51 protein-coding genes, 1 tRNA gene and 2 pseudogenes (1 of these 54 only partly in view) are annotated in these 46542 nt (G+C 56.7%); 27 read left to right on the top strand and 27 right to left on the bottom strand.

Annotation, left to right across the window (positions count from 1 at the left end):
• Positions 1–82: the 5' portion of a tRNA dihydrouridine(20/20a) synthase DusA gene (gene dusA, locus ACR0J7_RS03930; protein WP_480485219.1), read on the bottom strand. 926 nt of this gene lie to the left of the window's left edge; 82 of the gene's 1008 nt are visible here — the first part of the coding sequence; the start codon lies at positions 80–82; its stop codon lies off the left edge, out of view.
• A 401-nt stretch (positions 83–483) separates the two neighbouring features.
• On the opposite strand from dusA, the gene ACR0J7_RS03935 reads away from it, so the two are divergent.
• The 5 genes from ACR0J7_RS03935 to ACR0J7_RS03955 all read left to right on the top strand — a co-directional run bounded on the left by ACR0J7_RS03935 (position 484) and on the right by ACR0J7_RS03955 (position 6542).
• Positions 484–1803, top strand: a complete 1320-nt coding sequence (locus ACR0J7_RS03935; RefSeq protein ID WP_480564151.1) for a glutamine synthetase family protein — start codon at positions 484–486, stop codon at positions 1801–1803.
• Positions 1804–1862: 59 nt separating this feature from the next.
• Positions 1863–2543: a type 1 glutamine amidotransferase gene (locus ACR0J7_RS03940; RefSeq protein WP_480564148.1), complete on the top strand. Its 681-nt coding sequence runs from the start codon at positions 1863–1865 to the stop codon at positions 2541–2543.
• Positions 2543–3901, top strand: coding sequence for a glutamine synthetase family protein (locus ACR0J7_RS03945; protein WP_209596891.1), 1359 nt, complete (start codon positions 2543–2545; stop codon positions 3899–3901). The genes ACR0J7_RS03940 and ACR0J7_RS03945 overlap by 1 nt, the downstream gene beginning before the upstream one ends.
• A gap of 8 nt (positions 3902–3909) precedes the next feature.
• Positions 3910–5214: an NAD(P)/FAD-dependent oxidoreductase gene (locus ACR0J7_RS03950; RefSeq protein ID WP_480913341.1), complete on the top strand. Its 1305-nt coding sequence runs from the start codon at positions 3910–3912 to the stop codon at positions 5212–5214.
• A 113-nt stretch (positions 5215–5327) separates the two neighbouring features.
• Positions 5328–6542: a DegT/DnrJ/EryC1/StrS family aminotransferase gene (locus ACR0J7_RS03955; RefSeq protein ID WP_480913343.1), complete on the top strand. Its 1215-nt coding sequence runs from the start codon at positions 5328–5330 to the stop codon at positions 6540–6542.
• A 48-nt stretch (positions 6543–6590) separates the two neighbouring features.
• On the opposite strand, the gene phaR is transcribed toward ACR0J7_RS03955, so the two are convergent.
• The 3 genes from phaR to ACR0J7_RS03970 all read right to left on the bottom strand — a co-directional run bounded on the left by phaR (position 6591) and on the right by ACR0J7_RS03970 (position 9658).
• Positions 6591–7142 carry a polyhydroxyalkanoate synthesis repressor PhaR gene (gene phaR, locus ACR0J7_RS03960; RefSeq protein ID WP_267365377.1) on the bottom strand — a complete coding sequence of 184 codons (552 nt, stop codon included), beginning with the start codon at positions 7140–7142 and terminating at the stop codon, positions 6591–6593.
• 135 nt (positions 7143–7277) lie between these two features.
• Positions 7278–7724, bottom strand: a complete 447-nt coding sequence (locus ACR0J7_RS03965; protein ID WP_209503426.1) for a phasin family protein — start codon at positions 7722–7724, stop codon at positions 7278–7280.
• Between the two features lie 131 nt (positions 7725–7855).
• Complete coding sequence (locus tag ACR0J7_RS03970) at positions 7856–9658, bottom strand: PHA/PHB synthase family protein (RefSeq protein ID WP_480558234.1); 1803 nt, start codon at positions 9656–9658, stop codon at positions 7856–7858.
• 111 nt (positions 9659–9769) lie between these two features.
• Between ACR0J7_RS03970 and phaZ the strand changes: the two genes are divergently transcribed.
• Both phaZ and ACR0J7_RS03980 read left to right on the top strand, forming a co-directional pair.
• On the top strand, positions 9770–11041 hold the full coding sequence (gene phaZ, locus ACR0J7_RS03975) for a polyhydroxyalkanoate depolymerase (RefSeq protein WP_480564135.1): 1272 nt from the start codon (positions 9770–9772) through the stop codon (positions 11039–11041).
• Positions 11042–11046: 5 nt separating this feature from the next.
• Positions 11047–11634 (top strand): DUF6151 family protein, encoded by a 588-nt coding sequence (locus ACR0J7_RS03980; protein ID WP_480913345.1) that lies wholly within the window; start codon positions 11047–11049, stop codon positions 11632–11634.
• Here the strand turns inward: ACR0J7_RS03980 and ACR0J7_RS03985 are convergent.
• The 4 genes from ACR0J7_RS03985 to ACR0J7_RS04000 all read right to left on the bottom strand — a co-directional run bounded on the left by ACR0J7_RS03985 (position 11625) and on the right by ACR0J7_RS04000 (position 14822).
• Positions 11625–12341, bottom strand: coding sequence for an alpha/beta fold hydrolase (locus tag ACR0J7_RS03985; protein WP_480913347.1), 717 nt, complete (start codon positions 12339–12341; stop codon positions 11625–11627). The genes ACR0J7_RS03980 and ACR0J7_RS03985 overlap by 10 nt on opposite strands.
• Positions 12342–12424: 83 nt before the next feature.
• Entirely contained in the window at positions 12425–13039 is a 615-nt protein-coding gene (locus ACR0J7_RS03990) for a hypothetical protein (RefSeq protein ID WP_480913391.1), read from the bottom strand.
• Positions 13040–13080: 41 nt separating this feature from the next.
• The gene (locus tag ACR0J7_RS03995; protein WP_480913349.1) at positions 13081–14073 is read right to left on the bottom strand and encodes an alpha/beta hydrolase; all 993 of its coding nucleotides are present in this window, start codon (positions 14071–14073) and stop codon (positions 13081–13083) included.
• Complete coding sequence (locus ACR0J7_RS04000) at positions 14073–14822, bottom strand: alpha/beta fold hydrolase (RefSeq protein ID WP_480913351.1); 750 nt, start codon at positions 14820–14822, stop codon at positions 14073–14075. Before ACR0J7_RS04000 ends, ACR0J7_RS03995 begins: the two co-directional genes overlap by 1 nt.
• Before the next feature lie 211 nt (positions 14823–15033).
• On the opposite strand from ACR0J7_RS04000, the gene thrS reads away from it, so the two are divergent.
• From thrS to ACR0J7_RS04025, 5 genes are all read left to right on the top strand, one after another.
• Complete coding sequence (thrS, locus tag ACR0J7_RS04005) at positions 15034–16992, top strand: threonine--tRNA ligase (RefSeq protein WP_480913353.1); 1959 nt, start codon at positions 15034–15036, stop codon at positions 16990–16992.
• Between the two features lie 221 nt (positions 16993–17213).
• Entirely contained in the window at positions 17214–17516 is a 303-nt protein-coding gene (locus ACR0J7_RS04010) for a BufA1 family periplasmic bufferin-type metallophore (protein ID WP_267365389.1), read from the top strand.
• A gap of 72 nt (positions 17517–17588) precedes the next feature.
• Positions 17589–18446 carry an MNIO family bufferin maturase gene (gene bufB / locus ACR0J7_RS04015; protein ID WP_480564123.1) on the top strand — a complete coding sequence of 286 codons (858 nt, stop codon included), beginning with the start codon at positions 17589–17591 and terminating at the stop codon, positions 18444–18446.
• Positions 18443–19204 (top strand): HvfC/BufC family peptide modification chaperone, encoded by a 762-nt coding sequence (locus ACR0J7_RS04020; RefSeq protein WP_480564120.1) that lies wholly within the window; start codon positions 18443–18445, stop codon positions 19202–19204. The genes bufB and ACR0J7_RS04020 overlap by 4 nt, the downstream gene beginning before the upstream one ends.
• Entirely contained in the window at positions 19201–19719 is a 519-nt protein-coding gene (locus ACR0J7_RS04025) for a DoxX family protein (protein WP_480504609.1), read from the top strand. Before ACR0J7_RS04020 ends, ACR0J7_RS04025 begins: the two co-directional genes overlap by 4 nt.
• A 1-nt stretch (position 19720) precedes the next feature.
• On the opposite strand, the gene ACR0J7_RS04030 is transcribed toward ACR0J7_RS04025, so the two are convergent.
• A complete protein-coding gene (locus tag ACR0J7_RS04030) occupies positions 19721–20089 on the bottom strand; it encodes a hypothetical protein (RefSeq protein WP_480564117.1) in 369 nt (122 codons plus the stop codon).
• 41 nt (positions 20090–20130) lie between these two features.
• The gene (locus tag ACR0J7_RS04035; RefSeq protein ID WP_480484202.1) at positions 20131–20448 is read right to left on the bottom strand and encodes an ArsC/Spx/MgsR family protein; all 318 of its coding nucleotides are present in this window, start codon (positions 20446–20448) and stop codon (positions 20131–20133) included.
• 214 nt (positions 20449–20662) lie between these two features.
• Here ACR0J7_RS04035 and ACR0J7_RS04040 point away from each other — a divergent pair, with 214 nt between their 5' ends.
• Positions 20663–20869 carry a cold-shock protein gene (locus ACR0J7_RS04040; RefSeq protein WP_008758035.1) on the top strand — a complete coding sequence of 69 codons (207 nt, stop codon included), beginning with the start codon at positions 20663–20665 and terminating at the stop codon, positions 20867–20869.
• 84 nt (positions 20870–20953) lie between these two features.
• Here ACR0J7_RS04040 and ACR0J7_RS04045 read toward each other — a convergent pair whose 3' ends face one another.
• Together ACR0J7_RS04045 and thyX are read right to left on the bottom strand one after the other, a co-directional pair.
• Positions 20954–21262, bottom strand: a complete 309-nt coding sequence (locus tag ACR0J7_RS04045; RefSeq protein ID WP_480484203.1) for a hypothetical protein — start codon at positions 21260–21262, stop codon at positions 20954–20956.
• Positions 21263–21323: 61 nt separating this feature from the next.
• The gene (gene thyX / locus ACR0J7_RS04050; protein ID WP_480913355.1) at positions 21324–22232 is read right to left on the bottom strand and encodes an FAD-dependent thymidylate synthase; all 909 of its coding nucleotides are present in this window, start codon (positions 22230–22232) and stop codon (positions 21324–21326) included.
• 176 nt (positions 22233–22408) lie between these two features.
• Between thyX and ACR0J7_RS04055 the strand changes: the two genes are divergently transcribed.
• Genes ACR0J7_RS04055 through ACR0J7_RS04065 form a run of 3 tightly spaced genes read left to right on the top strand, consistent with a single transcriptional unit; the run spans position 22409 to position 24245 of the window.
• The gene (locus tag ACR0J7_RS04055) at positions 22409–22837 is read left to right on the top strand and encodes a VOC family protein (protein WP_480504605.1); all 429 of its coding nucleotides are present in this window, start codon (positions 22409–22411) and stop codon (positions 22835–22837) included.
• Positions 22834–23535 (top strand): DUF1194 domain-containing protein, encoded by a 702-nt coding sequence (locus ACR0J7_RS04060; protein WP_480913357.1) that lies wholly within the window; start codon positions 22834–22836, stop codon positions 23533–23535. Before ACR0J7_RS04055 ends, ACR0J7_RS04060 begins: the two co-directional genes overlap by 4 nt.
• The gene (locus ACR0J7_RS04065; RefSeq protein ID WP_480913359.1) at positions 23532–24245 is read left to right on the top strand and encodes a DUF1194 domain-containing protein; all 714 of its coding nucleotides are present in this window, start codon (positions 23532–23534) and stop codon (positions 24243–24245) included. Before ACR0J7_RS04060 ends, ACR0J7_RS04065 begins: the two co-directional genes overlap by 4 nt.
• On the opposite strand, the gene ACR0J7_RS04070 is transcribed toward ACR0J7_RS04065, so the two are convergent.
• The 3 genes from ACR0J7_RS04070 to ACR0J7_RS04080 form a co-directional block, all read right to left on the bottom strand.
• Positions 24246–24743 (bottom strand): MarR family winged helix-turn-helix transcriptional regulator, encoded by a 498-nt coding sequence (locus ACR0J7_RS04070; protein ID WP_480484207.1) that lies wholly within the window; start codon positions 24741–24743, stop codon positions 24246–24248.
• 78 nt (positions 24744–24821) lie between these two features.
• Complete coding sequence (locus ACR0J7_RS04075) at positions 24822–25046, bottom strand: succinate dehydrogenase assembly factor 2 (RefSeq protein ID WP_480484273.1); 225 nt, start codon at positions 25044–25046, stop codon at positions 24822–24824.
• Positions 25047–25075: 29 nt separating this feature from the next.
• Positions 25076–25468: a helix-turn-helix domain-containing protein gene (locus ACR0J7_RS04080; RefSeq protein ID WP_267366820.1), complete on the bottom strand. Its 393-nt coding sequence runs from the start codon at positions 25466–25468 to the stop codon at positions 25076–25078.
• Between the two features lie 92 nt (positions 25469–25560).
• Between ACR0J7_RS04080 and ACR0J7_RS04085 the strand changes: the two genes are divergently transcribed.
• Complete coding sequence (locus ACR0J7_RS04085) at positions 25561–26763, top strand: pyridoxal phosphate-dependent aminotransferase (protein ID WP_480484208.1); 1203 nt, start codon at positions 25561–25563, stop codon at positions 26761–26763.
• A 2-nt stretch (positions 26764–26765) separates the two neighbouring features.
• Positions 26766–27167, top strand: a complete 402-nt coding sequence (locus ACR0J7_RS04090) for a hypothetical protein (protein WP_480473472.1) — start codon at positions 26766–26768, stop codon at positions 27165–27167.
• Here the strand turns inward: ACR0J7_RS04090 and ACR0J7_RS04095 are convergent.
• Together ACR0J7_RS04095 and ppk2 are read right to left on the bottom strand one after the other, a co-directional pair.
• A complete protein-coding gene (locus ACR0J7_RS04095; RefSeq protein WP_480484274.1) occupies positions 27164–28534 on the bottom strand; it encodes an MATE family efflux transporter in 1371 nt (456 codons plus the stop codon). The genes ACR0J7_RS04090 and ACR0J7_RS04095 overlap by 4 nt on opposite strands.
• A 107-nt stretch (positions 28535–28641) precedes the next feature.
• Positions 28642–29565 carry a polyphosphate kinase 2 gene (ppk2, locus tag ACR0J7_RS04100; RefSeq protein ID WP_267367366.1) on the bottom strand — a complete coding sequence of 308 codons (924 nt, stop codon included), beginning with the start codon at positions 29563–29565 and terminating at the stop codon, positions 28642–28644.
• Positions 29566–29686: 121 nt separating this feature from the next.
• Here ppk2 and ACR0J7_RS04105 point away from each other — a divergent pair, with 121 nt between their 5' ends.
• A complete protein-coding gene (locus ACR0J7_RS04105) occupies positions 29687–30565 on the top strand; it encodes an alpha/beta fold hydrolase (RefSeq protein WP_480913361.1) in 879 nt (292 codons plus the stop codon).
• 70 nt (positions 30566–30635) lie between these two features.
• Here ACR0J7_RS04105 and ACR0J7_RS04110 read toward each other — a convergent pair whose 3' ends face one another.
• Positions 30636–31244, bottom strand: coding sequence for a carboxymuconolactone decarboxylase family protein (locus ACR0J7_RS04110; RefSeq protein ID WP_480564101.1), 609 nt, complete (start codon positions 31242–31244; stop codon positions 30636–30638).
• A 152-nt stretch (positions 31245–31396) separates the two neighbouring features.
• On the opposite strand from ACR0J7_RS04110, the gene parE reads away from it, so the two are divergent.
• Positions 31397–33355: a DNA topoisomerase IV subunit B gene (gene parE, locus ACR0J7_RS04115; protein WP_480913363.1), complete on the top strand. Its 1959-nt coding sequence runs from the start codon at positions 31397–31399 to the stop codon at positions 33353–33355.
• Here parE and ACR0J7_RS04120 read toward each other — a convergent pair.
• Both ACR0J7_RS04120 and ACR0J7_RS04125 read right to left on the bottom strand, forming a co-directional pair.
• Positions 33352–33993 carry a hypothetical protein gene (locus ACR0J7_RS04120; protein ID WP_480913364.1) on the bottom strand — a complete coding sequence of 214 codons (642 nt, stop codon included), beginning with the start codon at positions 33991–33993 and terminating at the stop codon, positions 33352–33354. The genes parE and ACR0J7_RS04120 overlap by 4 nt on opposite strands.
• A gap of 3 nt (positions 33994–33996) precedes the next feature.
• Positions 33997–34221, bottom strand: a complete 225-nt coding sequence (locus ACR0J7_RS04125; protein ID WP_480564095.1) for a DUF2188 domain-containing protein — start codon at positions 34219–34221, stop codon at positions 33997–33999.
• Between the two features lie 303 nt (positions 34222–34524).
• Between ACR0J7_RS04125 and ACR0J7_RS04130 the strand changes: the two genes are divergently transcribed.
• The gene (locus tag ACR0J7_RS04130; protein WP_480913366.1) at positions 34525–35496 is read left to right on the top strand and encodes a UDP-glucuronic acid decarboxylase family protein; all 972 of its coding nucleotides are present in this window, start codon (positions 34525–34527) and stop codon (positions 35494–35496) included.
• 28 nt (positions 35497–35524) lie between these two features.
• Here ACR0J7_RS04130 and ACR0J7_RS04135 read toward each other — a convergent pair whose 3' ends face one another.
• Positions 35525–36364: an EamA family transporter gene (locus ACR0J7_RS04135; protein ID WP_480913368.1), complete on the bottom strand. Its 840-nt coding sequence runs from the start codon at positions 36362–36364 to the stop codon at positions 35525–35527.
• 244 nt (positions 36365–36608) lie between these two features.
• Between ACR0J7_RS04135 and ACR0J7_RS04140 the strand changes: the two are divergent.
• A pseudogene (locus ACR0J7_RS04140) lies at positions 36609–37364 on the top strand (hypothetical protein); the annotation flags it as partial.
• A 7-nt stretch (positions 37365–37371) separates the two neighbouring features.
• Here the strand turns inward: ACR0J7_RS04140 and ACR0J7_RS04145 are convergent.
• Entirely contained in the window at positions 37372–38046 is a 675-nt protein-coding gene (locus ACR0J7_RS04145; protein WP_480504585.1) for a TIGR04283 family arsenosugar biosynthesis glycosyltransferase, read from the bottom strand.
• A 73-nt stretch (positions 38047–38119) separates the two neighbouring features.
• Between ACR0J7_RS04145 and ygfZ the strand changes: the two genes are divergently transcribed.
• Positions 38120–38863, top strand: a complete 744-nt coding sequence (ygfZ, locus tag ACR0J7_RS04150) for a CAF17-like 4Fe-4S cluster assembly/insertion protein YgfZ (RefSeq protein WP_480504583.1) — start codon at positions 38120–38122, stop codon at positions 38861–38863.
• Positions 38864–38936: 73 nt separating this feature from the next.
• Complete coding sequence (locus ACR0J7_RS04155; protein WP_480913370.1) at positions 38937–39911, top strand: ABC transporter transmembrane domain-containing protein; 975 nt, start codon at positions 38937–38939, stop codon at positions 39909–39911.
• Positions 39912–39964: 53 nt separating this feature from the next.
• Here ACR0J7_RS04155 and efp read toward each other — a convergent pair whose 3' ends face one another.
• The gene (efp, locus tag ACR0J7_RS04160; RefSeq protein ID WP_209503361.1) at positions 39965–40528 is read right to left on the bottom strand and encodes an elongation factor P; all 564 of its coding nucleotides are present in this window, start codon (positions 40526–40528) and stop codon (positions 39965–39967) included.
• Between the two features lie 219 nt (positions 40529–40747).
• Between efp and ACR0J7_RS04165 the strand changes: the two genes are divergently transcribed.
• Together ACR0J7_RS04165 and ACR0J7_RS04170 are read left to right on the top strand one after the other, a co-directional pair.
• Positions 40748–41068, top strand: coding sequence for a DUF6280 family protein (locus tag ACR0J7_RS04165; RefSeq protein WP_037310273.1), 321 nt, complete (start codon positions 40748–40750; stop codon positions 41066–41068).
• 156 nt (positions 41069–41224) lie between these two features.
• Positions 41225–42682: a cobyric acid synthase gene (locus ACR0J7_RS04170; protein ID WP_480772896.1), complete on the top strand. Its 1458-nt coding sequence runs from the start codon at positions 41225–41227 to the stop codon at positions 42680–42682.
• 3 nt (positions 42683–42685) lie between these two features.
• Here the strand turns inward: ACR0J7_RS04170 and ACR0J7_RS04175 are convergent, their stop codons facing one another.
• From ACR0J7_RS04175 to ACR0J7_RS04185, 3 genes are all read right to left on the bottom strand, one after another.
• A complete protein-coding gene (locus ACR0J7_RS04175; protein WP_480772897.1) occupies positions 42686–43474 on the bottom strand; it encodes a hypothetical protein in 789 nt (262 codons plus the stop codon).
• Between the two features lie 73 nt (positions 43475–43547).
• Positions 43548–44966: a TolC family outer membrane protein gene (locus tag ACR0J7_RS04180; protein WP_209503355.1), complete on the bottom strand. Its 1419-nt coding sequence runs from the start codon at positions 44964–44966 to the stop codon at positions 43548–43550.
• A gap of 94 nt (positions 44967–45060) precedes the next feature.
• Positions 45061–45714, bottom strand: a complete 654-nt coding sequence (locus ACR0J7_RS04185) for a protein-L-isoaspartate O-methyltransferase family protein (protein ID WP_267363657.1) — start codon at positions 45712–45714, stop codon at positions 45061–45063.
• Between the two features lie 224 nt (positions 45715–45938).
• On the opposite strand from ACR0J7_RS04185, the gene ACR0J7_RS04190 reads away from it, so the two are divergent.
• Positions 45939–46012: transfer RNA gene (locus ACR0J7_RS04190), tRNA-Cys, on the top strand.
• 411 nt (positions 46013–46423) lie between these two features.
• Here the strand turns inward: ACR0J7_RS04190 and ACR0J7_RS04195 are convergent.
• A pseudogene (locus ACR0J7_RS04195) lies at positions 46424–46542 on the bottom strand (IS3 family transposase); the annotation flags it as partial.

Genomic DNA, 46542 nt, shown 5'->3' on the forward strand with positions numbered 1-46542 from the left:
AGTGGCGGTCGGTCCAATCCATCATCGGCGCAATGCTCAGCGTGGCATGGTGTTGAATGTTATCTCTTCCACGTGCAGTCAACTCAACTATCCTCAAGAGTACGAAACCCGCAGCTATCATAGAAAAATCGTCGAAATAAGCCAATTTTCGAGGAGTGGTCAAAAGAAGCTGCTTTGCGGGTTCAGGCGTCGCATCAAATCCGATCGCCGCGCTTTCAACACTGGGAAAATCTAACCACTCTCTGACTTGCCGCAGACAACGCCATTGTGGAATATGTTCAATGGATTAACAGATACTCCCATGATGTTTTCACTGCTGGAAATGCGAGACGCGAGCTTTGTCGGCAGGACCACTTTTGCACTCAACCAAAAATCTATGTCGAGCAGCCGCATCTGACCCAAAAATCAAAATTTGATCAAATTTGGTGACAAATCCGATCCATTGAAGTACATCACGGGGAAACAGAATTGACGGAGCCCCAAATGGACCTGAGCGCCCTGCACAGTTTTCGTGTGACTGCCTGTGACCTGAACGGTCAGATGCGGGGCAAGCGCGTGCCCCCTGAATATGCGAGCAAGCTGGAGAAAGGTGCAGTGCGAATGCCGTTCTCGGCGCTCAATGTCGATCTCTGGGGCGCGGACATCCACGGCAGCCCGCTGGTGTTTGAAACGGGTGATGCTGATGGCGTGCTGCGACCAACCGACCGGGGCCCGGTGCCTGTCCCCTGGCTTCCGAAAGAAACGGCGCTGGTTCCGATGAGCTTGTATGACGATGCAGGCACTCCGTTTGCGGGTGATCCGCGTCACGCTCTGTCTGCCATTCTTGACCGATATGCCAAACGCGGTTGGTCGGTCGTCGCGGCGACCGAACTGGAATTCACACTCATCGATGCCTCGGGCGCGCAACCGCAACCTCCGTTGAACCCGATCACCGGGCGCCGCCTGCTGCACGAATCCGTTCTGTCGGTCGCTGAAATGGATGCGTTCGAGGATTTCTTTACAGACCTCTACGATGGCTGCGCCGCCATGGACATCCCCGCGCAAACCGCCATCTCGGAAAGTGGCGTTGGCCAGTTCGAAATCAACCTGAATCATCAGGATGCCATGCGCTGCGCCGACGATACGTGGCTTTTCAAGGCGTTGACGCGCGGCCTGGCGCGCAAACACGGGTTTGCCGCAACATTCATGTCAAAACCCTATGCCGATGATGCGGGCAATGGGATGCATGTGCACTTCTCAGTGCTGGACCAACGCGGTCGCAATGTGTTCGACAATGGCGGGCCTGAAGGGACCAGCATTCTGCATTCCGCTGTCGCGGGTTGTGTGGCGGCCATGCCAGGCAGCACGTTGATTTTTGCTCCGCATGGCAATTCATACACCCGGCTTGTACCGGGTGCGCATGCGCCGACCGGGGCCTGCTGGGCCTATGAGAACAGAACAGCCGCAATTCGCATCCCGGGCGGAGCACCAGCAGCGCGGCGCATCGAACACCGCGTCGCGGGTGGTGACATCAACCCTTACCTGATGCTGACGGCGGTATTGGGCGCAGCCCTTGTCGGGATCGAAGACGGCCTGCACCCCCCTGCCCCGATCACAGGCAATGCTTACGATATTGAAGACCTGCCCCAACTGATGCCGGACTGGGCAACTGCAATTGACAAGTTTGAAACCGACCCCCTGGTCGCCCGACTTTTCTCGGCTGACCTGATCCAGTACCTGACCATGACCAAGCGACAGGAAGTTGAACGATTTGAGCGTATCACTCCTGAAGATCACTGGCTGAGCTATCTCGAGGCGGTTTGACCCCCCTTGCCGCCTCATTCGGACTCAGCTAGAGTGAATTTGATCAAATTTGGTGACACATGAAAATCGGCATATTACAAACCGGCCACACACCAGATGCCTTGCATGGCGAATTCGGCGACTATGATGAGCTGTTTCCTGCACTTCTCGGTGGCAACGGATTCGAGTTCCAGACCTTCGCCGTGGTCGACGGCATATTCCCAAGCAGCGCGGATGACGCAGATGGCTGGGTCATTACCGGTTCGCGCCACGGCGCGTACGACGACTTGCCATGGATCGCCCCACTGGAAGACTTGGTCAGAGAGATACAGCAAAGCGGAAAGCCACTGATCGGCGTATGCTTTGGGCATCAGATTATCGCGCAGGCACTGGGCGGCAAGGTCGAGAAATTCAAGGGCGGTTGGGCTGTCGGACGCACTGAATACGAGTTTGACGGCAACACTGTCTGGCTGAATGCCTGGCATCAGGATCAGGTTGTCGAGCTACCCGAAGGGGCGCGCGTTCTGGGTCAGAACGCATTTTGCGAAAACGCTATGCTGGCTTATGGAGACACGATCTGGACGGTTCAGGCCCACCCCGAATTCACCAATGGTTTTGTCGCGGGCCTGATGCGCACACGGGGAAAAGGCGTCGTCCCCGAAGACCTGATGCGCGAGGCCGCAAATCGCGAAACCGCTCCGGATGACAACGCCACAATCGCGCGCCATATGGCCGAGTTTTTAAAGAAAGAGAGAGCCTGATGGCTGATTGGACTGATAAACTGCCGGAAGCCGCCAAAGCCTATTTCCACGGACAGCGGCTGGACGAGGTTGAATGTATCATCTCGGACCTTCCCGGAATTGCGCGTGGCAAGGCCGTGCCTGCCACGAAATTCGCCAAGCAATCCTATTTTCACCTGCCCGACAGCATCTTCTTCCAGACCATCACGGGGGACTGGGGTGAAGCCGCGGGTGACGACGGGTTCATCGAAAAGGACATGATCCTGAAGCCCGACTATTCGACGGCTTCAGCCGCGCCCTGGACCGGGGACTGGACGCTGCAGGTGATCCACGACGCCTATGACCGGGATGGTGATCCGATCCCTTATAGCCCACGCAACGTGTTAAAACGCGTGGTCCAGCTGTATCACAACCGAGGCTGGAAACCGGTTGTTGCGCCAGAGATGGAGTTCTTTCTGGTCGCCCCCAACGTCGATCCCGCACAGGAAATCAAGCCGATGATGGGGCGTTCTGGCCGCCCCGCTGCGGCGCGGCAGGCGTATTCGATGACTGCGGTGGACGAGTTCGGCCCGGTCATCGACGATATTTATGACTTTGCCGAACATCAGGGGTTCGAAATCGATGGCATCACCCAGGAAGGCGGTGCGGGCCAGTTGGAGATCAACCTGCGCCACGGCAACCCGGTCAAACTTGCTGATGAGGTTTTCTACTTCAAACGCCTGATCCGCGAAGCGGCATTGCGGCATAATTGTTTTGCAACCTTCATGGCCAAACCGATCGAGGAAGAGCCGGGCTCGGCCATGCATATCCATCATTCAATTATCGACATGGAGACCGGCCAGAACATCTTTTCGGGCCCGCAGGGCGGCGAAACGGACGCGTTCTATCACTTCATTGCCGGGTTGCAGAACCATCTGCCCGCCGGTCTGGCCGTGATGGCACCTTATGTGAACTCGTATCGTCGTTACGTGAAAGACCACGCGGCGCCGATTAATCTGGAATGGGCTCGCGACAACCGCACTACAGGCATTCGCGTTCCTCTGTCCGGACCTGAATCGCGCCGTGTCGAAAACCGCATCGCCGGTATGGACTGCAACCCGTATCTGGGCATCGCCCTGTCGCTGGCGTGCGGCTATCTGGGTCTGGTCGAACAGGAGCGTCCGCGTCGTCAATTCTATGGTGACGCCTATGAAGGCGAAGGGGATATCCCCCAGGTCATGGGCGATGCGCTGGATCTGTTTGACGAAGCCACCGCCCTGCACGAAATCCTTGGCCCTGAGTTTGCCCGTGTCTATGGCATCGTAAAACGGGCCGAGTATGAAGAATTTCTGCAGGTCATCTCTCCGTGGGAACGGGAACATCTGCTGATCAACGTCTGAGACTTTTCGTGAACCTGCTCTATTCCAATGACCGCAAGGGCGAATACCCTGCCAGCTGGTATGCCGCGACGGCAAACCCAACGGAACGCTTTCCTGTTTTGGCCGAAGATATTACGGCGGATGTCTGCGTTGTGGGCGGCGGCTACACAGGCCTGTCCGCAGCATTGCATCTGGCCGAGGCGGGGTTAGATGTCGTTCTGCTTGAAGCCCACCGTGTCGGATTTGGTGCCTCAGGGCGCAATGGTGGCCAACTGGGCAGCGCGCAGCGGATGGATCAGGAAGACCTTGAGCGTCTTGTCGGAGACGCGGATGCCGCAAAGCTGTGGGAGTTGGCCGAAGACGCCAAGGATCTGGTCAAGTCACTGATCGCCAAGCATCAGATCGCGTGCGACTTGCAACCCGGCGTCGCGGTTCTGGGTCTGTCAGCTTCGGAACGAAAAGAGCTGCATAACCATGCAGGCCATCTGTCCGACCGGTATCACTATGACCAGATCAAGCTACTGGATGAAGACGAAGGCCACAAACTGTGCCCCTCACCCGCTTACAAGGGCGGGTATCTGGACATGGGGGCCGCTCATCTGCACCCATTGAACTTTGCGCTGGGGTTGGCGCAGGCTGCGGCCAAAGCGGGTGTTCGCATCTTTGAGGGCACCGAAGTCATCGATATTGACGAAACCCAGCCTGCGCTGATCCGGACCGCCAAGGGGAACGTAAGGGCCGACCATGTTGTGCTGGCCTGCAATGGCTATCTTGGCAATCTCAACCGTACCGTCGCGGCCCGTGTCATGCCTATCAACAACTTCATCGCAGCGACCGAACCCCTTGGCAGCGAGGCTGCGCGGGTCCTGACTCAGGATGTCGCGGTCGCGGATACCAAGTTCGTGGTGAACTATTTCCGCCTCAGCGCCGATGGCCGGCTTTTGTTCGGTGGCGGCGAAAGCTATGGCTATCGTTTTCCTGCGGATGTCGCTGCGAAGGTCCGCAAGCCGATGACCGAGATTTTCCCACATCTGCGCGACGCCAAAATCGACTATGCATGGGGTGGGACGCTGGCCATTACCATGCGGCGGATGCCTTATCTGGTGCGTATCGCACCCAACATTCTGTCTGCTTCCGGCTATTCCGGTCATGGTGTAGGCACCGCGACCCATGCCGGGCAACTGATGGCGCTGGCCATTCAGGGACAGGCAGAAGGGTTCGATACAATGGCCCGCGTGCCAACTCTGCCCTTCCCCGGCGGATCCGCCCTGCGCAACCCGCTGCTGGTGCTGGCAATGACATGGTTCGCCTTGCGGGACCGGCTTGGGATCTGATCCACGTTACTTGTGACAAATTGGTGAATTTCCGCTGGCGCGGCGATTGAGGGCTTGGATTGCCACCTGAATAGCTTTATCTTTACCAAAGATAGAATTCGGGAAATCCAAATATGACGCTTCCACCAAACGTTCATGACGCCGAACCCATCCCAGAAGCAGCAAAAGAAGCCATCGACGCCCTGATGCAGTCGGGCGACTTGTTTCGTTATACCGCCCCGCAAGATGCCCCGGTGTCTTTGCTAGAGGCCGAGTTTGCCGAACTGCTGGGCACAAAATACGCTCTCGCTGTTTCATCCTGTTCTGCTGCGCTGTTTCTGTCACTCAAGGCACTGGGTTTGCCGCGCGATGCGCGCGTCCTGATCCCCGGCTTCACATTTGCCGCGGTTCCCTCGTCAGTCATTCACGCGGACTGCATCCCGGTTCTGTGCGAAGTGGGTGAGAATTATCGCATCGACATGCCCGATTTCGAGGCCAAGCTCGACAGCGTTCATGCGGTGATAATCAGCCACATGCGCGGCCACACATCTGATATGGACGCGATCATGGCGCTGTGCGACGCGCGTGACATCCCGGTTATCGAAGACGCTGCGCATTCGCTGGGCACGACCTGGCATGGCAAAAATATCGGCACCATCGGCAAGGTCGGCTGTTTCTCGTTTCAGTCCTACAAGATGATCAATGCGGGCGAAGGCGGTATTCTGATCTCAAACGATGCTGATCTGGTGGCCCGTGCCGTCATCATGTCGGGCGCGTACGAACATAACTGGAAGAAACACAAAGGACCGCACGGCGACAACTCACCCGAGCTGGAAGAGGCCTTCGCTCGCTGGCAGAACAAGTTGCCGCTTTATAACCTGCGTTTGAACAACCTAAGCGCCGCTGTGATCCGCCCGCAGATCCCGGAACTGGCCCGTCGTGTTCGCGACGGTCTGGCGAACCACGACTATGTTGCCGGACGCTTGAATACCTCACCCCATATCGACGTGCCCGCACCCTTGCCCCCCGAGCAGCGCGCGCCGGACTCGATTCAGTTCAATCTGGTTGGGTTGCAGGAACACGAGATTCGCGCATTTGCCACCGCATCCGAGGCACGCGGTGTCAAAGTTCAGGTCTTTGGCCTGAGCCAGGACAATGCGCGCGCCTTCTGGAACTGGCAATTCCTGCCGGAAACGTTCGAGCTGCCGCAAACACGTGACATGCTGATGAAAGCGTGTGACGTCCGACTGCCCGTACGCCTGACGCGCGCAGAGCTGGACGTGATTGCAGATATTTTGCTGGCTGCCGTTGGCGAAGTGACCGGCCCAATGCCGGTCTACGGTACCTGAGACTAGAACTGGCCCACTTAAATGGTGGGCCTTTTCCTCCGGCTCACCCTAATTCAGTTTCGAAAGCTTCTGTTGAAGTTCAGCCAACTGTTTCTTGATATCGTCAAGATCCTCTTTCGGCTCTGACTTTTCACTTTCCTTCTCTGGCGAGGACCATCTGCCAGACAACCCACCTGTCATAGCCTTCAGAAATGCCTGCTGCTGTGCTTGCAACGCTTCAAAACCCGGCATCTGGGACATCGGGTTCATGGCGTTCATGTTTTCCATCATCTTGCTTTGGCTTTCGCGCAGCATATCGAACGAGCTTTGCAGGAATTGCGGCATCATGCCCCCGCCCGGCAGCATGTAGCTGCGCACCAGATCATTCAGAACATTGACCGGCAACACATTCTCGCCGCGGCTTTCATGTTCAGCAATGATTTGCAGCAGATACTGCCGTGTCAGGTCGTCGCCGGATTTCAGGTCGATGATCTGTACTTCGCGCCCGTCACGGATGAATCCCGCGATATCTTCGAGCGTCACGTAATCGCTGGTCTCGGTGTTATACAGCCGACGGCTGGCATAGCGCTTGATCAGCAGCGGTTTTTCTTGGTCCGACACCGGGTTCCCTCCCCAAGGATGATGCGTTGCAGCACAGGTTATGCGAGTGCAGCACAAAAAGAAAGGGCAGGTCAATGGACCTGCCCAACGCGATTGCACCTATAGGGAGGGTCGGGTGCGTTTCGCTGACTTTTCTTACTTCGCAGCAGCAGCTTTTTTAGCGGCCGTGGTCACGTCGTTGGTTGCTTTTTTAACAGCAGCGGATGCTTCTTCCGCAGCTTCTTTACCAGCAGCCATCAGCAGTTCGACGGTTTCGGTCTGAACTTTTTTTGCGATTTCTGCGAAAGCGGCCATGTTCTCGGCTGCAACTTCAGCGGACGCGCTTGCGAAATCGGTTGCTGCTTTTGCGTAGTCGGCAGGCTCTGCCTTGGCTTTCGACATCTCGGTCAGTTTGGCCAGCGTGTCTTTGGTCCATTTGCTCGAGATCTCTGCCGATTTCTCAGCTGCTTCCAAAGCAACGCCCGACAGCTTTTCGTTCAGCGAAGCGGTCGATTTGAATGCGCCTTCCATTGCGGTTGTGTCCACAGGGAATGCACCCATCATGTCTTTCATGATCGCGGTAAAGTCTTGGGTCTTAGCCATTGTCATAATCCTTTTAGCCAGTCCGGGCCCACCCCGGGTTTCATCAGCTTGAGGACAATATGATTGCTGCAACGCAGCATTGCAAGTTTTTTCTTGCTGCATTGCAGAAAAATTTAAGTTTCAGAATGAAATCAGGCGTTTGGTTTTGCCACTACATACGTTCCGGGTGCAGCAGCCAGGCTCGGGTGCTTCGAATCGCCGGGTTTGCGGGCCGGTACCTGCTTGCCCGACCGTTTTTTCAGCCAGGCATCCCACATGGGCCACCATGACCCTTCATGAAAGTCGGCTTCCTTCAACCAGGTGGCGGCGTCTGGTTTCAAATCCGGGTTAGTGTAATGCCCGTACTTTTTCTTGCTGGGCGGGTTCACAATACCCGCAATATGACCCGACTCGGAAACCACGAAAGTTTTTGATCGCGAGCCCATCTTTTGCACACCGCGATAGCAGTCTTTCCATGCCGCGATGTGATCGGTTTCGCATGTGATGGCCATCAGGGGCACATCAACGTCACCAAGCTTTAGCTTATGCCCCAGCAACTCAAAGCCATCGGTGGCAAATTCGTTGCGCTGGCATAGTCCACGCAAGTACTCAACCGCCATTTTCGCAGGCAGGTTGGCTCCATCACCGTTCCAGTACAGCAGATCAAAGGCTGGGGGCACTTCACCCATCATATAGCTGCGAATGGCCGGGCCATAAATCAGGTCACGTGATCTCAGGAATGACATAGTGCGCGCCATGATCCACGACCGCAGAACACCTTCCTTTTTCACTTCTTCTTCGATTCCGTCGATAAAATCGTTTTGAAGGAAGGGCGTGAACTCTCCCTGATCGGAAAAATCCGTCAATGCGGTGAACAGGGTCGCCGATTTGACCGACTTGTCTCCTCGCTGTTTCAGCAGAGACAGCGTCAGGCTCAGGGTGGTGCCCGCGATGCAATACCCCACAGCGTTGACCTGTTTGACCTTGCAAATCTTCTTGGCCGTCTCGATTGCAGTCAGGAAACCGTCCTGAATGTAGTCTTCCATGCCTGTTTCGGCATAGCTTTCGTCCGGATTGACCCAGCTTACAACAAACAGGGTATACCCCTGTTCGGTGATCCATTTGATCATGCTGTTCTGGGCTTTCAGGTCCAGAATATAGAACTTGTTGATCCAGGGCGGAAACAGAACAATCGGGGTCTCGTAGACCGTTTCAGTCGCTGGCTTGTACTGGATCAGTTCCATCATCCGGTTGCGATAAACCACCTCCCCCGGCGTCGTCGCCAGGTTACCGCCGACCTCAAAGGCACTTTCATCTGCCAGTTTGACGACCAATTCTCCATTATTGGCCTCAAGATCTGACACAAGGTTTTCCAACCCCTTGATCAGTGACTGGCCCTCGGTTTCGACCGCTTTTTGCAAGGCATCCGGATTGGTCGCCAGAAAATTTGTCGGCGCCATCATGTCGACGATTTGTTGCGAGAAATATTGCAGCCGCCTTTTGTCTTTGGCATCCAGATCATCCACGGACGCAACAGCCTGCGCGATTGCTTGCGCATTGGTCTGGTATTGCTGGCGGATCAGACGGAAATAGGGATTGGTCTCCCAAAGGGGGTTCGAAAATCGCTTGTCTTCCGGCTTGGGTGCCTCGCTTTCCGCGTCAGACGCAGTCAGTGCTTTCTGCGCCTCGGCAAAGTTCAACACTGACTTGCCCCAAAATTCTATCTGCTGTTCCAGCAACTTGGCGGGATTTTGCCAAGCCTCGGCCCAATAGGCACTTGCTGCTCGTGCGAAAAGCTCTTGATTCGGGCCGTCCAGCGCGGGCGTGTGGGGCCGTTTTACAGCCATGACCTCAATCAGGCGCTTCGATAACTTCTCGACCTTATCCATATTTTCTTTAAGGCGTTCAATGTGTTCTTCGGATACGTCTGGCATGTGGTCTTCACTAGTTGTCATTTTAACAATTCCCCCCTAACCTCGCTGCTATGCAGAATAACGTCGTGGGTGCTGGGGGGCAAAGCGACGAATGGTCCGAACTATCAGGCTGACACTCAGGAGGCCCCATTTATGCGCTACATGATGACCTACGACCTGATGGAAACTGCGCGAAACACCAACCAGTGGCTTGGTGCAACCGCCAGCGCGATGGCGTCTTATCCGATGTTTTCCATGGTGCCGAACCCCGCATTCAACTGGATGGCCGCCTGGGGTGAAGTGACCGAGCGTACGTTCCAGCGGATGGTGGCAAAGCCCGATTGGGGTATTCGCACATTCACCTGCGAAGATGGCAAGGACCACCTGGTTGAAATCACGACTGTTCTGGAACGCCCTTTTGGTGATCTGGTACATTTCCGCGTCAATGGCCGGAAAGAACAACCCCGCAAAGTGCTGTTGGTTGCCCCGATGTCCGGGCACTATGCAACGTTGCTGCGCTCGACGGTGAAAAGCCTTCTGGTCAATTGCGAAGTCTACATCACAGATTGGCATAATGCGCGCGATATCCCTGTATCCGCAGGTAAATTCGATGTCGAAGACTACACGCTCTATCTTGTAGATTTTATGAAAAAGCTTGGGCCAGACACCCATGTTGTTGCCGTTTGCCAACCTGCGCCTCTGACATTGGCCGCAACGGCATACCTGGCCGAGATTGAACCCAAAGCGCAGCCAAGCACCCTGACGCTGATTGGTGGCCCCGTCGATCCGGACGCCACGCCGACCGATGTGACGGACTTCGGCCGTCGCGTCACCATGGGCCAGTTGGAAGAAACAATGATTCAGCGCGTTGGCTTCAAGTACAAGGGCGTAGGGCGCATGGTCTATCCGGGACTGCTGCAATTGGCCTCGTTCATGTCCATGAATGCAGACCGTCACTCCAAAGCGTTTTCCGACCAGATTCAGCGCGTCATGCGGGACGAGGCCTCAGATCAGGATGCGCATAACCGCTTCTACGACGAATACCTGGCCGTTATGGACATGACGGCCGAGTTCTATCTTTCGACGGTCGAGCGGGTCTTTAAGAATCGAGAGATTGCGAGAAACGAGTTCGTGGTCGCGGGTCACAAGGTGGACATCAGTAAGATTACTGATGTTGCGGTGAAGACTGTCGAAGGTGCAAATGATGACATCTCTGCACCCGGCCAGTGTATTGCCGCGCTGGATTTGTGCACCGGCCTGCCCGACAGTAAAAAGGCAAGCCACGTTGAACCCGGCGCCGGTCACTATGGTATCTTCGCAGGCCGCAGCTGGCGCGACAACATTCGTCCTCTTGTGATTGATTTCATGAACGAAAATGCGCGAAAACCAAACCGTCGCGCGGCCAATTCCAACAAGGTTGCCTAACCGAAATGAGTGGGTCAGCGCAAAATGGCCTTACCTTTTCCTGCCAATGCGGCAACTTGCAGGGACGCATTTCACCCCGCGGTGTTCAGCAAGGGACACATGTTGAGTGTTTCTGTCACGATTGCCGTGCCGCTCAACTATATTTCAAGCAACCCGACCCTGCACCTGCGCCTGTCGAGATTTTTCAGATCGCACCGGATGAGATCGAAATCAGCACCGGAAGTCAGTATCTTGCGGCGATGCAACTCAGCCCCAAGGGCATGCTGCGTTGGTACGCCAGTTGCTGTAACGCACCTTTGGCGGCAACGCCCAAAACCGCGAAACTCCCGTTTGCTGGCGTTATCGTCGGCAGGGTTGCGGGTGGAGCTTCGACGCTGGGACCCGTCACGACACGTGGGTTTGTTCCCCAACCGGACGGAAAGCAAAAGCACGAAAATCCCGGCCCCGCCATTTTTGGGCTGTTGCGCAGGGCCGCCGGATCGCGCCTGTCCGGGCGGTGGAAGAACACGCCGTTTTTCGACCAAAAAACTGGTAAACCCGTGGTGACGCCAACTGTCATTTCAAAGACCGAACGCGCGACGTTTTACCAGTAATCAAACCGTTGCTGGGCGTCCAACCAGGTTTGCAGCGCCTCATTGACGAGGTCGGGCGTTTCGAGGGTCGGCAAGTGACCAGCCTTTTCAATAACCAGCAGTTCCGCTCCGGGTATGAGCTCTGCCATGAAAGAATGCCGTTTGACCGGTGTCATAGTGTCATGCGCACCGCACAGAACCAACGTGGGAACCTTGATGCGACGCAATGCGGCTTGTTGATCCGGGCGGCGTTGCAGAGCACGCATCTGACGCACGAAGGTTTCAACACCCAAATCCTGTGCCATTGCCAATAAGCCGTTCAGGATGGGAATGCGCTGCGGGCCCGGTGCCAGCGTGTCGGACCCCACAAGTTTCCGCATGACCTCCTCCAACCGGCCACCCTGCGCGCCAATGATCAGGTCTTCGCGACTGGCAGCCATTTGAGGCGTGTCCGCCTGTGCATCAGTGGCCATCAGGCACAGGCGTGACACACGTTCCGGCGCCCGGCGGATCAGCTCTAACGCCACCACACCACCCATGCTGAATCCAGCCAGTGCAAACCGATGTGGAAGCTGGTCCAGCAGACCCGAGGCGATCTCTTCGATACGCCCACCTGCGGAAATCGGCGCAACGGTTACGGGTCGCGTCCGCGAAATCACCTCGATCTGAGGGCGATACAGTCGGGCATCGCACATCAGTCCAGGTAGCAGTACCAGCGGCTCGATCACACGGGGCCTCCATGCGCTCGGTATTCCGAGCCTTTGGGTTTGTAGTCAGGTTGAGAGTTTATCACATTCAAACCAGCGGAACGTCACGGATAGGCGATTGCCCGAAAAACCGGAAAGTCAGCATAGCGGCACCACCGTGAAGCTGCACTTTCCTCGGGCTCAGCGCCCGGTTTCAGCAGGCATCCGCGTGGCGCAATGTAGCTGTCAATCCGGCGCTGCGGTTTAGGGCGCCACACCAGATTGAAAGCGCAGAGTTTCGGAAAAAACCAGATCTCGGAATAATCCAGGTGATCATGCATCCACCATGCCAGATCCCGCCAATCCCTGCCCTGCGCATACTGATCCGCGAACCAGGGAATTACAACAGACGCCCCGGCAATCCGCGCATCCCCGGCCCCACGATCCCAGATGTGGCATTCCAACGGGTGATCATTCCGGGCGCAGTTCAGTTTGTTTTCATTGCCAAACCTGTTTAGCGACGGTGAGCGATAGCCCGAGCGCACGGCGATCCTGCCAAAGGTCTCTTCCAGAGGGTCCAGCAGAGTTTCACAGAACGCACGTCCTGTCTCGATAGCCAGATCCGGGTTGTCTGGAATGTTCTGTTTCTGGTGAAAGTTCCCGATCTCGGAATAGAGGAAATCGCGCATGAAGAAATACCGGGACAGACGAACGCGCCCCAACGTCTCAAGGCTCCACATACTGCCCGGCTTTCGCATCGTCCCTCGACCCGAGGCCGCCATCATTCCACCCCCAGCCCTTTTAGCCAATCCAGAATACCGTCCACAGCCGCGCCGGTCTGCCCTGGCGACATCAGGCGACCGGCAATAACATGAGATGACGGATCATCCTCGGGGCCCATTGTCACCAGTTTGACGGATGTTGGCGCACCCCACACTTTGGCGACCTCGTGGGTTCGGTCAGGGCGCACCACCTGATCGTTGTCCGAGAACCAGAACAGCACGGGCACCAGGGCATTCGAGAAATCCAGCGCATAGACTTTCTCAACGAGAACGGACATAGGCACGACCGATTCCCACGGATAGACAGTAGACCAATATTTGTTCTTCTCCGGGTCTGGCCCCGATACATCGCGTTCGTCCCCCATCAGGACCGGTAACCAATCCCTTGCCCATGGCAAAGTGGGGATCCAGGCCGCAGACGTGTTGACCCCGAAATTAGGTGAGACAAAGACCATGCCGACAACATCTTTGCTGAGGCTGGCATCCAAAGCGGCGGCGGCTGCAAGCGTCGCACCGGTCGACGTTGAGATCACGATCACCTTGTCCCCAACAGCACGCGCGGCTGCCAATCCCTCGGCGGTGTCCTGCATCCAGCCCGAGGCAGTGCCTTCCGCCATGGCTGATCCGCTTCGCCCGTGACCTTGCAGGCGTGTGTAAACCAGATTGGCTCCCAGCGCGTCTGCCACAAGGTCTGGTACTGGCCGGATTTCCTCGGAACTTGCTGAAAAGCCATGGATGTAAAGAACGGAATACGGGGTGCGCCGCTCGTTATGGCCATCTTGCCAGATCACTCGTTTTTCGACACCCGGAACGATATCGTCAAACGCGGCTTCGGTGCTTTCGAAATAAACCTGTACGCCCTCACCAAACTTGCGCGGATCAAAGCTTGGGTGCAGGTTCACCTCTTCGCGCGGGCCAAACCAGTAGGCAAGGCCGCCGAGGGCAATCAACGCAAGGAACAAGCGCCCCAGAAGCCATCCCAAACGCCGCATTACGCGTCTCCCAACACGTCCAGAACCGCCGCCTCGATCAAGCCAAGACATGCATCATCCGAGAACCTGTGATCGGCATCCTTGACCAAAAGAAGCTGCATGTCCGGCCCTGTTGCTTTGTCCAGCAGCCGAACGGCAGTTTCAGTCGATACCGCTGTATCCGCTGTTCCCTGCAGGAAACGAACCTTGAACGGCAGGTTCAACGTGTCGCGCAGAACAAGACGCTGCCGCCCATCTTCGATCATCCGTTTGGTGACGATATAAGGCTCCATGTAATCGGACGGCAACTCGACATGCCCGACCGTTTCCAGGGCGGCTTTCTGGTTATCGGTGAATGAAGCCCAATAGCCATCTTCCGTGAAATCCGGCGCGGCGGCGATCGTGACCATACCTGCTATCCGGTCCGGCATGGCCTTGGCCAGCAAAAGCGCCTGCCACCCCCCCATGGACGAGCCGACAACGATCAGCGGCCCCTTGGTCAAGGCATCGACCGCAGCAACAGTGTCCTCATGCCAATCCCCAATGCAGCCATCCGTGAAAGCACCAGAGCTTTCGCCGTGACCGGAATAATCAAACCGCAAAAAGGCCCGCCCCCGCGCCTGCGCCCAAGCTTCCAGATGGACTGCCTTGGTGCCTTCCATATCCGACATGAGCCCACCCAGAAAAACGATGGTCGGCCCTGCCCCTTCGGTCTTGTGATAAGCCAGTCGCCGCCCCTGCGGCGTCTCCAGAAAATTCGTCGCTGCCATGAAACCTTCTTTCCTTTTATTGCATCATGCACGCCCCACCCCCGAGTGCAATTCCGCCCACTTCATCTTTTTTCAAATACTCCGGGGAGCGCGAGGGGCTGGCCCCTCGCCCCTACACTTGACACAGGCATATCCACCTGCCACATCAGCCAGACGCAAATAACCCGCAACCGGGCGTTCAGTGGGCGCCAAACCGACGAGGAGAGCCGACATGGCCCTGGATTCAAAATCCGTCTCTCTCACTTTCCCAGATGGCAATGCACGTTCCTATGACGCAGGGGTTACGCCTGCACAGGTGGCTGCCGATATTTCAAGTTCGCTGGCCAAAAAGGCCATCTCGGCCACCGTTGACGGCAGGCACTGGGACCTGCAATGGCCGATCGAAGCCGATGCACAGATTGCCATCCACACCATGAAGGATGACGCACAGGCCAACGAACTGATCCGCCACGATCTGGCCCACATCATGGCCCGCGCCGTGCAGGAAATCTGGCCTGCGACCAAGGTCACCATCGGCCCCGTTATCGAAAACGGCTGGTATTATGACTTCGACCGGGAAGAACCGTTCACGCCCGAAGATCTTGGCCTCATCGAGAAAAAGATGAAAGAGATCATCAACAAGCGCGACCCAGTCACCACCGAGGTTTGGGACCGCGAGCGGGCCATCGAGTTCTACAAGGCCAACAATGAGCCCTATAAGGTTGAGCTGATCGAAGCCATTCCCGGGGATGAGCCGTTGCGCATGTACTGGCACGGCCACTGGCAGGATTTGTGCCGCGGTCCGCATCTGCAACATACCGGTCAGGTTCCCGGTGATGCGTTCAAGCTGATGTCCATCGCTGGCGCCTATTGGCGCGGCGACAGCAACCGCGCGATGTTGCAACGCATTTACGGCGTGGCCTTCACCGGCAAGGAAAAGCTGAAAGACCACCTGCATATGCTGGAAGAGGCCGCAAAGCGCGACCACCGCAAACTGGGCCGCGAGATGGACCTGTTTCACATGCAGGAAGAAGCCCCCGGTCAGATTTTCTGGCACCCCAATGGCTGGACCATCTACACCCAGTTGCAGGACTACATGCGCCGTCAGCAGCGCAGGGGTGGTTATGTGGAGGTAAACACGCCGCAGGTCGTTGACCGCAAGCTTTGGGAACGTTCAGGCCACTGGGACAAGTACCAGGAAAACATGTTCATTGTCGAAGTCGACGAGGAACATGCCCGTGAAAAGGCCGTCAACGCGCTCAAACCGATGAACTGCCCCTGCCATGTCGAGATTTTCAAGCAAGGCCTGAAATCCTATCGCGACCTGCCGCTGCGCATGGCCGAGTTCGGGTCGTGCAACCGGTACGAACCCTCTGGCGCGTTGCATGGCATCATGCGGGTGCGTGGGTTCACGCAGGACGACGCCCACATCTTTTCAACCGAAGAACAGATCGAGGCGGAGACCGCCGAATTCATCCGTTTCCTCAGTGTGATCTACAAGGATCTGGGATTCGAGGATTTTTCGGTGAAGTTCTCAGACCGTCCCGAAACCCGCGCCGGATCGGACGATGTCTGGGACAAGGCCGAAGCGGCGCTTTTGTCCGCCACCCGTGCCGCCGGGATCGAACCGGAACTGAACCCGGGCGAAGGTGCATTCTATGGTCCGAAACTGGAATTCGTGCTGACGGACGCCATCGGGCGTGACTGGCAATGCGGCACCTTCCAGGTCGATTTTGTTCTGCCCGAACGGCTGGATTCCACCTATATCGGCGCCGACGGGGCCAAGCACCGCCCGGTCATGCTGCACCGCGCAACACTTGGTTCGTTCGAACGCTTCATCGGTATCTTGATCGAGGAACACGCAGGCAAATTGCCGTTCTGGCTGGCCCCGCGTCAGGTCGTCGTCGCGTCCATCACGTCCGACGCGGACGACTATGTCACCGAAGTGGTCGAAACCCTGCGTGCTGCGGGTGTGCGGGCCGAGGCCGACATCCGCAATGAAAAGATCAACTATAAGGTCCGTGAGCATTCGGTCGGCAAAGTACCTGTAATTCTGGCCGTCGGTCACCGCGAAGTTGACGAACGCACCGTAAGCGTGCGGCGACTGGGTGAAAAACAGACCCAGGTACAACCGCTTGATGCTGTAACAAATGAGCTGGCACGCGCCGCCACCCCGCCAGATCTGCTGTAACAAACAGCACCATATCCAAAAAAATCCGACCCCTCATATGGGGTCGGATTGTAACATTTCACCCTTTCTTCATCAAAAACAGTGTATTACGCTGCAAGGGGGCAGGCCGCCCCATGACGCGCTTGTGAGACACGGGCTCGTGAATTCAACTCTGCCCACCAAGCCACTACCTTTGTCATTGTCACAAGCAGACATACCCAGTCATCAAGAGGATTACCGAGATGTCGAAAACAGCTAAATCCCTGGTTATCGCAACCGCAGTCGCAGCCGCCGTATCGGGTGCCGCAACCACAGCCAGCGCACAAGCAAAAGAAAAGTGCTATGGTGTATCGCTGGCCGGTCAGAACGACTGTGCCGCAGGCCCCGGCACCACCTGCGCAGGCACCTCGACCGTTGATTATCAGGGCAACGCATGGACCCTGGTTGACGCAGGCACTTGCGCCGACATCGAACTGCCTGCGGAAGCAAACGGCACGCCGCGCAAAGGTTCGTTGGAAGCGCTGGAACGCGACCTGCCGGCATAAGATTGGCCTGACGATTTCAAGGGGCGGGCACCATCGCCCGCCCTTTCCCTTTCGTGATCAAGGAACTGGCCCATGTTGGATGACAGCCACCGGTCAAACCGCCTGCCCGCAGCACCGGGCGTTGGCTACAAGCCGCAGCATTTTGCTCAGATACTTGAACACGCACAGCCCGTTGCATGGCTGGAGATCCATGCCGAGAACTATATGGGCGACGGCGGGCGGCCCTTGGCGCAGCTGCGCCACCTTTCCGAACATTTCCCAATCTCGGTCCATGGCGTTGGCCTGTCCATTGGCGGTGAAGGCGCGCTGGACCCCGATCATCTGGCCCGGCTGAAACACTTGGTCGGCTGGCTGAACCCCGCAAGCTTTTCCGAACATTTGGCTTGGTCCACCCATGACAGCCATTTCTACAACGACCTGCTGCCCCTGCCCTATATAGACGAAACTCTAGCGCGGGTTTGTGAACATATCGATCAGGTCCAGCACACTGTCGGGCGGCAGATGCTGCTGGAAAATCCGTCCAGCTATCTGGCCTTCGAGGAAAGCACCTGGTCCGAACCTGATTTCCTGAGGGAGATTGCAAAGCGCACCGGATGCGGCCTGTTGCTTGACGTAAACAATGTCTTTGTCTCAGCCACCAATCTGGATTTCTCGCCGCAAGGTTATATTGACGCTTATCCGCTTGAAAAAGTGTCGGAAATTCACCTTGGCGGCCATGATGAGGATGAAGACGATCACGGTCATCCGCTGCTAATCGACAATCACGGACGAGAAGTGGTCGACCCGGTGTGGGCTCTGCTGGATTATGTGCTGGAGCGTTCGGGGCCAAAACCCGTTCTGATCGAATGGGACACGGATGTGCCGGATTGGCCCGTTCTGCGGAATGAGGCCGTTCGCGCGCAATCCGCTCTGGACCGGATACCGGTATGAGCGTTTCGCAATCTGAATTCCGCGCGGCCATGATGGATGCGTCAGCGCCCGTTCCCGGTGGATTACTGGATGGCGGCGCGCGACCTGCCGGTCGCAGGTTCAGCGTGTACCGCAACAATGTTGCGGTGTCGCTGACCGAGGCGATGCATCAGGCGTTTCCCGTGATTGCCAAGTTGCTAGGGGCGCAGAACATGGATGGGCTGGCCGGGATTTTCCTGCGTCAACATCCGCCCTCCTCTCCGCTGATGATGTTTTATGGCGAGGCGTTTCCTGATTTTCTGGCCGGAATGCCTCAACTTTCCCACCTTGGATACCTGCCGGACGTGGCCCGGTTGGAGATTGCCTTGCGCAAGTCCTACCACGCCGCCGACAGCGAACCTGCACCGGCAGATGTCCTAGCGGTCGAGCCCGAACAGGTCATGCAGGCCCGGTTGCAGTTTGCACCGGCCATGCAGTTGATCCGCTCGGACTGGCCCATTCATGCAATCTGGCGCCTCAACATGGAAACCAATGCTCCGAAACCGGATGCACGGGCCGAGGATGTGTTGATCACCCGCGCCGAATTCGATCCCACACCCAATCTGCTTCCGGCAGGTGGTGCAGATTGGATCGCCCATATGCTGAGCGGCGACACAATCGGTGAAGCATTTGAAAAAACGACTGCCGAACTGCCTGAATTTGATCTTGGAACCACTCTGGCACTGCTGTTGCAGGGCGGTGCAATAACCTCTGTGACTATCGAAAGGCTGGAGACATGACTGCTTTGATCTCAACCTACAATAACACCATGGGAAAACTGGACCTTGCGTCTGGCTGGTTGACCCCTACGCTGGCACGACTGGTCTTTGTTGCGGTTCTTCTGGTTTATTACTGGAACTCAGCCATGCTGAAGATCGACGGATCGATCTTTTCGCCTTCGGCAGGTGCCTTTGGTCAGATATTCCCAAAAGCGGCCGAGGCTGTTCTTTATGACGTCTCCCAAATGACGTTCTTCCAACGCATCGTCATTTTCATGGGAACAATTGCCGAATTTGTTCTTCCGACCCTTCTTCTGGTTGGACTATTCTCGCGTCTGGCGGCTTTGGGCATGATCGGTTTTATCTGGGTACAGACACTTGTCGACGTCACCGGCCATGGCGTGAAACTGGGCAGCCTGTTCGACGCGGCGCCGTCCCTGATGGATCAGCGCACGATGTGGACCTTCCTGATGCTGGTGATCGTCATCAACGGCGCAGGGCCGATCTCGCTCGACCGGATCCTGCGCCTTAAGTAACTTAGAAATGTGCCTTGGGCTGGTCCGGTTTTCCCGCGGCCAGTCCAAGTATCCCGGCGATCCCGGCAAATGTGATCGGGAACATGGTGAAAACACCAAAACCAAAGGCGTAGTACATCGCAGCCGCTGACCCCAGCAACAAGACCCCGCCAATCAACGCGCGCGCTGGCGCCATGGCCCCGCCCGCGATTGCAAGCAAGGGCGCGATAATCGAAATGGCTTGTACCATATCGGGATTGTCGACCTGGCTTAGAACTCCGTCAATTTCACCGACATGGTCGACCACGACCACCTTCGCATAGCCGAAGAACCCGACGATCATTCCGATCAACCCGGCGATTACACCCAATAACATTGCGGCATTACGCATTGAAAATCCTCATTGTAGCTTTCACGCAGATAAGCACCCGTTCAGGAAATGCCAAGCTGAGCACGGGTTTCAGCTGTCCAACCCAACAACAGCCTGCCATCGACTTCGATCAATGGGCGTTTCATCAGGGTCGGGTGCTCTTTCAAAAGCTCCAAAGGGGGCTTGGCACGCTGGGTTTCGTCCAATCCGCGCCATGTCGTCGATCTGGTATTAAGCAAGTCATTGCCGAACTCGGCAAAGGCCCGTGACAGCACCGAACCCGGCACACCGTCGCTGCGTACATCAGAAAATTTGACGTCTGGCAGCGATTTCAATGCCTTGCGACAGGTGTCACAGTTTTTCAATCCATAAAGCTGCATGTCTTTGACGCTCCTGCCCATGCTTTGATTTTAAGCAATCTTGCCCGCTTCTTGCGGTTATTCTTGATTTTTTACTTCACCGTGCAATGTTGAAAAAGGCGAAACACACGAATTGGACTGTTCAGCCAGTGCCAAAACAACTTTTTCGTGGTGACGCTGACCACAGCCCCCACCAATTTGTGGGACAATGCGTAAGTAGAAGGAGACACGGGACATGCCAACCGGCACCGTGAAATGGTTCAATACCACTAAAGGCTATGGATTTATTGCCCCTGACGAAGGGGGCAAAGATGTGTTTGTACATATCTCGGCCGTAGAACGGTCCGGCCTCACCGGACTCGCAGACAACCAAAAAGTTTCGTACGAGTTGCAGGACGGACGCGACGGCCGCCAAATGGCAGCTGATTTGAAACCACTGTAACGACATCCCGCTAAACACGCGGTTGATCATTAAGGATGACGGCCAATTTCCGGCCGTTATCCATCCCCCACCGGTTTCGTTCCATTACCCTCGCGCGGGCTTGGCGTCGGCGTGGGTATTCCAGTTTTCGCCCATGGCAACGATGCAGGATGTGCCTGTCGCGTAGGTGACAACCATGGTCCAGTCCCCGTGCTGACTTGCCCAGACTTCCATAATCTGTTCCGGCCCGCGAACACCCGATGCCACGCGCCGCGCACCGAACTGCCTTTCCAGTTTCTGGTGCAACCGGAGCGTCGGTTCGCACAAAACCTCAGCTATGGGGGACTTGGCCTGCGCAGGCAAGGCGAGACCAAAAAACAGACATAACAGAGCAAAATGCAAAATGCGGGCCATGGAACAAGTGTAACAATTCCATGACGACACGTATAGACAAAAGCTATGCAGCTCGTCAGCTCTATTTGCGAATGATCGCCTCGAACTCACGCCATTCGCGCGCTGTCATCCCCGAGTTTTCTTGCGTGACCGCCTCTCCTGCCAGCATGCGTTGCAGGCTTTCGACCATCTGGGCAGACAGGTTCACCGCACCCAGCCGGTAATCCTCGAACGCCTTATACGCAAACGGCACCCAATCAGCGACGATCTTGCACATCGCCTCGGCATAAACGCGGATTTCATACTGAGCATGCGGATCGGCCCGCAGGCGCAGGAAGTGGAACAGATTATGCAGATCCACCTTCCAATACCATTGCGTATAAACGTTTGCGGGTAGGTTCATGCGGGCCAGTTCACGTGCTAGCCCCTGCTGCCCGTCCTGGCTGATCATGGACTCGTAATTGTCATAGCACCGCGTGCTGTCGGCCTTGAGGGTTTCCAATACGCGCGCGGCCTCTTCACCTTCCAACGTTGCCCCACGGCCCTGATTGTTCACTTCGGACTGTGCCGCCACATGTTCTGGGGCTGGGATATAGAACTCGCGATCCAGAATTGAATACCGTGCCGAGTATTCATTCACATTGGCGGTCCGGTGCCGGATCCACTGCCGCGCCACGAACACAGGCAATTTCACATGCAATTTGACTTCGCACATTTCGAATGGCGTGGAATGCCAGTGCCGCATCAGATACCGGATCAACCCCTCGTCATTCTGAACGGATTTGGTGCCTGTGCCATATGAAACGCGCGCAGCCTGACAGATGGCGGCATCGTCCCCCATATAGTCGATCACGCGGACAAAGCCATGATCCAGAACCTGATGCGCCGTGTACAGGTGGTCTTCCATTCCCACCGAGACAACTCGACGCGTGGGATGCGATTGCGCGCGTTGCGCGTCGATCTCGGCCTGTTGGTCAGGGGACAGCGGCATCGAATCTTCCTTTCTGGCAATGAGTCGCCTGCTACTATATATCGCCGATCCCGGCACAGGAACCGCGATATATGCCGCAGCGGACGCAAAAAACAAATTGCTGCTGAGGGCTCTATCGACACATCGAGGCGGAGCGCTAAGCTCTTGGCAATGTGAGTCGAAAAAGGATGGCCGAAATGGCGCTGAAATATCTTCACACCATGGTCCGCGTGAAGGATCTGGAAAAATCCATGGCGTTTTACGAGCTTCTGGGTCTGAAAGAAACACGTCGGTATGACAGTGAAGCCGGGCGATTTTCTCTGATCTTCATGGCCCCTCCGGGACAGGAAGACGCGCCGATCGAGTTGACGTACAACTGGGACGGCGATGACGCGTTGCCAGCCGACAGCCGCCACTTCGGCCATCTGGCCTACGGTGTCGACAATATCTACGAGGTTTGCCAGCATCTTCAGAACAACGGCGTTACGATCAATCGCCCGCCAAGGGATGGTCGCATGGCTTTTGTTCGATCGCCCGACAACATCTCGGTTGAGCTTTTGCAGAATGGAGAAGCACTGGAACCAGCCGAACCCTGGGCCAGCATGGAGAGCAGTGGTCACTGGTGATCCGTTGGCTGATAGCGTTTGGGCTGGTCGTTCAGGCCAGCCCTGTTAAGGCCGAGCAATGCCGCTTGGCGCTGGCCTTGGCGATGGATATTTCCGTTTCAGTCGATGAGGCTGAAGATGTGTTGCAACGGCAGGGGTTGGCCGCCGCCTTGATTGCGCCCGAAGTGCAAGAGGCCTTCTTTTCTTCACCGATGCCCGTTGCCCTGGCGGTATATGAGTGGAGTGGCCGCTCAACCCAAAATGTCGTCCTGAACTGGACAATGATCGATGACGTTGGTGATCTGCTGTTCGCATCCAGCCAGATCAGCCAATCCGTCCGATCTGACAGCGGATCGGCAACAGCTATGGGCTATGCGTTGGCATACGGTGCAAGTCTTATGGAGCAAGCGCCGCAATGCTTGTTTCAAACCATTGACCTGTCCGGCGACGGCACGAACAACGATGGCTATGGGCCGCAGATCGCCTATCGGCACTTTCCCTTTCAAAACACTGTCGTGAATGGGCTTGTGATCAACGCGGCGGATTTCGAGGGAGAATTGTTCCTGATCCCTTTCTTCGAAAATAATGTCCTGCACGGGCCCGGCGCCTTTTTGGAAATTGCCACCGGGTTTGAAGATTTCGAGCGCGCCATGCGAAAGAAACTGAAACGGGAACTGAGCGGTCTGCAAATCGGTGCATTACGGAACGAAGGCCCATGATACGTCGCGTGGTCGTCTTTCTGGCTTGCCTGTTATCAGGACCTGCCTTTGGCGAGTGTCGTCAGGCACTTGCCCTGGGGCTGGATGTGTCGGGTTCGGTCGACAGCCAGGAATACAGGCTGCAACTGGACGGGCTGGCGTCGGCCCTGAGCCGCCCCGAAGTCAGCCAGCTGATGTTGTCGGACGGCGCAACCTCCTTACGTCTGACGATCTTCGAATGGAGCGAGCGGGGACATGAACGGATGCTGTTGGAGTGGACAGAAGTACGGTCCCCCGCCGACCTGATCGCAATCAGTGATCGTTTGATCCGAACCTCGCGCAGCACAGCACCGCAGGGAACGGCGGTAGGGTCGGCCATGTTATTTGGCTCTTCCCTGCTTGATCAGCAAAGGGGATGCTGGCGCCGTACGCTGGATCTGTCCGGGGATGGTAAACATAACCTTGGACCGCATCCACGAGATGTGAAAGCCAGTTTACGACATAGCGGGATCACGATTAACGGGCTGGTGATCGGCGCTGACGATCCGAAGGAAGGTGATCGGAGATATGTTCAGGTGGGTGAACTTTCAGCTTATTATTCAGCCTGGGTCATTTTGGGGCCAAACGCGTTCGTAGAAGTGGCGCTGGGCTTTGAGGCGTATGAAGAGGCCATGACTCGCAAACTTCTTCGTGAGCTGGACAGTCTTGTCCTGTCTGACGCCCGCCACTGATCAATAGATATACCTTATCTGATCCGTCCAGTACCGTTCAACGCGACGCAGCGAACTGGTGATATCTTCGATGCCTTCAAGCCCAAGCACCCCCCTGCCTTGCAGGCCTTCGGCGTGACGCGCAAACAGCTTGGACACGATATTGCGGATTTCCCTGCCTTGCGGCGTCAGGCGCACGCGAACTGAACGGCGATCAATCTCGCATCTTTGGTGGTGCATATAACCCATCTCAACCAGTTTCTTGAGGTTATAGCTGACATTGCTGCCCTGATAGTACCCACGGCTTTTCAGTTCGCCTGCCGTGACTTCGTGATCACCGATATTGAACAGCAACAACGCCTGAACCGCATTGATTTCCAATACGCCGACGCGCTCAAACTCGTCCTTGATGACATCCAGCAACAACCGGTGCAGTCGCTCCACCAGGGCCAGCGCCTCAAGATAGCTGGTTATGAAACCCTTAGTCTCTGGTGTGGAGACCTGCATTTCCATACTCATCCGACCCTCCGATTCAGTCGCGCTGTTTGACACACGATGAACCGAAAATCCGAAAAATCGGTTAAGCGGAACTTTGCCTTATTTCTGAAAGGTTTGCGCTATGTCTGCAATCAGGCTGGCAAATCGCGCCGGAGGCTGCACCTGCCCCGTGACCCATTGATAAAGGTCCTGATCGTTTTCATGCAACAGCGCGTCATAGACATCCAGCCCGGCGGCATCCATGTCGGCCAGATTGCCCCCCGCATAGGCGGACAGGATAATGTCCATCTCTTTGATGCCGCGTCGCATCGACCGCATTTGCATGCGCTTGATACGCACATCCCGGGGTTCGCTCAATTCTTCTGCTCCAGCATCTGACGCATTTTCTTTTCCAGACGCGCTGCGCGTTCAGAACAGGCGCGCATTTCCGCACGGATGGCGCGCAGTTCGGCCACGGCCGAGGACAGTTCCATACCGCCTTCGCCTTCATCCACAGGCGCATCCATGCCGTCGCCCTCGCCGGTCAACAACCACATGATTGAGACATTGACCATGCCCGCCATCATCGACAGCCTGTTGGCCCGGGGTTCGGACAGATCGTTTTCCCAATCTGAAATTGTCGCCTTTTTGACCCCAAGACGCCGCGCCAGTTGCGCCTGCGTCATTCCCGCGGCTTCGCGTGCGCCTGCCAGACGGTCTCCGAATGTCGCAGAATCCGGACCGTACCAGTCGTTTTCATCATTCATTCGGGTCTCCATCTCACATTGTCTATACTGCTTGATCGTCACTCGGACGCACCCTATGACAGTCGGGCTGAACATACAAACCGAGGCCGAGCATGAGTTTTCTGTCTGCGACACTGTCACGCGTCAAACCTTCACCCACCATCGCAATGACAGCCAAGGCAGCCGAGCTGAAGGCCGCCGGACGTGATGTCATCGGCCTAAGCGCTGGTGAGCCGGATTTTGACACACCCCAGAACATCAAAGACGCCGCTGTTGCGGCCATCGCAGCAGGCAAAACCAAATACACCGCGCCGGACGGCATTCCCGAGCTGAAACAAGCGGCATGTGCCAAGATGAAACGTGACCACGGGCTGGACTATTCGCCGGCCCAGATCTCGGTCGGGACCGGTGGCAAGCAAACGCTGTACAATGCTCTGATGGCGACGATGAATGAAGGCGACGAGGTGATCATCCCTGCACCGTACTGGGTCAGCTACCCCGATATGGTGCTTTTGGCCGGTGGCACCCCTGTTGTGGTCGAGACGACGCTGGAAAACAGTTTCAAGCTGACCCCAGAACAACTGGAAGCCGCCATCACGCCCAAGACAAAGTGGTTCATCTTTAACTCGCCTTCGAACCCAACGGGCGCAGGGTACAGTCGGGATGAACTGAAGGCGCTGACCGATGTTCTGATGCGTCATCCGCATGTCTGGATCATGTCGGACGACATGTACGAACATCTGGCCTATGACGGGTTTGAGTTCTGCACCCCGGCCGAGGTTGAACCCGGTCTATTTGACCGAACCCTCACCTGCAACGGGGTTTCAAAAGCCTATGCCATGACCGGTTGGCGCATCGGTTATGCTGCCGGTCCGGTCGAAATCATCGCGGCCATGCGCAAGATCCAGTCGCAATCCACCTCGAACCCCTGCTCGGTCAGTCAGTGGGCTGCCGTCGAGGCCCTGAACGGAACTCAGGATTTTCTGGCCCCGAATAACGAGACATTCAGGCGCCGGCGCGATCTGGTGGTTCGGATGCTGAACGAGATTGATGGCGTCACCTGCCCCACACCCGAAGGGGCCTTTTATGTCTATCCGTCTATCGCCGGATTGATCGGGAAGACGACGCCCGCTGGGACCGTTCTGGTAGACGACGAAGCCTTTGCAACCGCACTTCTGGAAGAAGCCGACGTGGCCGTTGTATTTGGCGCCGCCTTTGGCCTGTCGCCGAATTTCCGCGTCAGCTATGCTACGTCCGACGCGGCACTGACCGAAGCTTGCAGCCGCATCCAGCGTTTTTGTGCTTCTCTGAGGTGACCATGTCCGCCGAACTGCCTGAGTATTACTTTCGCATACGTGAAAACGGTGCTGCGGTGTTTCGGATCGATACGGAAAACCGTCAGCGCCGGATCGAGATGGACCAGATTGCCGTCATCAATATCCGCAATGGCGAGGTCAAGCCGCACGGGCAGCGGACGTTGTCAGACCGGGATCAGGCCGAGATTGCCCAATGGATGGAAGAGCGCCGGGCCCTGCTGGCCCAGCGCGACATTGACGATATCCATCGCGCGGTCGACTATCTGAATCTGACCACGCAATGGGCACAGTCCAAGGCAAGCGACACGCAGCTGGAGGATGTGACAGACAGGTTATTGATGGCCATGCACGACCTGCGTACGGTACTGGTGCGAAAAAAGGCAGATCGGCTGGACAAAGACTAGGCGGGCTCGGCCGATGCCTGTATCTGCTGTACCGAATACATCCAGAATCGGGTCATGAGAAGCACGGCTGCGAAGGCGAGACCAAGCACCAGGCCCAGCCAGACGCCGATGCCGTCCATATGACGGACAAAGCCGAAATAATACGACGCGGGAATCCCTACGACCCAATAGCTGAGCGCCGCCATGACCATTGGGATCTTGGCATCCTGCAACCCGCGCAGCAGGCCCAGCGCAATCACCTGCGCGCCGTCGACCAGCTGAAACAAAGCCGCCATGGCAAGCAATCCGGTACCGATAGTCAGGATTTGGCCCCGCTGCGGGTCATCTGTTTCCATGAACAGGGAAATCAAAGGCTCGGCGCAGGTCAGGAACAGAATGATGGTTGCCACCGACATGACCAGCGACATACCAGTCACGGAAATTGCACCCTTTTCCAGATGCGCCCTGTCCCGACGACCCAGCGCATTGCCAGCCCGGATGGTCGCCGCATTTGATAACCCCAGGTGAACCATGAAAGTGGCAGAAGCCAGATTCAGGGCGATCCCATGCGCAGCCAGCGGGACCTGACCCAGCCAGCCCATCATCACCGCAGAAGTCGCGAACAGTGAAACTTCGGCCAATGTGGTCAAGCCGATGGGTACACCCAACTTCCATACGCTGGCAAACATTTCCCAATCCGGTCGCCAGAACCGCTGGAATAGGCTGTGCTCTGGCAACGTCCGGATCACATAGATAACAACCGCGATCAGCGAAACAACTTGTGTCGTGATCGAGGCGATTGCCGCCCCTGTCACGCCCAGTTCGGGGGCACCCCAGTTGCCGAAGATCAGCGCATAATTGGTCAGCCCGTTCACAGCCGCCGCCGCAATTGTGATCCACAAAACAATCTGCGTTCGCTCCAATGCCGCCAGATAGCTTTTCAACACCATCACAATGAGGGCCGGAAACAATCCCCAACCGGCAACTCGCAGATATTCGGCTGCGGTTTCAGCAATTTGCGGTTCCTGCTTCATGGCGATCAGGATCGGATAGGACCACCACAGCAAGGGCATGACAACCACGGCATACAGCAACGACAACCATAGCCCCATCCGGGTCGAGCGGCGAATGCTGGTCTCGTCCCCTTCCGCCGCCGCTGTGGCCACCATGGGCATGACGGCCCATCCAAATCCCGCACCAAACAAAAACAACACGAAATAATAACTGTTGGCCAAGGTAACGGCCGCCAACGCCTCGACCCCGTACCAACCCAGCATGATGGTGTCGGTCAAGCCGATTGCGTACTGCGCCAGATGACCGCCAACCAGTGGCAGGCCGAGAACGGCAATAGCCCGAAAATGGGCCGGATATGTCATCACCTTTGTCATTGCTCCAGCCATATGCGCGCCATTGGCGCGGGACAAGAGCGGATCGGCAATATTTCATATTGAGACTTTTATGCCCGACCGTTTCCTGAGGCCGGGCATCTTTGCAATCAGCGGGCGTCGGGGTGCAGAGCCGTACCCAGAATATGCTCGGACCGGTGAATAACGTGATGCGCCTGCCCTACGATCAGCGGATCAGGCTCGCCCACGATATCGTGATCCTTGCCGGGGTAATCCAGCGAGGACAGGAAGTGACGCATACAGTTCAGGCGTGCGCGTTTCTTGTCATTTGACTTGATGATCGTCCAGGGTGCGTCAGCCGTATCCGTGTAAAAGAACATGGCTTCTTTCGCCTCGGTATAATCATCCCACTTGCTGAGGCTCGCCTTGTCGATGGGCGACAGTTTCCATTGCTTCAAGGGGTCGGTTTCACGGCTTTTGAAACGGCGTTGCTGCTCTTGCTGTGTAACCGAGAACCAGTATTTGTATAGCTGAATGCCAGAGCGCACCAGCATCCGTTCCAACTCGGGCGTTTGCCGCATGAACTCAAGATATTCGTTGGGCGTGCAGAACCCCATGACCCGCTCCACACCCGCGCGGTTGTACCAGGACCGGTCATAGAACACCATCTCGCCCACGGTCGGCATCTCTTGAATGTAGCGCTGGTAGTACCACTGGCCTTTCTCTTCCCAGGTCGGTTTGTTCAATGCAACAACACGGGCCTGACGCGGGTTCAGGTGCTCCATGAACCGCTTGATCGTACCCCCTTTGCCTGCCGCATCGCGCCCTTCGAACAACAAGACAAACCGCTGCCCCGTTTCCTGCGCCCACAGCTGAACCTTCAAAAGCTCGGCCTGCAGATTGGCTTTTTGCGTCTCATACACCGACCGGGCCATTTTGCGGCCATAGGGGTATTTCCCACTTTCAAACGCCTGCCGGATTTTCTCGGGGCTAGGCGCTGAAGGGTCGGTGTCTTTGGCGAGCGTGGTCTTGATCTGGGTGGGTTCTGCGTTGGTCGTGGCAATGGCGTCCATACATCCTATCCTTTTCTACTGTCCTGAAGGGTGGCTAGCAGAAAGCTCGGAAATGCGCTTTGATTGGTGTCAAATAGATGCCTCAAAAACCCATGATTTCCAGCGCGGATCCCTTGTTCCAATGCAGACGTCTTTTTTCAAGCTGAACGGCCATTCTTTCCACGTCAGGACATGGGGCGACAAAGCCGCGCCACCATTATTGATGCTGCATGGTTTCCCCGAATACAGCGGTGCCTGGGCCGATCTTGCGCCTCATCTGGCCGAACGCTTTTATTGTATTGCTCCGGACCAGCGCGGTTATGGCCAAAGCTGGTGTCCCGAAGGGGTGCAGAACTATACCCTGTCGCAACTGGTCTCAGACATGGCCGCACTGATTGAAACCAGCGGCGCGCCTGTTGCGCTGCTGGGTCACGACTGGGGCGCATCGGTGGCTTATGGCGTTGCCATGTTCCGCCCGGAACTCGTTGATCGGTTAATCATTGCAAACGGCGTACATCCGGTGCCGTTTCAACGCGCGATGGCCTTGGGTGGCGCACAATCCACAGCCTCGCAATATATCAATCTGCTGCGAGCACCCGATGCCGCACAAAAACTGTTCGAAAACAACTTTGCGATGCTGGAACAGTTCTTTCGCCATGGTATGGGGCTGGACTGGTTGACCGAAGCTCGCATGGCCGACTACCGCACTGAATGGGCCCGACCCGGTCGGCTGCAGGCGATGCTGAACTGGTACAGAGCCTCTCCGTTGGTTGTCGCCAAACCCGGTGTCCCCGCGACAGACCTGCCCGACCTGCCGCTCGACCGGTTGCATGTCAGGTGTCCGCACTTGTTGATTTGGGGGCCGGATGACAAAGCCCTTTTACCGGAAGCCACTGAGGGGCTGGAGGCGTTTGCCACCCACCTCACCCGTGTCACGATCCCTGGGACCGATCATTGGTTGCATCATCAAAACCCGCGGGCCGTGGCGCAGGCCATTCTGGAATGGACTGGCCTGACGTAATCAGGCCCCACCCGCGCGCAACGGCAAGCCAGGCAGCCTTTGTCGCAGCACCAACGATATCTGTAGCACCTTACCGGTGCCCCCAATCGTCAGGGTTGTCAGAGTTGTTCGGCGACAACCCCAACTCATCACCATCGGTTGAGCACCCAAGCCCCAGAACCGTCCGGTTTGCATATGAAAAATAGGAGCAAACCTGATTGATCTCTAGGATTTCGCCATCATCCCACCCCGCGTCGCGCAGGGCGCTGACATCCGCCTCGACCAGATCGCCCGGCGCTTCGGTCAGCTTGCGGGCATAATCCATCGCAGCCATTTGCGCCGCATCCAGCGGTGCAGCCGAGGGATCGCGCGCCTCAATCGCTGCCCTGATCGCGTTGCCACGCACCGTATCACCCAGCAAGCGCTGAAGACCTGCAAAGTGATGCTCGACGCAATACCCGCACCGGTTCAGTGAGCTGACCCAAACCCCCAGCACTTCCAGAAACCATTTCGGTATCTTGTTGCCCGAATGATGCAGCACTGCCTTGTACATGGCCATATGGCCTTCCATCGAATGCGGTCGAAGGCTGTGTGCCATCATGATGTTGTCTACGTTATTGTTCGGCCCGGTCACGCGTTCGTAGAGTTTCTTCAACTTTCCAGTCGCGTCTTCGAACGGAACGGTTCTGATCCAGCTCATTTATTCACCTCCGCTTTACCGGGATCAAAGGACTGGTTATCTGCACGGATTGCAAGCGGCTTGACAGAAAACGCACAACACCTCGCGTCCCTCTTCCCCCGGACCACATCACCTGCCATAATGGCGGAAACCCAAAAACAAGAGCAGCACCCATGCCCGAAGATCTGTTGACGCCCAGCGCCACCTCTACCTATGACGCCTCCTCGATCGAGGTGCTCGAAGGGCTGGAACCGGTTCGCAAACGCCCCGGCATGTATATTGGCGGCACGGATGAGCGTGCGCTGCACCATATGTTGGCCGAGATCCTCGACAACTCGATGGACGAGGCGGTGGCAGGCCATGCCAACCGGATCGAGGTCGAGCTGCATTCCGACTACGCCCTGACCGTCCGTGACAACGGGCGCGGTATCCCGATCGACCCGCATCCGAAATTTCCGGGCAAGTCCGCGTTGGAGGTGATCCTGTGTACCCTGCACGCGGGTGGCAAGTTCTCGGGCAAGGCCTATCAGACCTCGGGCGGCTTGCACGGGGTTGGTGCGTCGGTGGTGAACGCGCTGTCTGATTCGATGGTCGTGAAGGTGGCGCGGGACAAGCAGCTATATGAACAACGTTTCTCGCGCGGCATCCCGCTTGGCCCGGTCGAAAAGGTTGGCGCGGCCCCGAACCGGCGCGGCACAACGGTGACCTTCCACGCCGACCCGGACATCTTTGGCCATCACAAGTTCAAACCCGCGCGGCTGTTCAAATCCATCCGCTCCAAGGCCTATCTGTTCTCGGGCGTCGAAATCCGCTGGAAAACCGCCATCGATGACGGCGAAACCCCGCTTGAGGCCTCGTTCCACTTTCCCGGTGGCCTGTCGGATTACCTGAAAGAGACGATGAACGGCTCGTCCACCTATGCCGAGCAACCCTTTGCGGGCACCGTCGATTTCAACGAGAAATTCGGCACCCCAGGCAAGGTCGAATGGGCGATCAACTGGACACCGTCGCGTGATGGATTCATCCAGTCCTACTGTAACACCGTTCCCACCCCCGAAGGCGGCACCCATGTGGCTGGGTTCTGGGCCGCGATCCTCAAGGGGATCAAGGCCTATGGCGAGTTGATCAACAACAAAAAGGCCGCGCAGATCACCCGCGACGACCTGCTGACAGGTGGCTGCGCGCTGGTGTCGTGCTTTATCCGCGAGCCGGAATTCGTGGGCCAGACCAAGGACCGTCTGGCCACAGTCGAGGCGCAGCGGCTGGTCGAAAACGCGGTCCGCGACCATTTCGACAACTGGCTGGCAGCTGATACGAAATCCGCCGGCGCGATCCTCGACTTCCTCATCCTGAGGGCCGAAGAACGCCTGCGCCGTCGGGCCGAGAAAGAAACGCAACGCAAGTCCGCCACTAAGAAACTTCGTCTTCCCGGCAAGCTGGTGGACTGTTCCAGTTCAACACGCGACGGCACGGAATTATTCATCGTCGAAGGCGATTCTGCGGGTGGCTCGGCCAAGATGGGTCGTGACCGCAAAACGCAGGCCCTGCTGCCCCTGCGCGGCAAAATCCTGAACGTGCTGGGCGCGGCCAGTTCCAAGCTGGGCACCAATGCCGAGATCAACGACCTGACCCAAGCGCTGGGTGTCGGGCTTGGCACCAAGTTCAACGTCGACGACCTGCGCTATGACAAAATCATTATCATGACCGACGCGGATGTGGACGGGGCGCATATCGCCGCGCTGCTGATGACGTTCTTCTTCACCCAGATGCGCCCGATGATTGACGCGGGCCACCTGTATCTGGCCTGCCCGCCTTTGTACCGCCTGACCCAGGGCGCCAAACGCGTCTACTGTCTGGACGAGGCCGAGCGCGACGAATGGCTGAGGAAAGGTCTGGGCGGCAAGGGCAAGATCGACGTGTCCCGCTTTAAGGGTCTGGGCGAGATGGACGCCAAGGACCTGAAAGAGACCACGATGGACCCCAAGTCCCGGAAATTGATCCGGGTCACCATCGACGAAGACGAACCCGGCGAGACCGGCGATCTGGTCGAGCGTCTGATGGGCAAAAAACCCGAACTGCGGTTCCAGTACATCCAGGAGAACGCGCGGTTTGTGGAGGAGTTGGATGTTTAGACTGGTTCACCTATTGCTAACCAGTTGAAGATTTCTGCCAAAAGCTCACTGGTTGGATACTGTCTGATTTCCTCTTCATCAGCACCCTCTGCGAGCTTCTTTTCCCAATACCACTCTTGGAAATCCGAGTACTTACCCCAGATGCGTTTTGCCGCAACGGGATCAATCCCAGCTTCTGAAACCAGCCAATTGCGAACATGTTTCACGGCATTCTGCGGAGCCTTTTGATCGTCAGTGCCGTAAGCTTCAATATCGCAACCGGAAATATCTGAAAGAGCGGCTTGGAAACGGTAACGTTTTTCTTCTAGAATCAAGAATTTTTTCTTTTCCCGACCATCACCAAAATATTGACGGCATCCAAAATCAATCCCGAGCTCAAATGGCATGTTAAGCCTGAAGTGCTCACCTTCCCGTTTGGCTTGGCAGCGACTTAGATCGTGAATTGAGTACTTTGAACACTCGATCAAGCTGCGAATTTTTTCAAGACGATTTTCGCCACTGTCATTCCGCTCTGACGCCAACCTGGGCCTGAGGCCCAGATAAGCTACGCAAAACATTATTGCTTGTAGTATTGGCTCAAAATCTTCATCAAACGGACAGTTGATAAAAACACAACTTTCAAAAGGATATTCAGGCAATACTTAGCCTTTCGACTTCACTGGATCATTCCCATATGAATCGCGTTCTCTAATTCTACCATCGCGACCATGAATATAGAGTTCCGTGCCCTGGTTTTTGGCAATTTTCCGAGCTTCACGTATTGCTTCACCCTGCGTTGTATAAGTGCTCGTAACTCTTGACGAACCTGCTTTACGCACGCTCCATTTGCCTCCATTAGGCACAACGTGCTGACCTTTGGCTGCCATATCCGACTCCTAGCCTTTGTTACGTGTCCCTATGCTTAAGATATGCCAACAAATCTCCTACTCCAACTACGAACAGCAAATAACTTAACAATTTGTGAATAAAATTAAAAAGTTGAAGCGGGTCGGGCGCGTGAATGATGCTCTACACCAAGCAATGGATTGGATAGGAAGACCCACCACCACCACACGCGCCCTCAAAAAACCAAAATCTACTGCAATTCAAACATCTTCGGTTTACTAATCAAACCAAGACCCGGCTTCCCCGTGGCAAGCTGGCTTGGATTTAACGATTAAGGATTTGCAATGGCCCGCCTTTATGACAGTCGAAAACGTGTTCTCGTAACCGGTGGGGCCGGGTTTCTGGGCTCGCATCTGTGCGACCGGCTTCTGGATCAGGGGCATGAGGTTTTGTGCGTCGACAACCTGTTCACCGGCACCAAGCGCAATATCGACCATCTGCACAGCAACCCGCGGTTCGAGTTCATGCGCCACGATGTGACCTTCCCGCTGTTCGTCGAGGTGGACGAGATATACAACCTCGCCTGCCCGGCCTCACCCGTGCATTATCAGCACGATCCGGTGCAGACGACCAAGACCAGCGTGCATGGCGCGATCAACATGCTGGGTCTGGCGAAACGTCTGAAATGCAAGATCTTTCAGGCCTCAACGTCTGAGGTTTACGGCGACCCGACGATCCATCCGCAGACCGAAGACTATTGGGGCAACGTCAACCCGGTTGGTCCGCGCTCGTGCTATGACGAGGGCAAACGCTGCGCCGAGACGTTGTTCTTTGATTACCACCGTCAGATGGGGCTTGAGATCAAGGTCGCCCGCATCTTCAACACCTACGGTCCCCGAATGCACCCCGCCGACGGGCGCGTTGTGTCGAACTTTATCATGCAGGCCCTGACCGGCGAGGCGATCACCATCTTTGGCGACGGCACGCAGACCCGGTCATTCTGCTACGTGGATGATCTGATCGAAGGGTTCATCCGCCTGATGGACACAGGCAAGGACGTCACCGGCCCCGTTAATCTGGGCAATCCCAACGAATTCTCGATGAACGAGCTGGCCAGCGAGGTGCAGGCGCTTGTTGGCGCGGAAACCCCTATCAGTTTCAGGGAGTTGCCCGAGGACGATCCGAAACAACGTCAGCCCGATATCACGCTGGCGCGGACCCTGCTGAACTGGGAACCCACAGTGCAGCTGAAGGAAGGGTTGGACGCAACGATCCGGTATTTCCGGGCGCTTCAGTCAGAAGGCGCAGCCGGATAACGCGTCTCACCGTGGTTCAGAGAATGGATCAGACCGCCGTGCCGATCAGCGCGACGCCAATCGCCATGAGGACCGCGGCGCCCAGGCGTCGCATCCAGTTGCCTTCCTTCAGGAAAATGAACCCGATAAGCGCCGCAAAGATGACCGAGGTTTCCCGCAGGGCCGAAACCGCCCCAAGCGGCGCAAAGTTCTTGGCGTAAAGCACCAGACCATACGCTGTCATCGAAACCAGCCCACCCAAAAGGCCCGTCATCCATATTCTGACTGGCAGTTCTTTGAGGGTGGTGCGTTTCCTGACCCCGATAAACCCTGCAATGAACAGGTGCAGAAAGGCCCCCCACGCCCAATAGCTGAGCGTATTGCCTGACAGCCGCACCCCGATGCCGTCAACCACCGAATAGATCGAAATGCAAAATCCGGTTCCCAGCGCGAATCCCAGCGCGCTGCGCCCGACACCCGAACGCAGCGCCGCCCAGCTGCTCAGCTGAATGCCAACTGCGATCAAGGCGATCCCACCCCAAGCCTGCCAGGGCAGAACTTCGCCCACCAGCGCCATCGCCCAAAGCGAGACCAGTGCCGGAACAATCCCGCGTGCTATGGGGTAAACCACACTCAGATCGCCATGCTGGTAGGCCTTGCCCAGCATGAAGTAATAGCCGAAATGCACGACGGTCGAGAGCAGGATATAGACAAAGCTCTGCGTGTTCGGCAACGGCAGGACCATCACCATTACCGCCGCCGGCAAGACCTGACCCAACGCGACCAGACCCAGCATGGTGGTGCGGTCCGCTGCCGTTTTCACGATGGCATTCCATACGGCATGCAGCAGCGCCGCCGACAGAATAATCAGAATGACGAACAGGGTCATACCCGAACCTTTCCCGCAGAATTCGTGCGTAAAAAGGGTCTTTGGCCCCATTTCACTTGGGCGTGGTGTCTGCCAAAACCGGGATTTTTGTCAAGCCGGATTCCAGTGGTCAAATTACCGCCACTGTTGGGGACGTGTCCGCAAGCCGTTTCCGGTCTCGTCCCGCACCCTTGTGCCCGGTAAGAAGTTACAACAGCACGTGATCCCGGTTGCAGGACGCGCATCACGTTCTAAGATCGGGCACATGAGTTTTGTGACAGACAACCAATTGCCCCTGCTGATCCTGTTTTTTCTGTCAGGATCGATCGGCACCGCCTTTTTGTTCCGCAAGCCAGCGGGGCACCGGGCGTGGAAATTGGCCGATCTGGTCTGGGTCGTGCTGGGTGGCATCGGCGCATTGGTGGCTGTTCTGGCGGGGCTTTACACGTCGGACAGTTCGCGACTGGATCGCCAGATTGATGTAGCCTACGCCGCAACATTGGCATTCGACCGGGATGCCGCACGGTTTCGTCTGCGTTTCTGCGACCCTGCTTACGATCCTGATACGGCAGTGCTTTGCGACAAGGTTGAATTCCTGTCGGCATCAACTGCCAGCAACTCGGAATTGCCCCTGTTCATCGCCGTAACCAACGAAGTGGCCCCCCTGCAGGGCCTGCACTTCCTGTTCGGAAGTCAGGGCAAAGATGAAATGGACGAGCTGCGGGATATGACGGCAAAAGCTGATGCTTTCGATATCGACCAGTTCCTCGTATTCACGTCTCTGGACGACAAAACTCAGGTGGCCATCGACAACATGCGCCGTAAGGTACCCGCGATTGCCGGAGATTATCAGATCCTGGCACAAAGCTATGACGATCTGATCCAGCAGGTCGGCAAGTTGAAGGACGAATGGGAGTACCTGCAGGCCAATGCCCATATTCTGGTTCTGCAAATCGTGGCGCTTTGTCTTGTTAGCTTTGCGGCCCCGTTTCGACTGGGAAAATCTTTGGTCGAATTGCGCCGGGCGCTCAACGTCGATAGCCCCGCGCCAACACCTGTGGATCAACCCCCAGAAAATAGCGCAGAAGTGTCCACAAGTTCCGCATGCCCCGTCGAGTCCAACCTGCCTGTTCATAGCGCTCCGCGCTCGTAAAGGCACGCGACTCGAGTATTGCGATCCGTGGCAATGCGCGCACCAGCGCCACATCTTCCATCAAGGGTTGGTCCGGATACCCACCAGCCGCCAGATAGACATCACGCGGAACCAGCAACCCCTGATCTCCGTACGGTAAACCGAACAGCCTGCTGCGCAAATTGGCCCATCCGGCCACCCAGGCTGGCGCAAGCCCACGCGCGCGAAAAGCCAACCGAAACGCCGCTGGTGCGTTGGATGGCAGATGGGCGCTTACGCTCTTGGCCCATCCCTCTTGCAACACGGTATCTGCATGAAGGATCAGAAGCCAGTCTCCATCAGCATGCGCGCACCCCCGGCGCAATTGACCGCCGCGCGATGGCTCACCTCTAATGACATGCGCGCCAACATCTTCTGCTATTCTCAACGTCTGGTCAGTTGAGCCTGCATCGCTGACGATCAGGTCCCGGATCAGCCCGGAATGCACCCCTTCCATCAGGGCTTCAAGGCACGCAGGCAAGGAATCGGCGGCATTCAAGGTTGGAATCACTACAGTGACGGGTGCGGGCACGTCCGATAACCTCTGGTCTTGGCTGCGAGACTTCCTATATCACGAGGCCAAAGGCAATGACGAGGACCAAGCCATGCCCACCCGCCGCATCCTGCGCCTGACTGGCTCGGACACCGAAAACTTTTTGCAGGATCTTGTAACCAATGACGTTCAGGGATTGGGCAATGGGTTGGTCTATGCCGCACTGCTTACACCACAGGGCAAGTATCTGGCAGATTTCTTTCTGAAACGCGATGACGTTGGGGTGCTGCTGGACGTGGCCGAGCCACATGCAGATGACCTGATCAAGCGCCTGAACATGTACAAACTCCGTGCGGATGTGGTGATCGAAGGCACGGATCTGCATCTGCAGCGCGGCACAGGTCCAGCACCGGACACCGCCCTGCCCGACCCCCGTCACGCGGATATGGGTTGGCGTGACTATTCGACAGCCCCAGATGGCGATGACGGAACCGACTGGGACGCGCTGCGCGTTCGACACTGCATCCCCGAGGCTGGGGTCGAACTTACGCCAGACAGCTATATCCTCGAATCCGGGTTCGAGGCGCTGAATGGTGTGGATTTCAAAAAGGGTTGCTATGTCGGTCAGGAAGTGACTGCGCGCATGAAACACAAGACCGAGTTGCGCAAAGGCTTGCGGCGGGTCTTTGTCGAAGGATCGGTTCCGGCGGGGACTGAGATTACCGCAAACGGCAAACCCGTCGGCACCCTGTTCACGCAATCAGGCGGCCAAGGAATCGCGTATCTGCGCTTTGACCGTGCGAATGCAGACATGATGGCCGGAGACGTCGTGGTTCGCCTGACGGACCAAGCGTAACTTGTTGCCAAATCGGCACGGCCTTATCCGCCGTATGTTTCATAAAGTTTGAACCCGTTACCCAGCCCTGCCAATGTGTCGTCACAGGGGCAACACGGATACCCGCATGTTTCAGCTTTATTCCGCGATTTGGCGCGCCAGCGCCGGGCGGCAGATTATCCTCATCCTGTTATCCATTGCCATTGCGGCGCTTGCCGCTGTTCCGCTTGAATTTCAGCGCGATATCGTCAACCACCTTACGTCCAATGATCTTCACGTCGAAAAGCTGGTTCTGCTGGGCATCGGCATGATGATTGTCATCCTGCTGAGCCTCGCCCTGAAATGGGTTCTGGGTTTTCGCGCGGGTACATTGGGCGAAGACATGATCCGGCTGATCCGGCAACGCTTGCTGTGGCGTGCTACCGACCTGAAGGAAACGGGTGAAAATCTGCGCAAAGGTACCATGACGACCGCCATCTCAGCCGAGGCTGAGGAGCTGGGCAAGTTCGCAGGGGGCGCGTTCTCGGACCCGGTGGTTCAGGTTGGAACGCTGGTCAGCGTGATCGGGTACATATCCTCAACGCAGCCAGGCCTTGGCCTTATCGCGTTTTCCATGATTGTGCCGCAGATCATTATCGTTCTGGTGTCGCAACGCAAAGTGAACACGTTTGTCGCCGAACGCGTCCGCCTTTTGCGCAGCGCCACTGATAGGCTGACCACCGAGGATATCGATGCCGTCGAGCGGGATATCAATGCCCTGTTCGACGACATCTATGACACAAGGCGGCGCATGTTTCTTTGGAAGCTTTCGGCCAAGTTCCTATTGAGCGTAATCAACGGCGCCGGAACCGTAGGTATTCTGATGTTGGGCGGTTATCTGGTGCTGCAAGGAAAGACCGATGTCGGCACGGTGGTGGCCGCGATCAGCGGGCTTGGCCGGATACAGGGCCCGACCGCGTTCCTGATCGCCTTTTACAGACAAGTCAGTGCCAACCGCATCAAATACGAGCTGATGCTAGAACTATTCGGCCCGGACCCCGCGCATTACCGGTACCGCAACAGTGCATAAAAAAGACCGCGCAGCGGCTGCTTGCGCGGTCTGACACAAAAAGCGACGAAACGTCACGCGCGTTCGGAATATTCCATCGTTTCGGTGTTCACGATGATCATTTCATCCTGACCGATGAACGGCGGCACCATGACTTTCACGCCATTGTCCAGAATTGCAGGCTTGAACGAGTTCGCGGCGGTCTGACCTTTTACGACCGGCTCGGTTTCGACAATCTTGCAGGTTACTTTCTGCGGCAGCGTCGCGTTCAGCGCTTCACTTTCGTAGAATTCGACAACAATCGTCATGCCATCCTGAAGGAACGGACGACGCTCGCCCAGCAAATCCGCTGGCAATTCAATCTGTTCGTATGTTTCGGCATCCATGAAGACCAGCATGCCATCGGTTTCATACAGGAACTGCTGATCCTTCTGTTCAAGGCGCACACGCTCAACCTTGTCAGCCGAGCGGAACCGTTCGTTCAGTTTCGAACCATTGCGCAGGTTGCGCAGTTCGACCTGCGCGAAAGCGCCGCCCTTGCCGGGCTTCACATGGTCAACCTTGACCGCGGCCCAAAGGCCGTCGTTATGCTCAAGCACATTGCCGGGGCGAATTTCGTTCCCATTTATCTTGGGCATTACATAATTCCTTCACAAACGGTTGATGCGTCAGTTGCGCCTCCTATATCTGGCGGGAACATACCTGACAAGACAACCAAACCTAGTGCTGCAAGTGCAGCGAGATATGCAAGTGACGCAACGCAACTATGCATATTAGCTGTATCCGAATCGCACTTTATCGGTCATAAGGACCGTCACGCCGAAAATTGCAAGAGCAAGAAAAACAAGGAAGACGAGATGAGAGATTTCGTTGACGGCACTGCCTTTAACAACGAACAAGGCAATCGTGCTCGCAAACTTTTCGCGGCCGTTGTGTTGGCCGCACTCGATGACGCCATTGCCGATGACAAGAAGTATGGCAATGGCCCGGAACAAATCGCCCGTTGGGCGCGCTCGCGCGATGGACGCGAAGTGCTGTCTTGCGCGGGAATCGACCCGAACGAGCGGGTTGTCAGCGGACTGATGGAGTTCGTTGGCCGTGGCGTGCGGACCTCGGTCGCGCTGTCGCGTGAAGAAAGCGAGCGTCGCAATGCCGCTCAGCAGGCTGAAGCTGCCTGATCCAAGGCTGTTTCAACTCAGAAAAAACGCGCTCTGCCATCAGAGCGCGTTTTTCTATGCGTATCCCACCACGATCCCGGGCGTCAGGATGAGTTCGGGGCTTCCCCTGCCCGCCCAAATCAGGTCATCTGCGCCTTGACAGGTAGGAGACAATCCATGGTTCGCGCCATCATGATTCAAGGCACCGGCAGCAATGTCGGAAAATCCGTTCTGGTGGCGGGGCTTGCGCGGGCTTTTACACGGCGGGGTCTTCGGGTTGCGCCCTTCAAACCGCAGAACATGTCGAACAATGCTGCTGTTACAGAAAACGGTGGGGAAATCGGTCGCGCACAGGCCCTTCAGGCACGGGCGGCAAGGCGGGCGACGCATACGGATATGAACCCTGTATTGTTAAAACCTGAAACTGATACCGGCGCGCAGATCATTGTTCAGGGGCAGCGCGCGGGCACCATGAAAGCCGGTGATTACCGCAAGGATAAATCCAGACTGCTAAGCGCCGCACTGGAAAGCTTTGACCGGCTGTGCAACGACGCGGATCTGGTTCTGATCGAAGGGGCGGGCAGCCCGGCCGAAACAAACCTGCGCAAGGGTGACATCGCCAATATGGGCTTTGCCTGCGCTGCGAACATACCTGTAATACTTGTCGGCGACATTCACCGCGGCGGTGTGATCGCACAGATCGTTGGCACTCAGGCGGTTCTGGACGACGGCGATCTTGCGCGAATTCGGGGCTTCGCCGTCAATCGGTTCAAGGGCGATGTGTCCCTTTTTGACGAAGGGCGCGATGATGTTGCCTCTCGTACTGGGTGGCCCTGTCTGGGGGTCGTCCCATGGTTTCATGACGCCTGGAAGCTACCGGCCGAAGATATGATGGACATCCGTTCTCACACAGGCGGCACCTGCAAGGTTGTTGTGCCACAGCTTGAACGGATGGCGAATTTCGACGACCTTGACCCATTGTCGGCCGAACCCGGTGTGAGTGTCGAGATCATTCCAGCCGGACGCGCATTGCCGGGCGATGCCGATCTGGTTTTGCTACCGGGCAGCAAATCCACCATCGGAGATTTGGCCTATTTCCGTGCACAAGGCTGGGACATCGACCTGTACGGTCATGTTCGGCGCGGCGGGCATGTGCTGGGTCTCTGTGGTGGCTTTCAGATGCTGGGCAAGACCATTTCCGACCCCGATGGCGTAGACGGTCGACCGGGTAAGGTCGACGGGTTGGGGTTGCTGGATGTGGACACAGTCATGGGAGGACAAAAGCAAGTTGTCCTGCGTACGGCCCATGCGTTGCCGGGCCGAGAGCCGGTCACCGGATACGAAATCCACATGGGCCATACAAACGGGCCGGATTGCACCAATGCATGGCTTGAGGTCGAAGGCCGCCCTGAAGGCGCGGCCAGCGCAAACGGGCGGATCAAGGGAAGCTATCTGCACGGTATCTTTTCGTCCGACGCATTCCGGGCGCGGTATTTGTCAGCGTTAGGCGTGACCTCGGACCTGTCCTATGAGGACGGCGTCGAGCAGGCGCTGAACGATCTGGCCGATCATCTGGAGCGCCACATGGACCTTGACCTGCTGCTCAGCCTCGCGCAGCCTCCGCACCGTGGCTGAGAGTTACTCCAGATCCTGAGCCGCAAGAGCGCGGGCGATCTCTCGCCTGACCATCTTGCGCACATTTCGTGTAATCCGCTCACCCATCGTTCCTTGCAGCTCGGCGCGGACAACCTCTGCGATCAGGGTGCGCAGAGCGTCTTCATCCATGTCGATCGTCCTGACGTTTTCGTCGGAACCAGGTTCTTCGGCATCAGCATCAGACACAACAGCTTGAGACGACCGGATGAATTCCGCCTGATAAGGTGCGTCTTCGTCCTGCTGAACCGCGTCTGGTTCTTCGCCACCGGCAGCATCAATCGACATCGCAGCGGCAAATTCTTCTTCGACATCCCATGGCAGCGCGTGAGACGGTGTGCCCGAATATGCATCCTGGCTGTCACCGTCCGGTTCCCACTGATCTTCTGTTTGCGCGATGGCCGCTTCCAGCGCTTCGATCTTTGCACTCAGGCTGCTTGTTGCATCATCCGCCGCGACGCGTTTCGTCTCGGCTGTTTCTGGCTTGTCCTGGTCGGCGTTCGCGGGTTGACCCGTCTGAACGATATCGCAGGTGCGCAGCAACATCGGCTTCGCAGCATCTGAAACTTCGGCTTCTGATACAGCTTTAGCGGGAATCACCCCCAATTGATCTGGTGTGCTGATCCGCAAAGCATCTGTAAGCACCAGCCGCCCCGGCTTGCGTGCCTTAGTCGTTTGATCCGCGACGGTTTTATCACGACTGTCTTCACTGACCAGACGTTTGACCGAAGACAGAACGTCTTCGATCCCTGCTTTCACGACATTATCAGACATTGTTCTCTACCGCTCTATCCTTGGATCGAGTGTAGCCAAACAATCCGCGCCTCACAACAGATAGTATTGGCGATCAGTCCCGGCGCAATGCTTTGAGAACGCGATCCAGATCCTTGCTTTGCTTGCTGACCTGTGCCGGCGCATTCTTGACCAGATTGTAATACAAAGTTGGATCATAGATTTGCACCGCCAGCCCAAGACGCTCGGCTGTCAGAAGGCCCTGCGCCTGCAACAACTGATAGGCAGCCCGCGACCGTTCGGTGCGCGAAGCGACTTCTGCCAGCTGCGCATCCAGCAAATCCTGCTGCGCATTCAATACATCCAGAGTTGTTCGCGCGCCCAGTGTTGCCTCTTCCCGGATGCCATCAAACGCCACCTGTGAGGCGTTAACACGCTCGGTTGACGCCCTCAGACTGGCGCTGGCCGCCTGAAACGCCGCATAACGGTCGGTCACACCCTGCGTGATGTTCTTTTGAACGTTCAGAAGATTCGCACGCGAGGCATCCCGGCTGGCCATTGCGCGGCGCACATTTGCCGCCAACCGGCCACCCGCGTAGATGGGTTGTGTGAAGTTCAGCGACACGGTGGCGTCGTTCACATAGTCATTATTGTCATAGCGCTCGGACACGCCAGCATCGGCATTCAGGCTGACATTCGGCCCAAGGTTTGCCCGTTGCTGCTGCACGACCAGATCAAACGCCCTGACCTGATGCTGCGCCGACAGAATGGCCGGGTGGTTGCGCTGCGCCAGATTCACAGCTTCAGCTTCGGAACGCGGCAGATTGGGCAGGCTCGGCTGACCAGCCGTTCGCCCCGGTGCCTTTCCGACTGCGTTCACGTATTCGGCCTGCGCAATGCTCAACTCGCCACGTGCCACCGCCAGATCCGCCTGAGAGCTTGCCAGCTGTGCTTCGGACAATGCGACGTCCGTGCGGGTTACTTCGCCCACTTCGAAGCGGTCATTCGACGCCCTAAGTTCCTCTGCTGACACATCCACGTTGTTCTGGCGGATCGCCACGGTCTCTTCCTGCAACAGGACGCCCAGATAGGCATTTGCTGCGCGAATAAGAACCTGTTGTTCGATATCAATCAGGGTTTGCCGGGTAGACAGCACCGTTTCCTGCGCCGACTGCTTGCCCAGCACAGACGCGCCGCCATCATACAAAAGCTGGCTCAGCGTCAGGCCCGAAAAGAACCGCGACGGTTCGTTTGTCGTCACGACGTTATTGACCCGTGACCGGGTGTAATCCTGGCTGACCTGCACGGTCCAGTTGATGATTGGTCGCAACGCAGAAAGCGCAATGGCCACATCTTCATCCGCGGCGCGCAGCAACGCCCGGTTCTGTTCAAGCAAACCACTGGTGTTATACGCGCCGATGAACGCATCCGTTATGTTGTCTGCCCACGCTGCACGCCCTGGCATCACGCTCATGGCAAGTCCTGCGGTCACAGCAAACGCCCTGACCAGCTTACCTGTCGCCGAACCACGCATACCAAAATCCTCTCAAACGAAATTACACTGCCCTGCAGGCAGTTTGCGGCCTTCTTTTCAACTAATCAAGGTGATAGAAAAATCTATCGGCGGACTATAGCGAAAATGCACACTCTGCCGAAAAACCTTCCAGAACCGGAGCATTGGCATTGAACACATCACGCCAACTGACGCGACCACCAGTTTTTCGACCGATCCGCACGGTGCCCAGGTTGCCGTTGACAAACAGACACACGATCCGACCGTGATCCTTGAGTTGATCCAACAGGGCATCAGGCACCTGCTCGACACCGCCCTGCACCATGATCGCATCATAGGGGCCGTGTTCCGCCACACCCTGTTCCAGCGCGCCGACGTGGATAATGGCGTTGTGCACGTCAGCTTCGGCCAAGAGGTTTTGCGCCTCGGCTGCAAGGGTTTCGTCGCTTTCAACACCCACAACCAACTCAGCCATCCGCGCGGTGACAGCCGTGGAATACCCCATTGCCGGAGCGATATCGAGGACCATCTCATCCTTGGATATGTTCAGCACGTCCAGCATTTTAGCTAGGGTTCGCGGCTCCAACATGCTGCGCCCGTCCCCCAGATCAATCAGGCCGTCCACATAGGCCGCCTCGCGTTGAGAATCGGGCACGAAGCTTTCCCGCGGAACACTCAGCATCGCCTCAATGATCGGGAACTTGGTGACGTCAGAGGGGCGGATCTGTGTATCAACCATTGTGCGGCGCCGGGCTGCGAAGTCAGTCATTGGATATCTCGTCTCATTCCCAAAGATGTCGGGCTTGTGCCATATCCTGAACCTTCCAGCAACGCCCCTGTTGCCGCAACCTGAATCTTGATCACCTCCTTGGGCGTGGACTTCGGCAAATCTCGATCTTGCCGGCAATTTCGCGCGCAATCCACTGGACGCCCCAGAGGAAAGCTGTTAAAAACCCAGTCACACCACGGCAAGTATTTGATTTTACTTGAAAAGGCGAGTTGGCGGAGTGGTGACGCAGCGGATTGCAAATCCGTGTACACCGGTTCGATTCCGGTACTCGCCTCCATTCCGGTACTCGCCTCCATATTTTTCACTTAACTATATGTATTAATTTAGTTTTTCGAAAAATTTCCTGAATTTTTCCTCACTTACCCACCCAAAACGTTGAGAGTTCGATTGCTCGAAATACTCAATTAGATCAATGCTCTATAAAACAAAACCGGTTGGCGAAACAAACGCGCCATGTTGATCGCTAGTGCTCTATAGTCCATTATTCAAACCGCTGATCGCGAGCCGCATCTTCGACCGCTTCTCGCTCCCTTTCTGCAGCGATCCACTCTCGAACACGAGGAACGTGACTGGCGACCGCAGCTCCAAATTTCTTGGCGTGGATGATCTTGCAGTTGTTCTAAAACCCCTAGCCGACGCTCGATAATAGCTGGACCTGTCCCGTTTTTGTGCCGCCCCAAGTGCTCGTTTAAGCCACTTTCCTTTCGAATGCGACAGGGCTTTTCCAGCCCAATGCTGAGTGCCTTCGCCGCGGATTGTAGAAGCCATTGATGTACTGGAAGATTGCCAGTTCCGCGTCTCGTCGCG

This window comes from Ruegeria sp. O4, assembly GCF_056535125.1.

Excerpts from the sequence above, each read along its gene's own strand:
- ACR0J7_RS04080 (WP_267366820.1), bottom strand. The coding sequence starts at position 25,468 with ATGAATGATGAAAACGACTGGTACGGTCCGGATTCTGCGACATTCGGA.
- ACR0J7_RS04110 (WP_480564101.1), bottom strand. The coding sequence starts at position 31,244 with ATGAGCTGGATCAGAACCGTTCCGTTCGAAGACGCGACTGGAAAGTTG.
- ACR0J7_RS03945 (WP_209596891.1), top strand. The coding sequence starts at position 2,543 with ATGGCTGATTGGACTGATAAACTGCCGGAAGCCGCCAAAGCCTATTTC.
- ACR0J7_RS04045 (WP_480484203.1), bottom strand. The coding sequence starts at position 21,262 with ATGGCCCGCATTTTGCATTTTGCTCTGTTATGTCTGTTTTTTGGTCTC.
- ACR0J7_RS03980 (WP_480913345.1), top strand. The coding sequence starts at position 11,047 with ATGAGTGGGTCAGCGCAAAATGGCCTTACCTTTTCCTGCCAATGCGGC.
- bufB (WP_480564123.1), top strand. The coding sequence starts at position 17,589 with ATGTTGGATGACAGCCACCGGTCAAACCGCCTGCCCGCAGCACCGGGC.
- ACR0J7_RS04130 (WP_480913366.1), top strand. The coding sequence starts at position 34,525 with ATGGCCCGCCTTTATGACAGTCGAAAACGTGTTCTCGTAACCGGTGGG.
- ppk2 (WP_267367366.1), bottom strand. The coding sequence starts at position 29,565 with ATGGACGCCATTGCCACGACCAACGCAGAACCCACCCAGATCAAGACC.
- ACR0J7_RS04075 (WP_480484273.1), bottom strand. The coding sequence starts at position 25,046 with ATGCAAATGCGGTCGATGCGACGCGGCATCAAAGAGATGGACATTATC.
- ACR0J7_RS04010 (WP_267365389.1), top strand. The coding sequence starts at position 17,214 with ATGTCGAAAACAGCTAAATCCCTGGTTATCGCAACCGCAGTCGCAGCC.
- ACR0J7_RS03965 (WP_209503426.1), bottom strand. The coding sequence starts at position 7,724 with ATGGCTAAGACCCAAGACTTTACCGCGATCATGAAAGACATGATGGGT.
- phaZ (WP_480564135.1), top strand. The coding sequence starts at position 9,770 with ATGCGCTACATGATGACCTACGACCTGATGGAAACTGCGCGAAACACC.
- ACR0J7_RS03955 (WP_480913343.1), top strand. The coding sequence starts at position 5,328 with ATGACGCTTCCACCAAACGTTCATGACGCCGAACCCATCCCAGAAGCA.
- ACR0J7_RS04095 (WP_480484274.1), bottom strand. The coding sequence starts at position 28,534 with ATGACAAAGGTGATGACATATCCGGCCCATTTTCGGGCTATTGCCGTT.
- ACR0J7_RS03935 (WP_480564151.1), top strand. The coding sequence starts at position 484 with ATGGACCTGAGCGCCCTGCACAGTTTTCGTGTGACTGCCTGTGACCTG.
- efp (WP_209503361.1), bottom strand. The coding sequence starts at position 40,528 with ATGCCCAAGATAAATGGGAACGAAATTCGCCCCGGCAATGTGCTTGAG.
- ACR0J7_RS04055 (WP_480504605.1), top strand. The coding sequence starts at position 22,409 with ATGGCGCTGAAATATCTTCACACCATGGTCCGCGTGAAGGATCTGGAA.
- ACR0J7_RS03970 (WP_480558234.1), bottom strand. The coding sequence starts at position 9,658 with ATGACAACTAGTGAAGACCACATGCCAGACGTATCCGAAGAACACATT.
- ACR0J7_RS03995 (WP_480913349.1), bottom strand. The coding sequence starts at position 14,073 with ATGCGGCGTTTGGGATGGCTTCTGGGGCGCTTGTTCCTTGCGTTGATT.
- ACR0J7_RS04025 (WP_480504609.1), top strand. The coding sequence starts at position 19,201 with ATGACTGCTTTGATCTCAACCTACAATAACACCATGGGAAAACTGGAC.
- ACR0J7_RS04170 (WP_480772896.1), top strand. The coding sequence starts at position 41,225 with ATGGTTCGCGCCATCATGATTCAAGGCACCGGCAGCAATGTCGGAAAA.
- ACR0J7_RS04180 (WP_209503355.1), bottom strand. The coding sequence starts at position 44,966 with ATGCGTGGTTCGGCGACAGGTAAGCTGGTCAGGGCGTTTGCTGTGACC.
- ACR0J7_RS03990 (WP_480913391.1), bottom strand. The coding sequence starts at position 13,039 with ATGTGGAGCCTTGAGACGTTGGGGCGCGTTCGTCTGTCCCGGTATTTC.
- ACR0J7_RS04105 (WP_480913361.1), top strand. The coding sequence starts at position 29,687 with ATGCAGACGTCTTTTTTCAAGCTGAACGGCCATTCTTTCCACGTCAGG.
- ACR0J7_RS04065 (WP_480913359.1), top strand. The coding sequence starts at position 23,532 with ATGATACGTCGCGTGGTCGTCTTTCTGGCTTGCCTGTTATCAGGACCT.
- ACR0J7_RS04040 (WP_008758035.1), top strand. The coding sequence starts at position 20,663 with ATGCCAACCGGCACCGTGAAATGGTTCAATACCACTAAAGGCTATGGA.
- parE (WP_480913363.1), top strand. The coding sequence starts at position 31,397 with ATGCCCGAAGATCTGTTGACGCCCAGCGCCACCTCTACCTATGACGCC.
- ACR0J7_RS04085 (WP_480484208.1), top strand. The coding sequence starts at position 25,561 with ATGAGTTTTCTGTCTGCGACACTGTCACGCGTCAAACCTTCACCCACC.
- ACR0J7_RS04135 (WP_480913368.1), bottom strand. The coding sequence starts at position 36,364 with ATGACCCTGTTCGTCATTCTGATTATTCTGTCGGCGGCGCTGCTGCAT.
- ACR0J7_RS04155 (WP_480913370.1), top strand. The coding sequence starts at position 38,937 with ATGTGTCGTCACAGGGGCAACACGGATACCCGCATGTTTCAGCTTTAT.
- ACR0J7_RS04125 (WP_480564095.1), bottom strand. The coding sequence starts at position 34,221 with ATGGCAGCCAAAGGTCAGCACGTTGTGCCTAATGGAGGCAAATGGAGC.
- thrS (WP_480913353.1), top strand. The coding sequence starts at position 15,034 with ATGGCCCTGGATTCAAAATCCGTCTCTCTCACTTTCCCAGATGGCAAT.
- ACR0J7_RS04035 (WP_480484202.1), bottom strand. The coding sequence starts at position 20,448 with ATGCAGCTTTATGGATTGAAAAACTGTGACACCTGTCGCAAGGCATTG.
- ACR0J7_RS04070 (WP_480484207.1), bottom strand. The coding sequence starts at position 24,743 with ATGAGTATGGAAATGCAGGTCTCCACACCAGAGACTAAGGGTTTCATA.
- thyX (WP_480913355.1), bottom strand. The coding sequence starts at position 22,232 with ATGCCGCTGTCCCCTGACCAACAGGCCGAGATCGACGCGCAACGCGCG.
- ACR0J7_RS04175 (WP_480772897.1), bottom strand. The coding sequence starts at position 43,474 with ATGTCTGATAATGTCGTGAAAGCAGGGATCGAAGACGTTCTGTCTTCG.
- ACR0J7_RS04165 (WP_037310273.1), top strand. The coding sequence starts at position 40,748 with ATGAGAGATTTCGTTGACGGCACTGCCTTTAACAACGAACAAGGCAAT.
- ACR0J7_RS04185 (WP_267363657.1), bottom strand. The coding sequence starts at position 45,714 with ATGACTGACTTCGCAGCCCGGCGCCGCACAATGGTTGATACACAGATC.
- ACR0J7_RS03940 (WP_480564148.1), top strand. The coding sequence starts at position 1,863 with ATGAAAATCGGCATATTACAAACCGGCCACACACCAGATGCCTTGCAT.
- ygfZ (WP_480504583.1), top strand. The coding sequence starts at position 38,120 with ATGCCCACCCGCCGCATCCTGCGCCTGACTGGCTCGGACACCGAAAAC.
- ACR0J7_RS04090 (WP_480473472.1), top strand. The coding sequence starts at position 26,766 with ATGTCCGCCGAACTGCCTGAGTATTACTTTCGCATACGTGAAAACGGT.
- ACR0J7_RS04000 (WP_480913351.1), bottom strand. The coding sequence starts at position 14,822 with ATGGCAGCGACGAATTTTCTGGAGACGCCGCAGGGGCGGCGACTGGCT.
- ACR0J7_RS04030 (WP_480564117.1), bottom strand. The coding sequence starts at position 20,089 with ATGCGTAATGCCGCAATGTTATTGGGTGTAATCGCCGGGTTGATCGGA.
- ACR0J7_RS04020 (WP_480564120.1), top strand. The coding sequence starts at position 18,443 with ATGAGCGTTTCGCAATCTGAATTCCGCGCGGCCATGATGGATGCGTCA.